The organism is Ruoffia sp. FAM 26255 (assembly GCF_045528525.1).
Taxonomy (GTDB): domain Bacteria; phylum Bacillota; class Bacilli; order Lactobacillales; family Aerococcaceae; genus Ruoffia; species Ruoffia tabacinasalis.
On record NZ_JBGQQX010000003.1, the window covers coordinates 1 to 57,671 of the forward strand.

The following is a 57,671-nucleotide window of genomic DNA, read 5'->3' on the forward strand; positions in this document are numbered from 1 at the left end:
ATTTCTTCTGTTACAACCCGAAGGAATAAAATTCCTAGAAAATCTTTAAACTATAAGACTCCGTTGGAAGTCTTTCTTGAGAATGTATCAGGGTTAGATTATTTCTAGCTTAATTTGACAAATGAAATATATAAAAATACTAAAGATTATATACAATATTTGTGATGTAATCCATTTACTCGTAGAAGTTCTGTGAATCAGATAGGACTGCATCTCATTATTCATAGGAATATTCGATAGTATAAGCAAAAAAGATAGTGTTATGACAATTATAAAAATTGGATCTGTGTGTAAAAAAGGATAAAGAGATATGTGTAAATCTAAATTAAATTCATCAGCAAAAGCAAGAATTGGATTTAAAATTGAATACATATATAACCATTGCAGTATTAAAGCAAATAGAACTCTTTTTTGAGTATAATTTGTAACGAGATGAATCCAGATCATTTGAAAGATTTGCCTCATCGATATCCTCCTTCAAACTTCTTTTTATATAAAAAGATAATGAGTAGAAAAATAATAACTACTACTGTTATTAGATATAAAATAGGATAGATTGTTGATATCCCAATATTATTTTCAATATCCCCTTCTCCAAAGTACAAACCTAGAGAATTATACATTGAAAAAACTTTGCGAGGATCTAATAGAAATGGCAATATTTTTACTTTATCTAAAAAGATAATCACAACATTTGATGTTAAGGGGACAGTAAATAGAACAAGTTTGTTCTGGCTAAAAAAACTAACAACTAAACTGATTAAAGACATGCAGGTCATCTCAGCTGATTGTTTAAATATTAACCATCCATAAAACCATATAGCCGAGTGTTCTCTTATTAAGAAACCATTGGATAGTCCATATAGAATGTTAGAATTACTTTCAATAGGATTTGTAATCAAAGGAAAGTTCAAAGATAAAAGATATATTACTATCGCATTGCTTAGTCCAACAATTAAGAATGAACAAGAAATACATATAAATATTTTACTCAAAAAGTACTTACTTTTCCCCATCCTGGGTAAGGTATATTGTAAAACGCCTTGTCTTATGTCTCGTGCAATAAAGTCAGCGACAAATAGATTTACAATCGTCGATAATGCCAATGATATCGACGTATGATTAGTACTAACGGTCCATATATAGGCTATATTTACTTCATGTGTACGCTCAAAAAGTAACTCTTGATAGAACGGTATAATCAAAAATAAAATATAACCTAATATTATCAACAAAAAATATGAAGTTAGAATATTGTTCCTTAGTTCAGAAGTAATATACTTAATCAATGTAATGTTAACTCCTTTTTAGTTTCAGCATCAATAAATATATATGTAGGATAAGTCACTCCATCTACTTCCTGTTCAATAACTCCTAACCACACAGGGATATATATGTCTGATTCTTCACTCGTTTTAGAGCCTAACAAATGCAGATACACTAGTTCCAAGGATGATAATTTAGTATCGTTAAGAATAATTATATTCTCATATTTATTTTCAATTAATGAAATTATTTCTTCAGCATTCAAATTAATTTGATTTAATCTTTCACCAACTTTGTTATAACCCCTAAGATCTGAATTTTCTAGACCATTTTCAGAAAAAGTTAATTGAAACACAGTATCTTCAGCAACAATACCTGCTTCATAATCTCCCATTGCAAAATCATTAATAGGGATATCTTCTATAAAAAATTTAACTGAAGCCATGTATAAATCAGTCGCAGTCTGACTAATCTCCTCATCGCCACCTTCAACGTTAAAGTATTCTTTTAATAATATACTCATCTCATTCGCTGTAATACTTTGTAACTCAATTGAATAGTCTAATTCAATACCTAAACTATGTATTAAAGTATCAATTTCTTGCGTAATTTCCTCTCTAGTCGCAAAAGATAAATCATCCTCCGTCGACACTTCAAGTCCATTCTCTTTAACTACATTCTGAACATCATAATACACAAAACCTTCACTTCTGGTATATCCATAAGCAATGCTGTTCTCCACTTGAGCAACGCTCAATATATAAGACTCATTCTCGAAAGAATACCGTTCCATTGTTAGTTCTGGTATTGAACTATGTTCAAAATCTGCAACTTCCAGATTATGATATTCCGCCACTCCTTCTAAAAAGTCATTCACATCTTGTTGTATTATTTCATATTTAAAACTTTCTTCAGGATATTCATCATGTATAAGTTCATCACTAACTGAATACTCACCTTGTGCAGTGACAGTGCTTAAGTGAATATTCACCATAATCATCAATCCTAACAAACTAGTAAATAACTTCATCAATTTATTCATAATTTTTCTCCTTATCTTATGATATGAAAAAACTACATAGCAGTCTAATCTCTCAGAAAAAATCGCTATGTAGCAAATAAGATTTCATAATTCTTTATTAAGGTGCCCAATATCCTTTAACTGTCGCACTATTTCTAGATTGACCTGCGTCCATTGATGCTGCTAAGTAATAATCTTCACCGGCTATTGCTAAGCCACTATAGTACGGAAGATATTGTCGGTAATGACCAGAAAAATCTTTATAATCAGTTGCTATACCGCCACCTCTTGCGAATCTCACTCTAAAAGTTACGTATATTCCACCATAAATTCCTGAATCTGGAGTAACTGCAGCAGAAGCATAATCATATTTTTTTCTGTAGCCCCCACTAGTCCTGTAACCTCCCTCAGTAACATTAACTGTAAATGGCGTTCTATCTTGAGCTAATACTTCTTCTCCAGGCATAAATATGCCTGTTAAAGATAATATAAATAGAAAAATTAATTTTGATTTGTTTTTCATAATAAAATCTTCCTTCTCGTCTTATATTTTTTATATTATGTGGCTATAATATTAGTTAATAAAAAACAACATACTTACACATCGTTTTAGTGTAGTGCTATTAATCATAATATGATTTATCTTGTAAATTAAAATATGTAATTTTATTTATCGATTTTGATTTGTATATTGTTGCTTTTACTTCCCAATCATTATACTTTAAATCATTGTCTGGCTTTTTTTCTATGAGAGTAAATATCCAATTCTGTTTAATAGTATCTTTATTTTCTTCTTCTTTTACTAACTCTAGATTTTCAACCAAATAATCTTTTTCGCTTTCTAAAGATAAGTAATACATCTCAGTTAGGTCTCCATTTATTAACATTTTTTCTAAATAGTTACTTTCGACTAATTCAATGTACTTTTCATTCATTAATTTAATTAGTTGTTCACTATCATAAGAATATGAAGTTGGTGAGTTCTCACCTTCAGAATCTTGTTGGCTTTCATTCATAGCAATCGCTTCTAATTCTAGAATTTGAGCAAATTCTTTAGCTTCTTTATATGTAATGTTATACGTTGCTTCAATAAAATCTTTTTCAATTGTTTTTACTGTACTATTGTATACCTTAGCAGCTCCTCTTTTTATTGCATCACAAATTCCATTACCATACGGACAAGCTCTAATCGCAAATGGTGTAATATCAGAACCATCGTCATATAATATCGTAAAGTTATCTCCAAAGTAATCTTGTGTTGTACTTCTCGCTTCTATAAATTCACTTGTAGACTCTAAATGCTCAAAATCATGAGCAATATCATGTGCATGTACTTTCTGCGATGTAATCAATGTACCTAATAAAAAGATCAAGAGCGAAAGAAAAAAAGTTCCTTTTATAAAATTTTGCTTATTATACATATATTTTGTCCTCTCGTTTTTTTACTTTATTTTAGCTAAAATTAGTTATAGAAATCTAAACAGTTATTTATTTAGGGGATATTTAATTATATTTTCTCAACAATTCAAAAAATAAACTATTATCATAGCACAAAATCCAACGTAATATAAACGTTACTTCTAAACAGTCAATTCGCTCTTACGCTTTTGAAAGAAGTTTCAATAAACTTAAATTCCATCAAAGAGGTTATTAAATTTTTATTTGATATAACTGTTTGACTCCCATGATTCCTAATTAAATACGTTTGAGATAATTCACTTATGGAAGAATAATTCTGATCACTAAATTTAATTTTATATATTAACTTAACTTTAAAATCTAGCAGTCCGCTTTTCCTTAAATAAATTCAGAATTTGATTTCTAATTCCCATAACTAGTAATATTACATTGGCATTCAGTGCTAATGTTATATATTGCATGATATGTTTCTTACCTATAAAAAAAGCAATTACATAAATAATTAACATAACTAATAGAATGATTTTAATTTGATTAGTATTCTCGATAAAAACGAGATTCTTAACAAATATTTTTATCCATTGATGTACAATTCCAAACACTACTAAGAAAGATATAATAAAAATCCAATGAAGGGTTGAGTAATCCAATTCGAAAAACTTTAGACAAATCGACATTAATGTAAACATCACTCCTGAATAAAACAAACAATAACTTGGTCTGCTTGCATGATATCCACCACCATAAATTCTTAGAGGAATGAAAAAGGTAATAACAAACATTAATTCTATTAATACGCCAAACACAATAGCAATTAACCCAGCTATTATGAAGCATATAATTTGATGTATTACTACATTCATTCCAAAATCAATACATTCTTTTTCAATATCTGATAACCTATAAGCATTCTCAATCATTAATATTGTCTTGTTGATAATTTTTCTTTTTAACATAGTCTCTTATATCCTGACTCGCTTTGAATTGATAAATAAACATCAAACTTCTTTGACTCACTACATTCCAACTCACTAATCCTATTAGTGAGTTATACAATAACTTACCGAATTTTTTTTGAAATTAACCAACTATCATTCCTTCCTCTATTTCACTATATAATACTTTTATCAATAATCAGTAAAGTTGTAATGAAAACCCTATAAATTGTAATAGAAAAGTTTTATTGTGTCTTATCATATTTAATATCATTTTTTGAATTTTAAATGTTATACTTAATTTTATTCTAATGAGAGTTGAATTCATAAACTAATTAGGTGGTGCTACTTGGATTTTTTTAATATTTTTTATGCAATTGTTAATCCCTTTTATCTTTACATATTATGGTTATACTTTACTGTATGGTTCGGTAAAAGTAGTGCGACAATAAGCAATAAGTTATTAATTTGGTTGATTTCATATTTAGCTATTACTTTTTCTTTCTTATTTATTCAAATACCGTATATCACTCTTATAACTAATCTAGCTAGTTTTAGCTTAATTTTGAGTTTGTTTAAGGGTGTTTTATCAAAAAAAATATTATCTGTTTTTATTTTGGTGTCTTGTTTATTAAGCATCGAAATATTAGTTGTTTCACTTTTTAATAATCCAACACCTACTTTAATAAAACAGTATAATTTTCAAAATATCACATCTCTAGTCTTAAGCTACTTAATAGAATACGTATTAGTAAAATACTTAATTCGAAGAAAATATAATTTTATTTCAATTTATAATAATCGTTTACTTTCTTTTAGCCAATTAGTCATTCCATTATTAACAACTATTGTTTTCCTTATCTTTATTAAAGATTCCTCTATTTCCGAATTTCAATTCATTACCTTAGCTCTATTTTTTATATTAATTAATGTCATTTTATTTGAATTATATGATGCTCTTTCAAGAAGTTTTAATTTATTAAGCGAACAACAAAATTTCAAACAAGAACAATTAGATTACGCTAATCAATTAAAGATGATAAAGTCTCATGATGAAGAATGGCGTGAATTTCGTCATGATTTGGCTAACCGATTAACGCCTCTGTATGGGTTTGTTGATCAATACCCTAACAGAGAATTACAAGATATTATTTTCGATATCGTTCCAGAACCACTTAAAGAACCAATAAGCAAGACAGGGCATATTGCCATAGACAGTATTATTAACACTAAACTTCAACCTGCATCTACTGAAAGTATCAATTTAACAACTGAAATATGGATACCGAAGAAAATTAAAATTGATAGCATTGATTTAGCTGTGCTATTAGGTAATTTACTTGATAATGCAATAGAAGGCTGCTTGACTATCCAAGAAAATCGATTCATTGATATCAAACTACTATTTGAATCAAATCAGCTTAAATTAAGGATCTCCAATTCTTTTGATGGTGAGGTCGATAAGCAGGGCGAGCGAATTTTGTCACGGAAAAGAAATAATAATATACATGGATTTGGCTTATCGAGTGTTCAAAAAATTGTTAATAAATATGATGGAATGCATGATATTCACTACACACATGATTCGTTTTCAATTAAAATACTTTTATTCGAACCTGTTGTTGAATAGATTTGAAAATTAGGAGGGTGTTTATGGTCGAAATATTAATTTGTGATGATCAGGAATTTATTACAGAGTGCTTAAGTAAATATATACTGGATCAAATTATTATTAAAAACTTAAATGTTACAGTTAAAAGTTTTTTGACAGGCGAAAGCCTAATCGAATACTTGCAATATGCTCAACCAAAAAAACGGATTATCTTATTAGATATTGAAATGATTCCTATGGACGGCTTATCAGTAGCAAAGTATATTCGTAATGCTTTAAATGATTATACAACTGAAATTATTTTTGTAACAGGTACAAATGGTTATGAACGTGATTTGTTTGAAGTTCGTCCTTCTGGGTTTATTTCTAAGCCGATTAATTTTGATGCTCTTTACAACACGCTCACAAGAGTTTATAACCTTCTGAACTCTGAACATGTATATTTCCAGTACTCTCAACATGGAATAAAGAAATCAATTCGCTTAGATGACATCCTCTATTTTGAGAGCATGAATCGGAAAATTAAGTTAGTAAGTACAAACCACACTGATTCATTTTACGAAAAAATGACTACACTAAACAACAGACTTGTTGATTATCCTCACTTTGTCTCTTGCCATCGATCTTTTACTATCAATGTTAATAAGATTATAAGAAGAGAAGGATCCCGTCTTATAATGACCGATAATAAGTCTATTCCCATTAGCAATAATAAAAAAGACTTGGTTGAAAAAGCTTTGTTGCAATTTATATAGCACCAAGACAAAAAGAAGGAAAACTGATGACTCGTTTTCCTTCTTTTCTTTATTTAAAGCCAATTACTAACTCTTTACCACTCTTTTTTGCTAATTCATCGAGAGTTTGAATCGTGACATTTAAGTTTCCATTTTCAATTCATGCAATAACCGATTGGATCTTCCCCGTCTTTTCAGCAAATTCTTTTTGTGTCATATGCTGTGACTCTCTTAGTTGCATAACTTTAACGGCGATATCTAATCTGATACTTTCTTTTCTATACTCTTCTTTTAAAATGCGGATTCTGAGCAATATCCTTATTTATCAAGTCTCTTATTTTACTCATTATAATCCCCTCAAACCAGCTTAGTCATTCGTCTACTAAAAACAACTCATCCTAATCCGACTCTAATTTTTTCCCAATGAATACATTCCAAAGTAGTTTTAAATTTTCGCTAGTTTTAGTATGGCAGATGATGCAGTATTATTTTTCCTGTTTATCCATTCTTCATACTTTAGACCAATGTCGTACACGTTTGAATTGACTAAAATGGTATTATAAGGAGTGATTCAGATGGAAAAGATTAATAAATTTATTGCAAAAACGCCTCGAAAATTCTGGCTTTACAATAGTATTGTCGCTCTTATCTTTTTTCTTATTGCGCCACACAATTTTTTTCAAGCAATTTTATTCCCGTTTGTTGTCATCACAGTTCGCTACATCACTTTGAATTATTTAACAAATGTCACCGTTAAATACTTGGGCTTTTATCCCTTCAAGAAAGATATAAAATGGTTCTTAATTACTTTGGCAATTAGTTTTGTGCTTTATCAAACGTCATTTACCATTATGATTTTAGGTGGATTACTCATTCTATGGCAGGAAGGTTATTTTGATCACTTCAAGATTAAGAAATAACTTAAAAAGGGGCCAGTACTGATGAACTAGCCCCTTTTTTAACTCTTATTGTATAATGATGAAAACTAGGCCGATACTAATTTTCATCATTATCAAACTTAATTAAAACAACTCATCCAACAAGATATAATACTTAATCTTATCCCAATCAGGCTCTATCCCTATTTTTTGGAAGAACAACTTCCCGTAATTTTCAACTTCGTATTCAGTATAAGTCCGTAGTACACCGAATTTACCACGAAGATTATCCAATAAGCTTCGGTAACATAAAGCTATATCTTGGTAGATATCTGATATACCACTTTGCCCAAGGTCAATAAAGCCTGTTAAGTAGGAACCACTAGCAATTAGATTAGGTAAACTAAAATCTCCATGAGACAATACTAATTTCTCTTCTTCAGGACGATTATTATCCAACCAATCCCATAATGCCTCTGGGCTATTGAATCCATCTTCACCAAACGTTCCTTCATCAGCATCATTCACATCAACCAAGTTCTTTTCTACACGCTCTTTTGCTGCTGCTAACTTGTCTTCTAACAATTGTGAACTGGGGCAATGTGTTATATCCACATTCCAAAGTAACTTAAGACTATCAGCTAACAACTCAATTAAATCCTCAGTCGATCGTCTGACAATGACTTCATAAGACGGATCTCCTTTTAATTTCTCCATTAATAAGTAGTTTATTCCTTCGACTTGAATATTTTCAAAAATTTCAGGTACTGGTAGATGATAATTATTCCACCAATTAAGCATTAGCACTTCGTTTTTAACTTCATCAGAAGATGATTCTATCTTAAGAACGCAATCATCTAAAATCATTTTCTTTGCCTTCGATTTACCTATCAAATCAATTTGAAAATTCTGGTTATCAATATATTTTCGGATTTCTTTGGGTATTACTAGATTCATCTCATCACTCCTCAATTCTATTCAATACTCTATTATATACATGTAATAGGAAAGCGATATCATTTTGTATTACTCTTGATTTTACACCATGGAAGTCATTTTGCAAATGGATTCGAATCTTTCATTACTTTTTTATAAACAAATTGTACAATATTCTTTTCTTCGCAAGTGTTTTTAATTGTATTTTTTGCACTATAAACGTAATCTTAAGTAACAATATAATAAAAGGAGACAATACTATGGCAAAGATACTCATAACTGGAGCAACAGGTACCATTGGTGTCGAATTAGCAAAGCATCTTATTACTAAACACGCGCTTACTTTAGTCGGACGTGATTTTTCTGACCTCCCTGACGATATTCAAGCTAAAGCAACCATTGTTAAACGCGATTTACTTGATCCTGACAATTGGAACGGCTTACTAGATGGCATCGAATATGTCATTCAATTAGCGGGAGAAGCTGACCAAGATGCTGATTTTTATGACAGTTTATTAGATTTAAACTATAAAATCCCACATAACTTATATAATGAAGCGACTAAAGCGAAAGACTTGAAGCGCATCATTGTCGCTAGTTCTATCCATATCGTTGATGGTTATCCAAAAGGTGTCGAAGTCAAGACCACGGATCCTATCCGTCCTGCTAACTTATATGGCGTATCTAAAGCGTATTTAGAAGGTTTAGCTGCTTACCATGCTTATTCAAATGGCATTGAATCCATTGCGGTCCGAATTGCTGATTATAAAGCGAGCGACGAAGAATTAGATGAAGAAGTTGATGAGTACGGCATGGCGATGTACTTATCTAAAGAAGATATGAATCGTCTCATAGATGGCTGTATCGAAGCAGAATTAAAAGAACCCTTCTTAATTGTTAATGGAGTCTCTAATAACACATTTACTCGCCTATCTAATGAAGAAGCAAGAGTCAATTTAGGTTACAACCCTCAAGATAATGCGTTCGAGAAGAAGAATATTTTTTAATCAACAAAAGACGTAGATGAAAATCTACGTCTTTTGTTGTCTACATATTTATATGTTTTGATGCTTCTCGAATTGATAAAGGAGCTAGTTCAGTCTGATACTGCCTAAGAAAATTCTTGACCCATTCTTCATTTATTCGCGCATAATCACGTAATGCCCAACCAATGGCTTTATTAATAAAGAATTCGTTGCTTCCTAAATTATTCATAATCGTTCGAGTCAGTAATTGAGTATCGGTTGCTTCCTTCATACTTAATTGATGAATAATCGCTACGCGTCGCAACCATAAATCATCTGATACACTCCATTCAATGATTGTTTCTTTTAACTCTGGATACTGTGTTTGAAGATAGCCCACTCTTTTCACTAAAGCATCCACAGAATCCCACCAGGACTTTGTTGTAATAAGTTTTTTCAAATGATTGATATCGTCTTTTTTCAAATACGTTTGCATATCATTTAAATAGTCAGTGGCAACATATTGGAATTCACGTTCCTCCTGTTGCCAACATTCTTGGACGAAGTTCCAATCGATAATAGGTGTATCTGGATTCACTTTAGACTGCGCTCGTGCTTCTTGTTTAGCTTCTTTAAAATACGGCTTTGCTATATTCCGACGTGCCACGCTTTTAAGACCTAAAAAAGGAAACTGATTTCTTAAGTACGCTGACATTGCTTGGGCATCGTCTGTTCGGTGGCCTTTCATCTCTGTGATTAATTGTTCAGTATCCATTGTGATTCCTACTCCTTTCAACAAATTTTTGATATATTCTCAATCTTGGAGGATGGATTTGAACTTTCTTTTAAATCCACATCTCATCACTTTCTTGCTCTTCCTCAAGTTAAATGATGTATCCTGATAGTAAGTATAATGCATTAATCAATAAGAGCCCTCCAGTTGCATAACAAGCTAACGCTGCACTTTTAGCGGATATTATTAATTGATTGTCTTTACTTTTACCATAAATAACGCCCAATAATACTGATAGAACAATCGGCATAATAATATAAGCAACTTCTTGATACAGCCAAGCATACATTAGAAAATGAACCGCACCTACGATGCTAAATATAAAAGGAATGATAGTATAGTGCTCTCTTTGGAACATAGCAATCAACAATGGTATTGCTAACAATTGACTCATCGCAATGATAATACTTAATGAATTTAAAATGCCCGTATCCGGCCGTAAGGTAAACGCACCAACAATATATAAAATGAGTAAAGCGATTGGTAAAGCAACCATTCCCTGAAACAGAGTGGCAATGGCTGCATAGTTTAATTTGATTTTTTGCCATAATACTCCGCATATTAACCATGTTATACCGTAAGCAACCAGAAAAGGGGCACCTGAGTAATTTACTCTAGCAAGCTCTTCCAACAATTCAATCATAACTTTAGCTCCTTTTTAACTTTAAACAACGTCTCTATGACTTAATCCTACCTGATTGCGTTTAATTCACCTAATAAAAAACATCCCTACTTCATAAGTAAGGATGCCATATGTTAATAGTTAGCTACATAGTGTCCGGAAGTAACTTCTTTTAATGCTACAACTTCTTTATTTGGTTGCCACGCTTTTAGCGGATTAGAGTCTACCACCTTCGACTTCATCTGTGCATCTAACCTTGGAACAGCTTGAAGTAATTGTTGTGTATAGGGGTGTAGTGGATTCGCGTATAATTCGTTCGTTTCTGCTACTTCTACAATTTGTCCTTGTTGCATGACTGCTACTCGGTCACTAATTTGTTTCACGACTGCCAAATCATGAGCAATGAATAGATACGTTAATCCTAGTCTGTCTTGCAGTTTCTTTAAGAGTTCAATAATTTGCTTTTGAATCGAAACATCCAAGGCAGATAAAGGCTCATCCGCAACAATAAAGTCAGGTTCCACAGCTAACGCACGTGCAATTCCTATACGTTGACGTTGTCCCCCAGAGAACTCATGGGGGAAACGTGAAGCAAAACTTGGGTCTAATTCAACTAAACCTAGCAATTCTTCAACTCGCGCCCGACGTTCTTTCGCATTCTTCACTAATTGATGCGTGTCGAGTGCCTCTCCGATAATATCTTCAATTTTCATACGAGGATTTAATGAAGCATAAGGATCTTGGAAGATAATCTGCATATCTTTTCGGACTTTTAACATCTCTGATTTAGTCAGTTGATGCAAATCAAAGCCTTGGAATATAATACGTCCGCTCGTTGGTTTATACAATTGAAGGATAGCGCGACCTAAAGTAGATTTCCCCGAACCAGATTCACCTACAAGTCCTAAGGTTTCCCCTTTATAAATATCTATATTAACCTGATTAACTGCTTTAAGCTGCTTCCCTTTGCCAATATCGAAGACTTGCTCTAGTTGCTCTACTGAGATTAGCGGTTGAACTTGCGCTTTTTCTTGAGTGATTTTCTCTTCTTCAATTCTAGGTACAGCTTCAAGTAGTAATCTTGTATAAGGATGTTGAGGGTTAGCAAATATCTCATCAATCGGTCCTTGTTCAACAATTTTACCTTCTTGCATGACGATGACTCGTGTACAAATTTGAGCAACCACACCAAAGTCGTGAGTAATTAGTAAGACAGATAAGTTTAAATCTGTTTGTAATTGCTTTATAAGGGATAGAATTTGAGCTTGAATCGTAACATCTAATGCTGTCGTTGGCTCATCTGCAATAAGTAAACTTGGATTAGCAGCTAAGGCAATGGCAATCATAATTCTTTGACGCATTCCCCCAGAGAACTCATGCGGATAATGACTAAACCTCACATCAGCGTCTTTAATTCCAATTGACGTCATCAATTCAACTGTTCTTGCCTTAGCTTGTTTCTTACTCATACGTTGATGTAATCGAATCACTTCAACAACTTGATCACCAACAGTCATTGTTGGATTCAATGAACTTAATGGATCTTGGAAAATCATTCCAATATCTTCACCCAATATTTTACGTAAGGCTTTTGGTTTAGTATCAAGGAGGTTGTGCCCTTTGAATTCAATCTCACTATCAGAATGAATGATGGCATTATCAGGTAATAGTTGGGTAATTGAACGGGCCGTCATACTTTTCCCACTACCTGACTCGCCTATAATTCCAACAATTTCACCTTCTTCTACTGAAAAGGAGATATTATTTAATACTTCTTGCTGTTGGTCTTCGCTCTCAAAGCTTAAGCCTAATTGGTTGACCTTTAAAATATCAGACATTTACTCACTCCTATACTTCTTTATATACGTTGATATCTGTTAATACACAGCGATTATTATAACATAGCAACTATCTGAAAGAGGCGAGTAGATCAGACAACCGTCATTCAAAAATCCGAATGCTAGCCTTCGAAAATCCGCATGCCTCGTTTTGAGGTGGAAACGTTATAATAACTGAGTATGAATTCATGGGTAAAATTTATTCATGTATTCGATAAGTTAATTTTTACTTAGGAGGTGAGATTTTTGGAACACATTCAACAAAACAGTTCCTTAACTAAAGGATGGTCTTTAATCTATCAACAAATGCAACGTCAATGGACTTATAAAATAGCTCTTTGGGTACTTGGTTTACCCTTACATATTATATTCTTCGTGATTCAACTCATACACTTCACAAAATATAAATCTCAACCAGTTGCTGAACGAATCTCTGATGATGAAAAAACAGTGTTAAAACAAAAACTAATAAAAGAAGAACAGAATAAACAAGCCTACTTCAAGCAAAGTATTAGCGCTGAACAGACTGAAAAACGAGTTAATCAACGGTTAAATCATTATGTTCAATCATTAGTTATTGAAAACAATGATATGTCAGAGAGGATTCATCTTTCTGATATTTTCGCGGACTGGATTGTAACACCTGTTGGGTTTATAACGAGTATTATTCTAGCTTGGCCCATGTATATTTTAATGATTGTCTATCGTATGCCAATCTTAAGGTACATTGTTGAAAGGTTATTCTTGATGGTCTTCGTTATCTTTGGTGTAACTTGGATTGTATTTACGTTATTGCATTTTTCACCATCGGACCCTGCTCAAAACATCTTAGGTGTACAAGCTACCCCTGAACAAATTCAGAACTTCAATGTGCTTCATGGTTTAGATGATTCCTATTGGGTACAGCTCTTTAGAACGCTAAAAGGTATAGTTACATTTGATCTTGGATATACTTATGTAGGGAATGAATTGGTTATAGACGCATTGCTACGCCGTTTCCCTATTACACTGCAAGTCACTTTCTTCTCTCTAGCTATTTCTTTAGTTATAGCAATCCCTGCAGGTATTTATTCGGCGGTGAAAGTGAATTCTTTATTTGACCAGTTCTTTATGTTCATTGCTTTAATTGGTCTATCGATTCCAACATTCTGGTTAGGTTTAATCTTTATCTTAAACTTTTCAATTCGTAACCGTTGGTTGCCTGCAACCTTTAATCCGGACAATCTGTGGTCACTGCTGATGCCTGCGATTGTCTTAGGAACAAGCTTAGCTGCTTCTGTTGCACGAATGACCCGGGCTTCGACTTTAGAAGTGATTCATGAAGATTACCTTCTAACAGCCAGATCAAAAGGAATGTCGAATTGGCGCATCATTTGGCGTCACATTATTCCTAATGCGCTGATTCCAGTTATTACAGTGATTGGTCTGCAATTTGGTGGGATGTTAGGTGGATCAGCAGTCACCGAACAAGTTTTTAATATTAATGGGGTTGGTAGTTATATTGTAGAGAAACAATTTGTGCCGGATATTCCAGCTGTTTTAGGCGGGGTTATCTATATCGCGATTATTGTCTCTTTAGTCAATTTAGTCGTTGACCTACTGTATGCACTTATTGATCCACGAATTCGAACAACGTTAAAAAATTAAACTTAGATAGAAAGGAGTTTGGCTTTGGTTCAATCTTATTCACTGGTAGCAAAACGCTATTTACGTTTTGCTTCGACATTTTCGATTGTCTTCTCATTAGCGGTCATTTTATTTACATATTTAAGACAAGGAACAGATTGGAGTTTAGTGACTATCGGCTTCGCCCTTATTCACCTGATACTCAGCTTCATAAACTTCTTTATTGCCAGACACATTCAAAACAATGGAAAAGTTCACCCTGTGCACCGCGTATGGGGTTTTGTCCTTATGTTATCCGTCTTATTAGGGAATCCATTTAACTTTATAACGGGGATGTTCTTAATATTACGTAAACTCATGTCGTATCAAATATATTTAATCTTCACAGTACTCGTTGATTTAACGATTATTGCGACAACGAGTTTAAACTTTTTCAAACCTACTATGAGCCCGGCGTTTACTATCGGTTTATTCCTATTGGGCGTCAGTTTACTCTTTCATTGGGGACTTGCTCTATTTAGTGCTCATTTGAAAAATGTATCCAAAACTCAGTTATATATTGTTATCGGTTTACTTGTAGTCACTTCATTCAGTGGAAATTTATTAGGACTGATTGCTGCTTGGTTAATTTGGCGTGAACATCATAATCAAGCAAATGTGCGCCGACGTAGTGTCTTTTCAAACATTTCTCGTCATGAAGTCGCAATCTTTGGGCTTTATATTATTACCTTTATATTTGCGATGGCGATTACAAGTTACTTAACCTTTGAGTATAGTTACGCCGTAGAAAATAATTATACGGCGATTTTACAAGCACCAAGTATGACGTACCCTTTAGGAACTGATAATTTCGGGCGCGATGTCTTTTCACGCATGGTCTTTGGCGGTCGGATTTCTTTACTAGTTGGGGTCCTAGCTACTTTAGCGCCTCTACTTATTGGTGGTTTCCTGGGTGCAGTCTCAGGTTATTACTCACACCGTGTTGACCAAACAATTATGCGTTCCTTGGATGTATTGTACGCTATTCCCGGTATTTTATTGGCAATTACGATTGTGACGGCTTTTGGTACATCAACACAAAACTTAATTCTCGCTTTGAGTATTGGTGGCATTCCTGGTTACGCCAGAACAATGCGGGCCAACGTACTTCAAGTGAAGCAATTAGAATACGTTGAAGCTGCCCACGCTGTTGGGGTTAGTGATGTAAAAATCATTTTAAAACATATTATTCCTAATGCGAGTGCCCCGATGATTATTCGCTCATCGCTTACTGTCGCGACGGCAGTTATTTCAACAAGTAGTTTAAGTTATTTAGGTTTAGGGGTTGAAAGTCATATTCCTGAGTGGGGTAACATCTTACGTATCGGAAGTGATTATCTAGAAACACAACCTTACTTAGCTATCTATCCAGGTTTGGCTATTATTGCCTTAGTTTTATCATTTAACTTCTTAGGAGACGGCTTACGTGATGCTTTAGATCCTAAGATGACTCAATGACACGTAAGCATTTTATGAAGAAAGTTGGTGAGCTGTATCGATGAACACAGATGAAGATTGTTGTAAGTGCCGTAAACATTCAAAGCAAAATAAAAGGAGATTTTTTATGAATAAAATTTTAAACAAATTATTTTTAACAGCCTTAGTATTAGTGGGAGTAGTCGCTCCCGTCGCAACTACTGTACAAACTGCCAATGCTCAAGAAGCTATTCCCATTACTATCTTAGCTCAATCAGCATCCGAACAAGATGTTAATATTGTCCGTGACCAATTAACTCGCGCTGGCTTCCAAGTTGAGACAAGTTTGCAGCCGGATTATGCAAGTTTTAATGCTCAAAAAGAAGCAGGAAATTATGACTTAGCTATCTCAAGCTGGACAACTGTAACAGGGAATCCTGATTATGCCGTTCGTTCACTATTTATTACAGATGGTGACAACAGTATTATGAGTAACCCGGAAGTGGATGAGCTAATTGAACAAGCAGCAACGGAAACACCGGATGAATATGTGAATACGTATACTGAATTCGAGAATCAATTAGTTACTGAAAATGCGTATATCGTGCCATTATATACATCATTAAAAGCGCAAGCCTTTAATCAAGAAGTATTAAACCCAGATTCTATTCGTTTGTCTAAATCAAGAGCCTTTGCTTGGGAACCCGTTTCTTATGTTGATGACAGTCAACATGCTGAACGTCCATTACTTTTAACACAAACCTCATCACAATTGACTTCATTAGACCCAATTAAAGGGAACGACGGAAGTATAAACCAATTGAATACGAATATGTATGTACGTTTAATCAACCTAACGGATGATGACCAAATTACTTCAGAGAATTCATTAAGTTATAATCATGCGATTGCAGACGGAAACTCAGAGTATTACTTCATCTTACGTGATGATATTAACTTTGCTAAAATCGAAGACGGTGCAGCAGTTGATACTGGTGATTTAGTATCGGCTGAAGATGTTATTTACTCACTCAACCGTGCAAAAGACCCTAATTCAGTTCCTGATCATCGTACGTATAGTTTACATGAGCATATTGACGAAGTTTCAATTGTGGAAGATGTAACTGAATTAGAAGAAGCGACACTTTCTGGGAGTGACTCATCTATAAAAGAAGCTTTAGAAGATGGTTTAGAAACACCTATCTCAGCTGTTGTTGCTTCTGAAGATGAGGTCGATAATGCAAATGGTAATTATCAAGTCGTTAAATTAACAACAACACAACCATTTCCACAAGGATTAAATTACTTAGGTCACCAATCAGCAGGTATCGTGTCAGAACAACAAGTTGAAGCAATAAATACTTATGATATCGAGTCTTATGATGTAAACTCAGACATCGCTTATGGAGACCAACGTGCTGTCACTGAAGGTGGCTCTTATGATAACCATCTATGGACAAGTGGTCCTTACATCATGGTTGATAAAAATGATTACCAAGCAAACTTTGTTAAAAACCCAGCATACCGTCCTGATACAGATGCAGATGCAAACATTGAGCAAGTCACAGTCCGCTTTATCGCTGATTCAAGTAGTGCTTTATCTGCCTTACGCTCGAACGAAGTTGATCTGTACTATGGTTTAGGTGAAGTTGATTACCCAATTGTTGAGAACGAGTCAAGTTTAGCACTCCAATCAATTCCAAGTAATGCGGTAACTTATATGTTATTCAACGTCAATACACCCGGCCGCCCGGTATCAGACAGTGCTGACTTAAGAAAATCAGTTCTTTATGCTATCAACCAAGAAGAAATTAATGCTGCTTACCAAGGATTAAAATTACCAGCTTACTCAACATTATCGCCACTTGTTGAAACTGGGAATACTTTAGTCGCCGACCAAGCAAAAGTAGAAGAGTTTAGAAACAATTACTTAAATTCAGCTACTGAATAAAATGTTTAAGCCCTCAACTACCTTGTAAATAGGATGGTTGAGGGCTTTTTCTGTAGAATAATTTCGTAGTTATCTCGGAATCGTTTTAGAACCGAATGCGGGTTTACAGTTTTTCTCAAGTTTTTCATTAAAATTTTATATAGTCAATTAACATTTACAACAAATTGCGGTATGATAATTAACATTGAAAGATTTATTACGGTATATTTAAATATCGTATCCAAATCCAACTTAGAGAGCATCTCTATAGTTTCAGAAAGGAACGGATGTATTTGAATATACAGCAATTAAAGTATTTAGACCATATTGAAAAAACCGGATCGATTAACCGCGCATCTGAGTTGTTATTTGTATCCCCTTCAACCATATCAGTCTCACTTAAAGAACTCGAGGCTGAAGTCGGTCAACAATTATTTACCCGTTCAAGTAGCGGAATGACCACAACACATGAAGGGCATGAATTTATAACTCAAGCTCGACAAGTCTTAAGCCAACTTGATGTCATGCGCGATTTGTTTGTTAATAATGAGTCGGAACGTCAATTCTTTTCTGTCTCAAGTCAGCATTATGACTTCGCATCAGAAGCTTTCAGCAAATTTATTAATAAACATCCAGGTGAACGCTTTGTCTATCGCTTCTTTGAAGTAGATACCTATTCAGTCATTAAAAATGTTTCGCAAAATGTTAGTGAAATTGGCTTCGTATACTTAAGTGAATTTAACCGCCGAATGTTAACTCGCTTATTCGAACAAGAAAATCTACAATTCCATGTGATGTGGGAATTCCAGCCTCATGTCTTTATTCGAAAAGACCATCCTTTAACTGAATTTGAAAGTATAAAATATAAGGACTTAATGGATTATCCTGCGATCACATTCGAACAAACAGAGCATCAAAACGACTTCTTAACTGAACATCCCTTAGAAGTTCAAGCAAATGATCAGAAGGTTGTTGTAAGTGACCGGATGAGTGCAATTAATATCATTACGGGGTCAAATGCTTATTTAACAGGTTCGGGCATTATGACAAACCGCATTACTGATGATTATGTTACGTCAATTCCTTTAGAAAGCTCGGAAAGTCACCATATTTGCTGGATTGCTCCGAAAAATCAGGAATTGTCAACGAATGCGCAAAATTATTTGAAGATAGCTGATCAAATACTATGTAAACGTGTTAAAAACTTGGAAAGTGTTCATTCACCAGATAATTATAAAATTTAATCGGTTAAACTAACCATTCACACAAATTAACCACCTCCATTAAACGGTTTAAACACGTCTAGTGAAGGTGGTTATTTCTACTTAATCAGTTTCATCGACGGTTCCAAAAGTATCTAATGGCCAAAATCTGAATAATATTTCAGCATTAATTGATTCTTCAGGAATCGGTCCAAACTCTGTACTATCGAATGAATGATTTCGGTTATCTCCCATAACAAAGTATTCCCCTTCAGGAATTGTTAATGGAGCAAAATCAATGGTGTTCGTATTATTCTGAAGAGTTTCTTCCGATAAGTAAGTTTCTGATAATGGTTCGTCGTTAATATAAATCACATCATCTTGAGATGAAATTGTATCTCCAGGTAAGCCAATCACACGTTTAATGTATTGCTTTCCTTCCTCAGTCGGCGAATCAAGTATCACGATATCAAATCGATCCACATTGAAGATATTCGCACCGAATAATCGATCGCCGTGTGCTAAAGTATAATTCATCGAAGGTCCATCGACTTCAAAGGGTGTAAACACAAATAATCTTAGTAAAACCATTCCAACGATGAGTAATAAAAATAAGCCATTCTCTTTAAAAAAACGTTTAATACTGTTCATGATAATCTCCTAGCAAATAACATAATAAGAATATTATACATCCCATATAAATACTTAACAACCTTTGGGCCTAAAGCTAAAGATTTCTTAAAAAATATGGAGGCGGCACGCTGAATCATCAGTGTGTCGCCTCCATTTATAATGTTATGATGCTGTTGGTTCGCCAACACGTTTAATTTTACCTTGTTGGATATAAACAGAAAGGATCGCAATATCTGCTGGGTTTACCCCACTCACACGACTTGCTTGTCCTAAAGTGCTTGGATTGATTAGTTTTAATCGTTCTCTTGCTTCATTTGCTAGGTTCCCAATTGCATCCCAATCAATGTCTTCTGGAATTTGTTTTTCTTCCATAGCACTCATTTTTTCTACTTTTCGAACAGCTTTATTAATATAACCTTCGTATTTAATTTGAATTTCAACTTGTTCACCGACTTGACGGTTCAATGGTCCTTCTTCGCGAGGAATTAATGTCACTAAGTCAAAGTAACGAATTTCTGGTCGTTTTAATAAGTCGCTTGCTAAGATACCATCTTTTAATAAGGCTGATCCAACGCGTTCGAATAAATCAACTAAACCTTCTGTATGTGGTGTTAGGCGGATTTTGCTTAGGCGTTCTAACTCTTGATCAACGAGTGCTTGTTTTGTTTTGAAAGCTTCATAATGGTCTTCAGATACTAAACCAATCTCGTGTCCAATCTCAGTTAAACGCATATCAGCATTATCATGACGTAATAATAATCGATATTCCGCACGTGACGTAAGTAAACGGTATGGCTCTGTTGTCCCTTTTGTTACTAAGTCATCAATCATCACGCCGATATAAGCTTCGTTACGTTTTAAGATGAGTGGGTCTTTTCCTTGGACTTTACGTGCTGCGTTAATACCAGCCATAATTCCTTGACCTGCTGCTTCTTCATAACCACTTGTTCCGTTCATTTGACCTGCAGTAAATAAACCAGGTAATGATTTTACTTCAAGTGATAAGTCTAATTGATGCGGTATAACGACATCATATTCAATCGCATAGCCTGGACGCATCAATTTCGCATTTTCCATACCTTTTACCGTACGTAACATCTCAACTTGAACTTCCTCTGGCAAGGATGTTGAAAGGCCTTGAACGTACATTTCTTTCGTGTTTGCGCCTTCTGGTTCAATGAATATTTGGTGACGTGGTTTGTCACTGAATCGAACGATTTTATCTTCGATAGATGGACAATATCGAGCACCAACACCTTCTACCGTTCCACTAAACATTGGTGCACGGTGTAGGTTTGCTTGAATAATTTCGTGTGTTTGAGCATTCGTATGCGTTAACCAACACGAAACACTTTCTTCTTTAAAGTCTTCGTCGGGAGTTAAAAATGAGAAATGATTCGGCATTGTATCACCTGGTTGTTCAACTGTATCATCAAACGTTACTGAATCAGCGTGAATTCTTGGTGGTGTTCCTGTTTTGAATCTAGCTAATTCAACACCTAATTCCAGTAAGTTCTCAGATAATTTGATCGAAGGTAATGTATTATTTGGCCCAGATGAATAATCTAAATCACCAATAATAATTTTACCACGTGAAGATGTTCCAGCTGTTAATACAACAGCGTCAGCTAAGTACTTAGCACCTGAGTTTGTAATAACACCTTTTACTTGGCCATCTTCGACATATAATTCTTCAACCATTCCTTGTTTAAGTGTTAGGTTTTCTTCTTCTTCAAGAACTTGACGCATGTTTTTTGCATAGGTTTCTTTATCTGCTTGGGCACGTAAAGCTTGTACTGCTGGGCCTTTACTTGTATTTAATAAACGCATTTGAATGTAGTTTCTATCGATATTACGTCCCATTTCGCCACCAAGTGCGTCGATTTCTCGAACAACTACCCCTTTAGCTGGCCCACCAATGGATGGATTACACGGCATAAATGCAATCATTTCTAAGCTTAATGTTAATAAAAGTGTTTTTGATCCCATACGGGCTGCTGCTAAAGCAGCTTCTGATCCAGCATGTCCTGCTCCAACAACAATAACATCATATTGTCCTGCTTCATATATTTGCATAAATAACTCCTTTCTAGTCTTTCTTCTCTTCTTTAAATTCAACGGTATGTTCGGTTAATTCGCCATTTGTATCATAAGTAAATTTTGCTGAGAAATAGGGTGTCTGTTTCACTAACCAATCTAAGTAAATGTAATCCCCTTCCCAAGTCGGTTTTGCCATGACTTGGTCATAAGGAACCCATTCCAGTGTTCCTTCATCGCATTCTTCAAACAGTTCACCTTCGAACTCAGTCACGACATAGACAAAACTATACCAATCTTCACCATCATGTTTGAAATCTGGAAACGTAATAAATCCTCTTAAATCCAGTTTAGTAGCTGTTAAGCCTGTCTCTTCTTTAATTTCACGGATGGCGCATTCTTCAGGTGTTTCACCTGCTTCAAATTTACCACCGACACTAATCCATTTTCCTTCATGAATGTCATTCGGCTTTTTATTACGATGTAGCAGTAAAATCTCTGATCCATTATCAAGATAACAAATAGTTGATAGTTTTGTCATGATTTTGTCGTCCTCTCTACCTTTACTTACCTAAACAGAATTGGCTGAATAATTTATTTAATAGTTCGTCTTGGACAGAATCTCCGGTAATCTCACCAAGTAAATCCCAAGCACGTGTAAAGTCCATCTGAATTAAATCAACAGGCAACATCATCTCAGTTGACTCAAGGACTTCATCCAGTGAGCTAATTGCTTGGCGTAGTAATTGTGTATGTCGTGTGTTCAGTAAGTAGTTCACGTCACCAGACTTGATTTCACCACTAAAGAATCTTTGTTCAATTTGAGTTTCTAACTCATCAATCCCAGATTCTTCAAGCATCGATGTTGCGATTAAATCAGCATCTTGAATGTAAGGTTCTAAGTCAGCGTGAGTTAATTTAGGCTCTAAATCTTGTTTATTTAATAAAATAATACGATTTTGATCCTTAGTTAATTCTAGGAGTTCAATGTCTACTTCTTGTAAGGCTTGCGCTTGGTTTAAGATTAGAATCACTAAATCTGCTTCTTCCATAACTTTACGACTACGCTCTACACCAATTCGTTCAACGACTTCATCAGTTTGGCGAATTCCAGCTGTATCGATAAGTCGAAGTGGTACACCACGAACGTTAACGTATTCTTCAATCGTATCACGCGTTGTTCCTTCAATATCAGTTACAATTGCCTTTTCTAAACCGGTTAATCGGTTTAATAAACTTGATTTACCAACGTTTGGACGTCCGATAATCGCAGTATTAATTCCATCACGGAATAAACGGCCGTGTTGCGCTTGATGTAAGATTTTTTGTATTTGTTCCTTCACATGTACGGCTGTTTCATTCAGTTGCTTCAATGACATCTCTTCGACATCATCGTATTCTGGATAGTCAATTGTTACTTCCACTTGTGCGAGTGTGTCTAACATTTCCTGACGTAATGAACGTATTTTAGTTGAAAGACTTCCTTGTAATTGGTTCATTGACGCATCCATCGCTTTATCCGTCTTCGCTTGGATTAAATCCATCACTGCTTCTGCCTGTGATAAGTCAATACGACCATTTAAAAATGCACGCTTCGAAAATTCTCCTGGCTCAGCCAATCTCGCACCATTCGCTAAGACTACTTCAAGTACTCTTTGAATGGCCATAATCCCACCATGTGAGTTGATTTCAACACTATCTTCCGTTGTATAAGATCTTGGTGCCTTCAATACACTCACCATCACCTCATCAATGACTTTTCCTGTTTCAGGGTCAATGATATGGCCATAGTTAATTGTATGCGAATCGACGTTATTTAAGTTCTTACCTTTGAAGATTTTACTCGCAATCTCAATTGCTTCATCTCCACTCAATCTCACAATGCCAATCGCACTTTCTCCCAGTGCTGTAGCAATAGCTGCAATGGTATCTGTTGTATACATTGAATGACTCCTTTCTAATTTTGCTCACAAAAAAAATGCCTAAACTCCCCCTATATGCATGATTTCTCCATGTTGATATACGGTTCGTAAGCACTTTGACTGCTACTACATTCAATTTCTTTAGCATTATACAAGATTCATTTGAATATTGCAAATAGTTTTGATAGGTTGGGGTGAGAAATTTTATCTTATTTACACTGCCTCCCCAACTCTCACCTGAATATCATTTACCTTCCTATCAGTAGCGTGATAGAATAGGGTTGATTAAAGAAGAGGTGAGTTTTATGAATAAGTTTGAATATATATACCTAGATATTGAAAACAAAATAAAAGAAAACATTTATCCAGTGGGGTCTTTACTTCCAGGTGAAACTTCACTCGCAACAGAGTATAATGTTTCTCGTGAGACGATTCGTAAAGCGCAACGGATGTTATCAGATAATGGATTTATCTTTAAAAAACAAGGACACGGGTCCATTGTTTTAGATTATCGACGTTTCGCTTTGCCAATTAGTGGTTTAGTGAGTTATAAAGAAGTAAGTGAGGAAAATAATCTCGCCAGTACGACACAAGTTATTCAAAATGATATTATCCCCGTCCCAGACTTTATTCTTAAAGAAGTAAAAATGAGTCCTAAAGAGAAGTTTATTCACTTAATTCGAACACGCTCAATTGCTGGCGAAGTCGTGATTATCGATGAAGATTATATTCGTCAAAGTATCGTGTCTGAAATACCAAACCAAGTAGCAGAAGATTCCATCTATCAATACTTTGAAGGCGATCTTGGTCTAGAAATCGGCTTCGCATCGAAAGAATTTATCGGTGAACCCGCCGATGATTTAGATATTAAATACTTAAAAATTAAACCAGAAGACTACACAATCACAGTGAGGAGCCAAGTATTTCTAAAGGACGCGACGTTTTTTCAATATACGATTTCACGTCACCGAATTGACCGCTTTCGTTTTCAAGAGTTCGCTCCGCGTCATAATCGGTTTATAAATCCGTGATATAATGAATGAATATCGCTTAAAGGAGTTAATGAATGCAAAATAATCAAAATTTGCGGTGGGGTCTAATTATCCTCATTGTATTAGGCTTTACTTTCGTTTTATACCTTAATTACGACAGTAAAGGAGAGGCGCCTAGTAAAACATCTTCACAAGATGTATCGTCTCAAGCAAATCAATCCAGTGAAGAAACTGTCGAAAGTGTTAGCGAAGCGAGTTCTCAAACGGATGAATCAGAACTAGAGAGTGAAAGTGACGTGGAAACGACACTGGACGTAGATACAACTAACCAAAGTAATCGCGTGGCAGTTGTACCTAGCCAAAGTAGCGAAGAAGAAAGTGATTCTTCTGAAAGTAGTTCTGAAGATGAAAGCCGAGAAGAAGATGAGACAAATGAAGCTGAATCCGAAGCAAGCAGCGCATCATCTGAAGGCAGTTCTGAAGATGAAAGCACCGAGGAAGACGAGACAAATGAAGCTGAATCTGAATCAAGCAGTGCATCATCTGAAAGTAGTTCTGAAGATGAAAGCCAAGAAGAAGACGAGACAAGTGAATCAGAATCCGAAGCAAGCAGCGCATCATCTGATAGCAGTTCTGAAGATGAAAGCCAAGAAGAAGACGAATCGACAGAAAGTTCTTCAGAATCAGAGCTTACTTTTGACGACATCTATCAAACTGATTTGATGGAAGAAAATGGAATTGAACCTTTAGACTTAGACGCCTATGAAAATATGGCTGATGTCATAGACCAAACACTTACTGAGTTTAACGTCAACTCATCTGAAATCAGTTTAGCTTATTATAACTTCCACAATGAGGAACATTACTATCTGAACGAGAATGAATTATTTACTGCAGCAAGTATAACGAAAGTTCCACTGTCTGCCTTATACATTGATTTAATCAACTCAGGTGAGTATCAATTAGATAGTGAACTTGATTACAGTGAAGCATTATTTGAAGCTGGGGCTGGAAACATTACAAACGGTCCTTTGGAAAGCAGTTATACGATTGAGGAACTGATTACAGAAGCAATCACTCATTCAGATAATACTGCAATGAATATACTTAAAGCTGAGTACGATAAAGAATTCGGTAATTTCCGCGAAGATATTTTAACGTTTGCTGGAATTGATGAGAAACCAGAAGACTTCTTAAACAGTAATCTAAGTTCAGCTTATATTACTGAACAAGTATTAATTAAAATTGTTCAAGATGAATCCTACAGTGACTTGATTAACTTAATGTTTGAAACAAGTCCGTCCCAATTGTTCACGTCATATGTTAATAATGAGATGATGGCGAATAAATTTGGTCGCTATGAGCAAGCAGTTAATGATAGTGGAATCTATTATGAAAATAATCAGCCACAGTACGCCTTAGTCGTTCTTTTCGATAATATTAATCAAGCTGATCAATTTCTAGAAGTAATGAACTTACGAGTGAATCAATGGTTTAGAGCACATAATTAATGCAAATAAAAAGTGGGTTTGGACAATTTCCAAACCCACTTTTTTAATAGAATAATTCAAGCAAAATAATTGTCGAAGCTAACAAACCCATAATAGCTCGAATCGTATTCCAGCGAGTCCACTCGCTAACATATTCTTGCCAACTGGTCTCATCGGCTTCATTCATCAGTCGATTGTTCCAGGGAACATTTTTCACAATGGTTACTAAAAAGCTTCCGATAATATGTAACAAACTCCCCACCCAAAACAAGATAGAACCCATATTCATCAAAACCATGGCTACCGCTAGTAAAGGGGAGCCAAAGAACAATAGGAAAAATAGACTGTTCTGTATTACATCATTGATTCGATTCATTATTCGAATACCAATACGAGCATCCTCTTCTTGCTTTAGCACAGGCATAATAGTATTAGAAAAAGTAAAATACAATCCACTGATAGTTGTGTTAAATAGAATAAACATAATTACGATTATGTTAGACATCATTTGCTCCTATCCACTGTTAAAGTGATTCTGAACCGGTCGTTGTTTGACTTTCATCTGTAGTTGCAGACTCATCCATTGATGAAGCGTTCGATGTTGACTCACTTGATTCAACTGAAGCATCGACTGTCTCTAAAGGAGTCGTTATTGTACTCACTTGATAAATCCCATTCGTAGGGTATTCAAGCGTATCTGGTAACATACCACTATTATTCACTGTTAAACGTACTTGATCCGCATTAAAGAAATTCCCTAGTGTCGTTACAATTGAAGCAATCACTGCTTGTTCTGAAGCTTCATGGCTATTCAATACAGCTACCACCCCAGGTGAGAAGTCAATGATGACAACTCCTTCATCTAAAGTGACCGATTGGACTGTAATCGTATCATCTAAAATACCCATCTCTTTAAACATACTGTCAAAAGCACTTGCAAAATTCCCGTTCGTTTGCCATGAGAATGCTGCTTGCCCAGGCTCAACCATCGCATCATCCGTTGTCGGCAGCATCACTTCAACATTATTGATAATACGGTTCTCATGATAGATTGCTTGTGCTTGCCATACTTGCGTCACCGTCCCCGCATCGTCGGCTTCAACGGTCGCTACGACACCTTCATTTTGGGCGTAATATTCAATTAAAGTACCTGATTCAAGTGTTGAAGTAACTTCGATCACATTCTCTAACTCTAAATCTCTTATCATCGCTTGGCTATAGATCGCAGTAATCTCACTTGTTGTCGTTGCATCACGTTGCCAACTTGTACCAACTTGTAGGGGTGCTTGTAGCAAGAGTTCAGATTCCTGAGTCGTTTGACCATTCATCCCTGTTAGATGATTCACATATGGATTCAATTCTGAACTTTCTTCTAAGCGAGTAATTTGTGAATTTCCCCAACTAAAGATATTCACGATGGGCGTTTGATCTGTTATACGTGCTTCCACTTGCATCATGTTCAATGTTTGGTCCACAAAGTTAGGGTAGTCAACACGTGACGTCTCCCCATTACTATATTGCTTAATTTGATACATAACGTTTGGTAAGTAATCTTCAATATTTAACTGAACGGCCTCTTCTAAAGCTACCCATTCACTTGTATCGAAGCTAGTTAGAATCTGACTGTTACTTGCTTCTTCAGGTTCTTGGCTTTGAGTGTCCTCACCTTCTGCTGAATTGGTTTCACTTTCAGTACCTTCTGTACTTTCATCTTCTGTTTGGTTACCCTCTAGACTTTGACGTTTCTCTTCTATAATACTTTGGTTCTCTTCGCTTAAGTTAATCATAGGTTCACTTGCACATCCGACGAGCAAGAAAGCGATTGAGCTTAAAATAAGTTGTTTTAATTTCATATGTATTCACATTCGTCTCCTCAAAATATTAATTTCATTATAGCATAGTCTTCTTCATTGAGTAGAGTGTTGTGAGGAATTTACCAGATAATTTTATAGTAATAAATTTTTATATTCATTTATTCACATATTCGTTTGTAAAAATAACATACTTAAGCTAGAATTATTACGGTATCAAAATTATTAGGAGGCTAACATATGGTTAAAATTGGAATTATTACAGGTAGTACACGTAACTCACGTGTAAATTTACAAGTGGCAGAATGGATTTTAGAATTTGCGAAAGCGCATAATAATAACGCAGAATTCGAATTAGTGGATATTAAAGAGTTTGATCTTCCACGCTTTGACGAGGTTATTCCTCCTATTGCAACAGATGATCGTCCAAATCCTAACGTTAAGAGATGGTCTGATAAAGTGAAAGAATTAGATGGCTTTATCTTTGTTACACCAGAATACAATAAAGCTGTAACGGGTGGCTTAAAAGATGCGATTGATTACTTAGCAAGTGAATTCTTCCACAAAGCAGCTGGAATTGTGTCATACGGTGGACAATTAGGAATTAGCGCAAGTGTGATGATGCGTCCAATGTTAGGTAACTTAAAAGTTGCTGTTGTTGGTCCTCAAGTAACATTCAGTATGAACACCGACTTCGAACAAATGAGCACGTTTAAACCTGCTGATTACCATACAGATTCAATAAATAATATGTTAAACGATGTTGTTAGCTGGTCAGAAGCTTTACAAACAGTACGTAATAAATAATTATATAGAAAAAGCTGTCTAACTCTAAGTTAACAGCTTTTTTTGTGCAATAAAAAAACAGAACTCTTAGAAGTTCTGTGGTAGATGGATAACGATATTTGTATAAAATATGAGAGGTTTGGGGGGCTTCTAATATTTGAACAGACTCGTTATCGATATATCTGTTATAAGGGAATGGTTCCTTAAGGAAAAGTATATGCTGTTTATTCTGAGACACATTGGCTATGTCTCATTACGAATATGATAACACCCTTCATAACTATTTGCAACAGTTTTTATTTATAAAATACCAATAAAGATATGCTTTCATTAAGTTTCCACAGAATAAACTATAACAGTTATAAGAAAAAGTGAAACAGTTTATTATCTGTAGTAATAGAAATAGAGTAAGAGCGAAACACTCTATGACAGTGCTCCGCTCTTATCTCATAACTTTATTTATCTTTTATTTGATCTGTTTGATCAATTTCTCTAACAATACGTGCAGGTGATCCCATAACTAATGAATTAGCTGGAATATCACGTGTAACAACACTTCCGGCTCCGATCACACACCCGTCACCAATCTCTACTCCTGGCATAATAGCAACATGGGCTCCAATCCAAACATTATTTCCGACAACAATCGGTGAGGCTTTCTCAAGTCCAATATTACGACTTGGGAAATCTAATGGATGAGCAGCTGTGTAGAAACCAGTATTAGGACCGATAAAGACATTATTTCCAATTGTAATTCCGCCACCATCCATGAAGTAAACATTACTATTAACAAATACGTCATGCCCAAATTGGGTAAGTGATCCATAATCACAAGTTAATGGACTAGAGATTCCAACGTTGTCTAACTTTTGTTGAAATAATTTTTCTTGAATGTCTTGTCGCTTTTCTTCTTCTAAAGGTGACGTTTGATTAAATTGAAAACACAAGTCTTGTGCAATTCTACGTTCTTTCACAAGTCCTTCGTCATAATTAGCGTCATACCACTCACCATTTAGCATCTTTTCACGTTCTGTCATAGTTTTCTCCTCACATTTGTCTATTATTTTATTAAAAATGCCACTGTTTCGTAGGCGTTCAACGTGATTGAATCAGACATTTCTTCTAAGGTGCCATTACCAATTAGTTTCTTAGACGATAGGCCCTTGAATTCATCTGGTAAAGTTACTGTAACTTCGCTTGGATAGAAATGACTGAGGACTAATAACTTCTCATCTTCTAATTCACGCACATAAGCCATTACTTCTGGATGATCTAATAATAACCCACGGTAAGTCCCATCACTTATCACATCATATTCACGACGTAATTTAATTAACTCTTGATAATATGAAAAGATTTGACCATTCGCTAATTCATTAGTGGCATTTACTTCTTTATAATTCGGTGCGACATTTAACCAAGGATTGCCCGTTGTAAAGCCTGCGTGATCACTGTCATCCCATTGAACTGGTGTACGACCATTATCACGTGATTTCGCTTGAATAATTTCAAGAGCTTCCGCTTCTGAGACACCTTTGTCTAAGAGAATTTGGTAATTGTTATGCGTTTCGATATCATTGTATTCTTCAATCGACGTATAATTAGGATTGGTCATTCCAATTTCTTCACCTTGATAAATATATGGTGTTCCTCGTAAGAATTGAATGGTTTGAGCTAACATTGTCGCTGTTTCAAACGGATAGTTCTCAACATCTCCGAAGCGGCTATTCGCACGCGGTTGGTCATGATTACTTAAGAATAACGCATTCCATCCGTCACCATCTGACATTCCAGTTTGCCATTCATCTAAAATTCGTTTTAATTCCAAGAAATCAAAGTCTGGATTACTCCATTTCTCTCCATTTTCATAATCCACTTTTAGATGATGGAAATTAAATATCATACTTAACTCTTCTTCAGCTGGATTTGTGTAACGAACACCATTGGGTATGTTTGTCGATGACATTTCCCCGACAGTGACAATGTCTTCACGTGTCCCAAAAGAGGCTTGATTTAATTCTTTTACCCACTGATGAACGATCGGTGTGTCGGTATACAATGACTTTTCTTGAGCTGAGCCTGGTTCTTCACTATCAACAAAAGGTAATTCTTTCCCAATGACATTTAATACATCAAATCGGAAGCCTTTGACCCCTTTGTCTAACCAAAAGTTCAAGACTTTCTGCAATTCTTTACGTACATTTGGATTGTACCAATTTAGATCTGCTTGGTGCACGTCATATAAGTGTAAATAATATAAATCTGTATCGCCAAATTTTTCCCAAGCCGGTCCACCAAATTTAGAATCCCAATTGGTTGGCAATGATCCGTCTTCTTTAGCTGGCTCTAAGTAGAAAAAACCTTGATAATATTGATCCCCGGCTAAAGCCTTTTGGAACCACTCATGTTCCGTTGATACATGGTTAAATACCATATCCATCATTAAATCAATCCCACGCTTTTGAAGCTCTTCCATTAGCTCATCGAAGTCTTCCATTGTCCCGTAATCTGGATTGATTCCCGTATAATCACTCACATCATAACCATTGTCATATTGCGGTGAAGGATAGAATGGACTTGACCAAATCATATCAATACCAAGCTCTTTTAAGTAATCTAATCTTTTTATTATTCCTTGTAAATCTCCATAACCATCACCTGTTGTATCTTGAAATGATTTCGGATAGATTTGATACATTACACGTTTTGATAATTTCATTCTTAAATTCCTCCTGTAATAAAAGAGCAGCAAGTTAGGATCAACTTGCTGCTTCTATTGTATATATAAACTTGCTTATGCTTCCTTCTCAGATTTGCTGTTAAAGAATGGGATATCGAAGTTTAATCCCGCATCTGTTAAGAAACCAACTTTGTGGAAGACTAGCGTTAAGATAAACGGCACAACTAAAGCCACTGCCATAGCAATCCAGAACCACATTTGTGAATCAATATGGATAACTAGGAATCCCGGTAAGCCCCCTACGCCAATTGCATTCGATTGAACATTAAATGTCGTCGAGATAAACCCAGCGATACCTGATCCAACCATCGCAGCAATAAATGGGTAAACATATTTTAAAGTTACCCCAAACATTGCCGGCTCTGTAACACCAAGATAAGCTGATACAGCTGAAGGAATGGTAATTTGAGACTCGTCTGCGTCTTTACGCGTTAACCACCATACACCCATTACAGCTGAGCCTTGAGCAATATTAGATAAAGCAATCATTGGCCACAGACCTGTTGTACCAGTATCTGCGATTAATTGTGAATCGATCGCATTTGACATGTGATGTAATCCAGTAATAACTAATGGAGAGTAGAGTGCTCCGAATAAGAAACCGAATAATGATTTTAATGGTCCTGATAATCCAGCCAGAACAATTGTTGAAATTCCGTCACCAATCCACCAACCAATTGGTCCAAGCACCGTATGTGCAAGAATGACTGCTGGTAATAGTGATAGAAATGGAACAAAAATCATTGATACCATTTCTGGAACAACACGACGCCAGAATTTCTCTAAATAACCTAACGCCAATCCAGCTAACATTGCTGGAACTACTTGAGCTTGATATCCAATCATATCTAACTGAATAAAACCAAAGTCCCACTGAGGTACTTCTCCCGATGCTAATGCTTCCGCAGCACCATAAGCATTCAATAATTGGGGTGAAACTAAAGTCAGACCAAGGACAATCCCTAAAATCTGAGTTGTTCCCATCTTACGTGTTACGGCCCATGTAATACCTACTGGTAAGAAATGGAAGATTGCTTCCCCTGGTAACCATAGAAAATGATTAATTCCATTCCAGAATACAGAAGACTCAGCAATCGTTTGACCGCCTAACCCTTCCCAAGCTACACCTTCCAAGATATTACGAAAACCTAAGATAAGTCCCCCTACAATAATCGCTGGAATAATTGGTGCGAAGATCTCAGCTAAGAACGTCATTGCCTTTTGCCACCACGATTGATTCGCTTCAGAGGCTTGCTTTACATCCGCTTTTGAAGCTTCTGAAACACCAGAAATCGCCGCAAATTCTTTATAAAATTCAGATACGTTATTACCAATAATGACTTGAAATTGACCTGCTTGCGTAAAACTCCCCTTGACAGATGGTATTGCCTCAATTGCTTGAATATCCGCTTCACTTGGATCCTTTAATGCAAAACGCATCCGTGTAGCACAATGCGTTGCAGCATTAATATTATCTGCTCCACCAATGTGTTCCAATAAGGCTTTAGCATCTTTTTCAAAATTTGCCATGTTCATCCTCCTTTTACTTGTCTATACAACTATGTTACACTTTATATTATATAATGAAAGCGTTTAATAAGCAATCCATTTGTTCCGCTATGTGAATTTATTTTAATATTCTTTTCAATGATTATAATTATTTAATGTTATATCATGCTTTACAAACAAATCTACCAACAATTTAATGTTGAAAGATCCTTGTTTATTGAATTGCCAATTCAACTTCATTTGTAATTACACCTTCGATGTTAAGAGCAATTAACGCTTGAATATGTTCACTGTCATTAGCTGTATAAGCATTGACTCCAATCCCTAACTTCTTACAATCAGTCACAATTTTTGGTGAAAGTAAAGCTGATACAAACATTGGATGATAATACTCAACCTCATATTTTTTACAATACTCTTCAGGGTTTAGTAAATTTGCCACCGTTAAGAAGCCACATCTTAAAGAGCTATCTAATTCTTTTACTTCTTTAATCGTATTATGATTAAATGACGAGAAAATCACGCGATCTTCAAGTTCTCTTTCTTTAACTAATTCAATGGCTTTTACAACAATGCCCTTATATTCTACGATGGAAGTTTTAAATTCAATATTCACCATGAGTTCTGTCGTTTTTAACCAATTTAAAAATTCATCTAAAGTAGGAATTTTGATATTGTCTTCGGTCTCATCCTCTAAATCATACATATTATTACGGAATTCAAATTCGCGTAATTCAGCCAATGTATAATCTCGAATGAAGCCTTTTCCATTGGATGTTCGATCAATTTCCTCATCATGACAGATAACAATTTTGCTGTCTTTCGTTAATTGAATATCTAATTCAATTCCATCTGCACCATACTCATATGCCTTTTCAAAGGCGAGCATCGTATTCTCTGGATATTTCCCGCTATAGCCTCTATGTGCAATAATCATACTCATATATTAAAAAACTCCTTCCAAAGATCGTGGGGTTAAAATAGCTCGCTTATTACTCTTATCAAATAACATGACTTTTGTTAAATCCATCGTAAGTGGAATATCTGCTCCTAATGGTATCATCCGTGGTGGATTAAAACGTGCCGCACTTTCACGAGCCGTTGCTTGTAAGTCAAAGTAGACAAAGGTATCTGAACCAACTTGTTCGACGTTTTTGGCCTTGGCTATTATGACATTGCTCTCTTCTAGATTGTCAGCATAATTGATATTTTCAGGGCGAATCCCTAATAATACATCTTGTCCCGTCGCTTCAACCGTTAGTCGATCAACAATTTCATGTGGTAAACGAATTTTATTTTCTACTGTTCGGAAATAAATAATATCATTTTCTTTGATTATTTTACCATGAATCATATTCATTTGTGGACTACCGATAAACTCAGCAACGAAAACATTAACTGGATTATAGTAAAGATTTGCTGGCGTATCAAATTGTTCTACATTTCCAACACTCATGACTGCAATACGCGTCCCCATTGTCATGGCTTCAGTTTGATCATGCGTTACATAGACGAAAGTTGTTTCTAATTTACGGTGTAAACTCACAATCTCAGAACGCATTGTCACACGTAATTTAGCGTCTAAGTTAGATAAAGGCTCATCTAATAAGAATACTTTAGGATTTCTTACCATCGCACGTCCTAAAGCCACACGTTGACGTTGTCCGCCTGATAAGGCGCTGGTTTTTTGTCTAGTAGGTCTGTTAATTGCAAGATACTCGCAACTTCATCTACTCGTTTATAACGGTCTGTTTTATTAACCCCTGCCATTCGCATAGCGAATGCAACATTATCGCGAACAGTCATATGTGGGTAAAGTGCATAGGATTGGAATACCATTGCGATATCACGTTCTTTTGGTGGGATATTATTGACTAATGTATCACCAATATACATTTCACCTTCTGATATTCCTTCAAGTCCTGCAATCATACGTAACGTCGTAGATTTTCCACATCCTGAAGGTCCTACTAATACAATAAACTCTTTATCTTCAATATCTAAATCAATGTTTTTAACAGCTTTATAGCTATCCTCATAAACTTTTGCTACTTTTTTTAATTGTAATTTTGCCATATTATTTCCTTCTCCTTAACATTGGAATTAACCTTTAACTGCCCCTGAAGTCAAGCCTTTAACCATATTACGTTGACCTACAATGAATATCACTAAACTTGGAATCATACAGATCACAACACCTGCAACCATTAGAACTAATGATTGTGAATCCACACTATTTAGCATACTAATACCAATTTGAACTGTTCGGTTCGAATCATCATTCGTCACTAATAACGGCCACATATACATGTTCCATCCCGCTAGGAATGATTGAACTGCCATAGCACCAATTGTTGGTTTAATTAATGGTAAGACCATTGAAAAAGCAAATCGGAAGTCACTACAGCCATCTATTTTAGCTGACTCATAAATCTCATATGGGAAGTTTTCTAGTGCTTGCACACATAAGAATATATTGAAGGCTGAAACAATAAAAGGAATTATCAATACAGTGATTGAATCAGTTAATCCCCAGCCTGAAACCATTAAAAATTGTGAAATAATAACGGCTTCTCCAGGAATCATCATTGTCGATAAGATGAGGCCATAGATAATGCCTTTCCCCTTAAAATTCAAAAATCTAAAAGCAAAGGCTGCTAAGATTGAAGTTGTTATCTGCAATAAAGTAATTGAAACAGCTACAATTAGCGAGTTCATAATATAGCGACCGATGGGTGCAATATCAAATACATCAACAAAGTTTGTTAATGTTGGGTTTTGAGGGAATAACACACTATTCGGATCATATAATTCACCTGATGGTTTTATCGCCATTAAAAATGCATAAATTAATGGGAACATAATAATTAACCAGGCAATAACATTTAATACGATTAAGGCAAATCTCCCTAATTTTCGGCGTCGAATATATCTTTTATCAGTAGCATTTATTGGTGCTTGCATTAGCTATTTGCCCCCTTTCTAAATTTGAACATAATCACTGTAAGTATCATTACAATAATGAATAATACAACAGACTCCGCTGAAGCAAATCCATAACGGTAATTCATAAAAGCATTTCGGTAGATATCGTAAACAATTACGTTCGTAGATTGTCCTGGACCACCTTTTGTTAAGATATTAATCTGCCCGAAACCTTGGAAAGCATTAATGACATTCGTCACAATAACGAAGAATAACGTTGGCTTTAAAGAAGGGAGTGTGATGAATATAAATTTCTGAAAACCATTCGCTCCATCAATTGACCCACTTTCATATAATGATTCATCAATACTTGCTAAACCTGAACTGAAATAAAGAAAATTCATTCCACTGTTTAACCAACCAGTTAGAATACCTACTGCGAGAAGAGCATAGTCTGGATTCGCTAAATAGTTAGTAAATGTACCAAATAAACGGTTAACAATACCTACGGTTGGATTTAGCATCACTTGAAAAATCATCGCCATTCCTGCAGATGCTATTGCCATAGGCATTGCATAACTTGCACTGAAAAATTTAATGCCTGGGAATGTTTTCTGACACAATAGAGCAGTTAAGAACCCAATAACTACTCCAACACCTACAACAATTAATACAAAGTTTAACGTTACCAGCACACTATTCCAGAAACTACTACTAGTTAATAACTCTTGATAGTTACCTAAACCAAGAAACTTTGCATTCTCCCCTAAATTATTCGTTAGGAATAAACTTCTATAAAGCGTCTGAATGAATGGCCAAAACATGAACACACCTAAAACTATGATAGCAGGTAATAAATAGCCATAACCTTTTATTCGATCAAATAAAGAGCGCTCTTCTTTAATGATTTTTGCTTGTTCCATACTTGTCTCCTTGTCTTTCTTTTCTAAAAAATAAAAGCTGGGTATACGACGTCAACAGTATATTCCCAACCTTTAAATTTATGTTAATGATTAAATGTACTTCTATAAAATTACAATAGGATACAACCACTTCTTAGTTTTTAAACTAAGATTAAGTAATTGTCTCCTATTGAATCGTTCTTATATTAAAGAATATTATTGGTTAGCTGCGTTGTAGTTTTCAATTGCTGCGTTTACTTGATCAGCCATCGATTGAGTTGCTCCAGCTGCGTCTGTTGAACCATTTAATAAGTTTTCTAATTCATTCTCATAAATTTGACGTGCTTCTTGGTTCACACCAGATAATGCTCCTTGAGATTCAGTAGTTGACTCATGTAATTGGTCAATCGCTGTTTGGAATTGCGGGAACTCAGCTAAGTTATCTAAGAATACTTGCTCTTCGTGAGTTGCTGTTGTGATTGGGAAGTATCCTGTATCACGGTTCCATTTCGCTTGTGATTCTGGTGAAATTAAGAATTCAATGAATTCCCAAGTTGCTTGTTTCTTAGCGTCGTCAACAGATTCGATCATCCATAATGAAGCTCCACCGATTGAAACGCCACCTTGGTCATCTTCGTCAACACCTGGGAAGTAAGCAGTACCTACTTCAAAACGTCCGTCAACTTCTGTTAAGATTTGACGTAAACTTGCAGTAGAACCAATTGTAATTGCTGATTGTCCAGCTACGAATTCAGGTTGTCCACCTGTACGTCCTACGTTAGGGATTGCTCCGGCTTCCATACCTTCTAACCATTTAGAGATAGTTTTTTCCATTGCTCCGTTTTCAACGAATACAGTTTCAGTTGGCGCGCCTTCACGTCCATTACCGTTGTCATAGATATCTTCTTCTTGTTTAGAGAACCATTGTTCTAAATACCAACCGTAGATTTGTAGAGAGATTGGCATTGCTGCTCCAGCTTCTTGTAATTGTGGTGAAATTTCAATGATTTCTGCTAAAGAACTAGGTGCTTCTTCAATACCTGCTGCTTCAAAAATGTCAGCGTTATAATACATTATTGGAGTTGAAGAGTTGAATGGCATAGAGTTTAATTGACCATCAATTGTATAGTATGCAGCTAAGTTAGGTTCGATTTGAGAGATATCATAACCACTTGAATCAATGAATTCTTGAACTGGAACAGTTAAACCTGAATCAATCATGAATGTTGTTCCTAATTCGAATACTTGTACAATATCTGCCCCTACTTCAGAACCTGAAGCAGATGAGCGTAATTTTGTTAACGTCTCATCATAAGTTCCTTGATATTGTGCATTAACAATAATACCATCTTGAGATTCATTGAATTCATCAACTAATCTTTGTAATGCTTCACCAGCATTACCACCCATTCCATGCCAGAAAACTAATTCAACAGGCTCCTGAGCATAAACACCTGTTGCAGTTAATCCTAAGTTACCCACAAATAATATGGCTAAAATAATAAATGTAAAAACTTTTTTAATTGTATTCAAGATACAATTCCTCCTTATAATTAATTTTAGAAACGCAACAACCCTGCATTCATTTCCGACTTTTATCATATAAAGTGGATATTAATTTAACGTAAATATTATGTAAAGATTGGTCTTTCTATGTAAAGTTTATGTAAATTTAATGTTAAGGCATCTTATTGTATCGAACTTTATAATAACTATTCCTTCATATCCAACTAGCTCTAATTTTGGTATAATCGATTCAACAGTAAAAATGGAGGCTTTTAAGATGAATCTATTATTTTCAATTTCTGATAATTTTACGGAACCACTCCTTACTACCTTATTTTCCATTAGAAATAATACAAAAGAAGAATCGTATGTTGTCTATGTACTTCAAAAAGAAGAATTAAAAGATAACAAGTTAATTCATAAATTTTGTCAGCAACTCCAAATGGAATATAAGCCTATTATTATCGGAAAGAATATATTCCAAAACGCTCCCGCTAGTGAAAGATGGCCCGAATCAATCTATTATAGATTGCTAGCCCATGAATTTCTTCCTTCAGATCTTGATAAGATTCTATATTTAGATGCTGATGTTTTGTGTATTAATGATTTATCCTTGTTATATAATCAAAATATTAATGATTATCTCTATGCAGCGTCTAGCCATACTCGTTTAGAAGTAACGGATACTATAAACCGTCTACGCTTAGGTAATCGTGAATTGAAAAGCTATTTTAATTCCGGTGTTCTACTGATGAATTTAGCTTTGATTCGACAAAAAGTGAAAAGTGAAACCATCTATAATTTCATAATGGAAAATCATGACTTCTTGCTTATGCCCGATCAAGATGTACTAAATGGTCTATATGGAGACCAAGTCTTACCTCTACCTGATGAATTATATAATTTTGATTCAAGATTACCTTTTCTTTATGAAATAATGAGTCAAAAAGAGATTTCCTATGATTGGATTATGGATAATACCGTTATCTTACACTTTTGTGGTAAAAATAAACCTTGGAATGAAAGTGAACGAAGTAAATTCTCTGTACTTTACAAGCATTACTACTCTCAAATGAAGCGTGTAACTAATAAAATCACCTCCAAATAAAAAAGCTAGGACCGAAGTCCTAGCTTTTTTGTGTGAATTCACTTATTTATATTCTACTACTAAATAACGATTTGGTTCTTTACCTTCTGAGTGTGTTTTAATTCGATCAATTCTTGCTAAATGTGCGTGAATTTGCTTACGTTCATATGCTGGTAAAGGATCTAAGATTACGGTTTGTTTCGTCTCTAATACTTCATCTGCCGTTCGTTGAGCAATTTGTCTCAGGACATTTGCGCGACGATTACGGTAATCACCCACATTCAATAGAATAGATGTGCGGCGACGGTATAAGCTTTGGAAGTAAGTTTGCGATAAAATCTGAAGGGAATTAATGATTTTACCATGCTTACCAATAACTAAGCCTGATTTATCCGTTTCAATATTAAACATCACTTGTGAACGTGATATTTCAAACTCCACATCAGCTTGCGCACCGTAGGATTGAATCACTTCTTGAATGTAGACTGCCACTTTCTGACTTGCTTCTTCAATTGTGAATGTCTCTTGTTGGTCGTCTTCATCTGATTTTGATTCAGTTACTGCTTCAGCTTTTACTTCTTTTTCAGCTTCTACAGAAGGTTTTGGTTGAGGTTTTTTCACTTCTTTTTTAACTGGTTCTTCAGTCACAGTTTCTTCAACCGCTTTTGCTTCAACCACTTCTGATTTTGGAGCAACTTTTTCTTTAGGTTGTTCTTTCACTTCAGTGATTTTAATATCTTCGTCAACTTCAACAACCATCGGTTCGGCTTCAACGGGAGTCTCTGTTGTATCTGATTTTACTTTTTGCTCTTCTTCCAATTGTTCAGTAATTTCTGATAATGATAACTCATTTTTCGCTGTTACTTCAACAATGGCATCTTGCTTACCAAAACCAAATAATCCTTTTTTACCTTCACTAATAACATGAATTTCTGCTTCAGAACGTGAGATGTTCAGTTCGGCTAATCCTTTTTCGATTGCTTTATCAACCGTCTCAGCTCTAACAGTTGTACTGTGTTCTAACATCGTATCTTCCTTTCGAGACTTCTATTTCTTTTTACTAGTGGCACGTCGTAATTGACGTTTTAATTCTCGTTGTTTTTCTTTTTCAGCTTCTGCTTTTGCTTCACGCTCAGCAATAATCTTGTATGGATTATTAAAGATAAATGTTTGAGCTAGTGTAAAGGCATTTGAAATTACCCAGTATAAAGCAATGGCACTTGGTAGTGTGAAACCAATTAATAAGATCATTAATGGTGAAACAAATGTCATACTTTTCGTCATAGTATTTTGCACAGGATTACTCTTCATTGAGAAGTAAGTTGTTGCAAATGTTAATAGAGCAGCAATGACAGGTAAGACAAAGTATGGGTCAGGTTGTCCTAAGTTCATCCATAAGAAGTTACTTTGACGTAATTCTTCTGTTCTTAAGATTGCTTGATAAAGTGCCATCATTACTGGTAGTTGAATTAACATTGGTAAACATCCAGCAAATTGATTTACACCGCGGTCTTGCATTAAAGCTTGTTGCTCTTCTTGCATTGCTTCCATTGAAGCACGGTCTTTGTTAGGATATTTAGCTTTAATTGCATCTAATTCCGGTTGCAGCTCTTGTGTTTTGCGCTGTGTTTTAATTTGCATTTGGAATAATGGTAGTAATAATGCACGAATAATTATCGTAAAGACTGCAATACCTAAAGGATAGCTACCACCAAATAAATTAGATAACCATAGAATCAGTTGAGATAAATTATAAATAATATAACGATCCCATAAACCAGTACTTTCAGCATTGACTGCCTCTTGTGTGGAACCACATGCTGTCAGAAAAACTACAAAACCTAGTAATACTAAGACTTTGAGCCATTTATTATATTTTTTCATTGATGCCTCCTACTTTTTATTTATTATTGGATTCTTTTTATCAAGAATCCCCGCTATATTCATAACGTGAATAATCGAACTTTTTACTTCGTGGAAAGTCTTTGTTTGAATATCTTTTCGTGCGATCAAAAGAAAATCGATATCTGATTGTATCGCAGGCTCTAATTCTAACAAAGCTTGTCGAATGTAGCGCTTAACTTGATTTCTTTCAACCGCATTCCCAATCTTCTTACCAACCGATAATCCGACACGAAAATGTGCTTGTTCAGGTTTCGGATAAACATAAAGCACTAACTGCCGATTGGCTACGGATTCCCCTTCACGAAATGCCCGTTGAAACTCATATTCTTTTTTTACACGATATTCTTTTCTCACAAACTTCCCTCATTCATCTAAATTCTTGACATTCACTGTCTTTCATTATAGCGAATTTTCTACTAAAAGAAAAACGGTTTCTGTCGTTTCAACTATATTAATACAAAAAAAACAAGCATTCATCTAATCCAACGATCTTTTCGCGAAATTAGATGAATGCTTGCAATAAATATCATTATTATTATGCTGATATTTTCTTACGTCCTTTTAGACGACGTCTTTTTAAAACATTACGGCCGTTTTTAGTACTCATTCTCTTACGGAATCCATGTACTCTACTACGTTTACGTTTCTTTGGTTGATAAGTTCTTTTTGTCATGGTATACACCTCCTAAATGCAATATGTGTACAATACTCAAATATTTTATAGAAGTAAGGGAAGATTGTCAAGTTATTAATTAATTATTTTTTCAAATAAATTCTATCTGCTTTTATTTTACGTTATACATTTTAACATACACAATGAAACTTATAAACAAACTTATCCACAACTCATTTCACCTTGTGCATAAGTTAAAATGTATATTTTTTTATCCACAAGTTTTCCTTTGAGTTATGAACATATCAACAAGGTGTTTATTGTGTGTATAATTTCACTCAGATTTAGTGCATAACTTTTTAGAATGTGATAAGATAGGCAAGTATTGAGACTAACTTATCCACAACTGGGTGTTGATAACTCTATTTTAATTCACTTATGCACAGTTCTTTTTCACCTGTTGATAACTCAAATGTGCATGAGTGCATAACTTATTTTTGTTTTTATAGCTTGTGGAAAACTCATAGTATGCTAAAATTATTTTACTTATAATTATATGGTGAAATTTGTTTTCGGTAATTGAGAGGAATTGAATCTAATGGAAGAAAAAGAAAAATTTTGGAGGGATTGCCAGCACTATATAAGTGAACGCCTGTCCGATCAATCATTCGATAATTGGGTTGCACCAGTCTATCCAACTCGGATTGGAGATCAGACAATCACTTTAGCTGTACCAAATGCTCTAACCAAAAACTATTGGGAAAGACATCTATCTGGTTACGTCATTCAGTTTAGTCTTGAAGTGTATGGTTTAGAATATACGCCGACTTTTGTAATCGTACCCGAAGATCAACGTGAATCGAATCAAGCTAAGAAAGTCGTACCTGAGGTCGAAGATACAGGTGACTTCTCAGAATCACAGTTAAACCCAAATTACGTGTTTGAGACATTTGTTATCGGTGAAGGTAATAAGATGGCTAATGGAGCGGCTTTAGCAGTCGTTGATTCGCCAGGTAAAACCTACAATCCTCTATTAATATATGGAGGCGTTGGTTTAGGTAAAACTCACTTAATGCAAGCAATTGGTAATGAGATCAAACGTAAGCAACCCTCAGCAAGAATTAAATACTCTACCAGTGAATCATTCATGAATGACTTTATTACAGCGATTCGTGACGGGTCTCAAGCAGAGTTTAGAAGTATGTACCGTGAAATTGATGTTCTATTGATAGATGACATACAATTTTTATCTAAGAAAGATAAGACTCAAGAAGAGTTTTTCCATACATTTAATGAGCTTTATAATAATAATAAGCAAATTGTTCTAACGAGTGATCGTCTACCGAACAACATTACAAATTTGGAAGAACGTTTAATAAGTCGCTTTAAATGGGGCTTATCCACGGACATTACTCCGCCTGATTTAGAGACACGAATTGCGATTCTTCGTAAAAAAGCGTCGAGCGAGCAATTGGATGTGAGCCCAGATACACTAACGTATATTGCAAATAACGTCGACACTAACATTCGTGAATTAGAAGGTGCCTTAGTGCGAGTGATTGCTTATGCAGCCATTCAAGGAAAAGAAATTGATACCGAACTTGCTGCCTCAGCCTTACATAATATCATTAATAAAGGCGAAGCGAAGCCTCTGACACCAGATGAAGTCATAGAATATGTCAGTCGCTATTATCAGATTACGCCTGAAGACATTCGTGGTAAAAAAAGAACTAAAAATATTGTCTTCCCGCGCCAAGTAGCGATGTATCTAACACGTGAGTTAACGGAAATGTCTTTCCCTAAAATCGGAGAAGACTTTGGGAATAAAAACCATACAACCGTCATTCATGCCTATGATAAAATCACAGATGAGATTGAAACAGACATTCAATTGAAGAATGAAATCAATCAATTGAAGCAAAGACTTCAAAGATAAATTATTAACATGTGTATAAGTTGTGCCTGAACTCTGGACTTATGCACATGTCGACGAACAAGCATTTTGGCTTACATTCATGCATCAAAGATGATTATGCACAGAATTAACAGCCCCTACTACTACTATTACTTATTTATTAATATATAATATATATATATAAGGAGTGACGATATGAAATTTACTATTGGAAGAGCAGCATTTACTGCACAATTGATTGATGTATCTCGAGCAATTCCCTCGAAAGCAACAATCCCTATTTTAACTGGTATAAAAATTACAGCGACAAAAGAAGGTATTACTTTAATTGGTTCTGATGCTGAGATATCTATTGAGAGTTTCTTATCAGTACAAGATGATTCTTTAGGTTTAGAAATTGAAGAAACTGGTAGTATCGTTGTAACAGCTAGAATTTTTAATGATATTGTACGTAAACTACCTACAACTAAAGTGACGATCGAAACAAATGAGCAATTCATACTAACAGCTACTTCAGGAGAAGCGATTTTCTCATTGAACGGTACAGATGGACAATCATACCCTCGCTTACCTGAGATTGAATCAGATCGTAAGATCAACTTACCAACGGTATTATTTAAAGAATTAATTAGTCAAACAATCTTCTCAGCATCAAATCAAGAAAGCCGTCCTGTTTTAACAGGGGTTCACTTAATGATGAACGAAGGTCACATTACAGGTGTTGCTACAGATAGTCACCGACTTAGTCGTCGCCAAATCCCTGTTGAATTTACAACGGATCAAGCTAACTTTGAAGCAATCACGATACCTAAGAAAACATTGAATGAATTAGAACGTATTGTTCAAGATGATCAAACGATTGAAATGATTGTGACAGAACAACAAGTTATCTTCTTAATTGAGAACTTAACAATTTATTCTCGTTTACTTGAAGGAAATTATCCTGATACAGATCGTTTATTACCATCGTCACATACAACTGAAATTGTCTTAAACGCAGATCAATTCTTACACGCCATTGACCGTGCAAGTTTAATGTCACACCAAGGTAAAAATAATGTCGTTCAATTAGACATTACCGATGACAACATTGATTTATCTGTTCAAGGAAGCAGTTTAGGTTCCGCGAATGAATCAATCAGTGCCAAATCAATCACAGGTGAACCAATTAAAATTTCATTTAACCCTGATTATATGAAAGATGCTTTACGCTCATTTAGTGGTGTGGACATTAATGTTGGCTTTACTTCAAGTGTCCGTCCTTTATTAATTTCAGCACTTGAGAAAAGTGAGACACCTAACAATGAATTACTGCAATTATTAACACCAATTCGTACGCACTAATTTTGAAATGAAACTCCTGTCTTATCTAGCCCAAGCGGTTAGTAAGATTAGGAGTTTTTTTATATTAAGTTGTCTGAAACGAGCAACTAAGTTATAATGAACTGTTGCGAAAATAAGTAGTTTCGCTTAGAAAAGTTATCCCCATGTGCATAACTTTTCTAAGCGAGAAGAATTATTTTAAAATTAGTTGCCAAACCAGTCATTTTCCATAAATACAAAAAATAGCCGGTTTTGGGTAAATGTTAAAAAATAAGCTTTTCTACCTAATAATGTATTTAAAAGCTAAAATGACGTAAAAATAGCTATTAAATTTGATGTTTAGGCGATTTAAAGGTATAATATAAGAGAATAAATATGCTGATTGGGTGATAAAAAATGGATGAACGTGTAATAGAAATTACGACGGAGTATGTAACTTTAGGTCAAGTTTTAAAAATTACTGATATTATCCAAAGTGGTGGAATGGCAAAATGGTATTTAAGTGAATATTTTGTCTATGTAAATGATGAAGAGGAACAACGCCGTGGACGTAAATTACGCGAAGGCGATGTCATCGAATTCCCTCACGAGGAAGTAAAAGTATTCATTAAAAATAGAGATTAATGAAAGTAAAGCAACTACAACTAAAAAATTATCGTAATTATGAATTGCTTGACTTAACATTTAATGACGGCTTAACGATTTTAACTGGTGAAAATGCCCAAGGAAAAACCAATCTCCTTGAGGCGATTTTTTTGTTATCCATGGCAAAAAGTCATCGGACCAACCATGATAATGAGTTAATTCGTTGGGGTGAATCTTACGCTCAAGTTGAAGCGACAATTGAAACCAAAAATTATGACTTTCCTTTGTCACTGTCTTTAGGCCCTAAAGGTAAAATTGCTAAGGTAAACCATATTGAACAAGCAAAGCTAAGTCATTTTATCGGAAAATTAAATGTCGTTTTATTTGCACCGGAGGATCTTCAGTTAATTAAAGGCTCTCCTAGTTTGAGACGTAAATTTTTAGATTCTGAGTTGGGACAATCTCATCCAGTTTATTTACAAGCACTTCTGGATTACAATCGCATTTTAAAGCAGCGCAATCGCTATTTAAAAGAAAATGGCTACAAAAAACAATTCGATCCAGTTTATTTTGATGTGATTACGGACCAACTTATCGAAAAAGCGGTTGAAATCATTACTTATCGAATTGAATTTGTAGAAGCTCTTGATGAACTTGCTCGCCCTATTCATAAGTCACTTTCAAATCAACGTGATATTTTGAGTTTGGAATATAAGAGCAGTACATCGAAGTTAGATTATGAGCAATTAGATACACTTGACCAACAATTCCATCGTTTATATGAAAATTCTCTAGAAAGAGAAAAAGAACGGGGCGTTACCGCTTATGGGCCCCATCGTGATGATTTGTATTTTGCATTGAATGAAAAAGATGCACAAAACTTCGCATCGCAAGGACAGCAAAGAACAATTGTCCTATCTTTGAAGTTAGCTGAGATTGAATGGCTAAATAATCGGATTGGAGAATATCCAATTTTACTATTGGATGATGTCTTATCTGAATTAGATGATAATCGACAACATATATTAATGAGCCAGATTGAAGGGAAAGTTCAAACATTCCTGACGACAGCTACAATTAAAGGGTTAAACCTGACACAATTAGAACATGCACAAATCTTGTATGTTGAAGATGGGCAGATTACCGAAGAAGGAGAGTAGAACATGCCAGATAATATTAATGAACAAAACTATGACGCGAATCAGATTCAAGTCCTTGAAGGTCTTGAAGCGGTTCGTAAGCGTCCGGGTATGTATATAGGTACGACAAGTATTGATGGTTTACATCACTTAGTGTGGGAAATCGTTGATAATTCAATTGACGAGGCACTTGCAGGTTATAGTGATCATATCGAAGTCGTTATCGAAGCGGATAATACAATTACAGTTACCGATAATGGTCGTGGAATTCCAGTAGATACTCAAGAAAAAACGGGTCGTCCCGCTGTTGAGACCGTCTTTACGATGCTTCACTCAGGAGGTAAATTCGGTGGTGGCGGTTATAAAGTTTCCGGAGGACTTCACGGGGTAGGTGCAGCAGTCGTAAACGCGCTGTCTACTCACTTATACGTTGAAGTTTCACGTAATGGTAAAGTATACCGTGAAGAATTTGAACGCGGGAATATCGCGAAAGAATTGGAAATCGTCGGGACATCTGAACATACAGGAACAAAAGTAAACTTTAAAGCCGATCCTACGATTTTTACTGATACAACGGACTTTAAATACAATATCTTAAAAGAACGTATTCGTGAATTAGCTTTCTTAAATAAAGGTTTACGTATTAGTCTAGAAGATAAACGTGAAGAGCGTGAAGAATCAGATAGTTTCTTCTACGAAGGTGGTATTCAAAGTTTTGTTGAATATATCAATGAAGACAAGCAAGTTTTACATGAGAAACCAATTTACTTAGAAGGTGAATCTGACGGGATTCAAGTTGAGATTGCTTTACAATATACAACCGATTACGCAACTAAAATTCTATCTTTTGCTAATAATATTCATACCCACGAAGGTGGAACACATGAATCTGGATTAAAAGCTGGATTAACGCGTGTCATCAATGATTATGCACGTTCAAATAACTTACTAAAAGACTCAGATGATAATTTATCTGGAGATGATACTCGAGAAGGTTTAACTATTGTCTTATCTGTTAAACATCCAGACCCACAATTTGAGGGACAAACAAAGACGAAACTTGGTAACTCTGAAGTTCGTACAATTACAGACCGTCTTTTCTCGTCTAATTACGAATCTTTCTTATTAGAAAATCCAAAAGTAGCTAAAATCATTATCGAAAAAGGGATTTTAGCTTCACGCGCAAGAAACGCTGCAAAACGTGCCCGTGAAATGACACGTAAGAAATCTGGCTTAGAAATTGCTAACTTACCAGGTAAGTTAGCTGACTGTTCAAGTCGTGATCCAGAAAAAAGTGAATTATTTATCGTGGAGGGTGACTCTGCCGGTGGATCAGCGAAACAAGGGCGTTCAAGAATGTATCAAGCAATTTTACCCATTCGTGGTAAAATTCTTAACGTTGAAAAAGCGTCAATGGATCGTATCTTAAACAACGAAGAAATCCGCTCATTATTTACGGCAATGGGAACAGGTTTCGGTGCTGAATTTGATGTAACAAAAGCACGTTATCATAAATTAATTTTGATGACCGATGCGGATGTCGATGGTGCACATATTCGTACGCTATTATTAACTTTAATTTTCCGTTATATGCGTCCTTTATTAGAAGCGGGCTATATTTATATCGCTCAACCGCCTCTGTATCAAATTAAACAAGGTAAAAAAGAATTGTATCTTGATACAGACGAACAATTACGCACATGGCAAGCAGAAAATCCAGATGCGCGTTACTCTCTACAACGTTATAAAGGTCTTGGAGAGATGGACTACGAGCAACTGTGGGATACAACAATGAATCCAGAAAATCGTCGCTTACTACGTGTAACGATTGACGATGCTGAGATTGCAAATGATGTTATGGAAATGCTTATGGGGGACGAAGTTCCACCACGTCGTGAATTTATTGAAGAAAATGCCGTTTATGTACAAAACTTAGATACTTAATAGCGATTACATATCTATGTCTCATAAACAGAAAGGAATAAAAATATGAGTGAAATTTTCGGAGATAATCACCGCGAAATTGAATCAATTAATCTCCCAGATGAAATGCGAACGTCATTCCTTGACTATGCTATGAGTGTTATTGTCTCACGTGCTCTTCCAGATGTACGTGATGGATTAAAACCCGTTCAGCGCCGTATTTTATATGGGATGAATGAATTAGGAGTTACCCCTGATAAACCACATAAGAAATCTGCACGTATTGTTGGGGATGTTATGGGGAAATATCACCCCCATGGGGACTCAGCAATCTATGAAGCGATGGTACGTATGGCACAGCCATTTAGTTACCGTCAATTACTCGTGGATGGACATGGGAACTTTGGTTCAGTCGATGGTGATGGAGCAGCGGCAATGCGTTATACGGAAGCACGTATGTCGAAAATTGCCTTAGAAATGCTTCGTGATATTAATAAAGATACTATTGATTTTCAAGAAAACTATTCTCAAGAAGAAAAAGAGCCAGTCGTATTACCTGCTCGTTTCCCTAACCTATTGGTAAACGGTGCGGCTGGTATTGCTGTTGGGATGGCAACAAATATTCCGCCACATAATTTAGGTGAAGTCATTGATGGTGTGATTGCGCTAATGCACAATCCAGAAATTACTGTCGAAGAAATAATGGAACATATTCCTGGTCCAGATTTCCCAACTGGTGGTATCGTTATGGGTAAATCAGGTATTCGTAAAGCCTATAAAACAGGTAAAGGAAAAATCATTATCCGTTCTAAAGTAGATATTGAACCCATCGGTAACGATCGTGAACGAATTATCGTTTCAGAATTACCCTATGGAGTAAACAAAGCAAATTTAGTTAAACGTATTGCTGAATTAGCGCGTGAGAAACGGATTGAAGGAATTACTTATGCCAACGATGAGTCTGCTCGTGAAGGGACGCGAGTTGTCATCGAGGTAAGACGTGATGTTTCTGCCAGTGTTGTATTGAATAACTTATATAAATACACACCAATGCAAGTATCATTTGGTTTTAATATGCTTGCGATTGATAGTGGCGTACCTAAAGTCCTAGGTATTAAAGATATTCTTGATAAGTATTTAGATCACCAAATTGAAGTGATTCGTCGTAGAACTGAATTCGAGAAACGAAAAGCAGAAAATCGTGACCATATCTTACAAGGATTATTGATTGCTTTAGATCATATTGATGAAATTATTACGATTATCCGTTCATCTCGTGATGGTGAGACAGCTAAAACACAATTAATCGAAAATTACGGACTTACAGATGTCCAAGCACAAGCGATACTCGATATGCGTTTAGTTCGTTTAACTGGCTTAGAACGTGAAAAAATTGAGAAAGAACACAATGATTTACTCGCATTGATTGAACGCTTAACTGAGATTTTAAGTAACCAAGAGCGTATGTTTGAAATTATTGAAGATGAATTAACAGATTTAAAAACACGTTTTGGCGATGAACGTCGAACAGAATTACAAATTGGGGAATTAATGAACATCGATGACGAAGATTTAATCGATGAAGAAGATGTATTAATCGCTTTAACTGCTAACGGATATGTGAAGCGAATGACTCAAGATGAATTCCAAGTTCAAAACCGTGGTGGACGTGGTGTTAAAGGTATGGGCTTAGGAGATAACGATGAAATTCAAACACTTGTCTCAGCTTCAACCCATGATACCCTACTATTCTTTACGAACCTCGGACGCGTATTCAGCCTTAAAGGGTACGATATTCCAGAATACGGACGTCAGGCTAAAGGTTTACCAATCGTAAACTTAATTAGTCTTGGTACTGGAGAAGTAGTGAAACAAATTATTTCAGTGAATAAATCAACCGAAGAATCTGGTCAATCTGATAGTTACTTATTCTTTGTAACGCGAAGTGGTACAGCAAAACGTACTGATTCATCAGATTATTATAATATTCGTCAAAATGGATTAATCGCTATTAACTTAAAAGAAGGCGATGAATTAGTCAATGTTATGGAAACAACGGGTGAACACAACATTATTATCGGAACACATAACGGAAACGCTATGACTTTCAATGAAAATGATGTTCGTGTGATGGGGCGTACTGCCACAGGTGTCCGTGGTATTAAATTACGTGCTGACGATTATGTTGTAGGATCTGACGTATTGACTGATGAGCACGAAGTCTTAGTTGTAACTGAAAATGGTTATGGTAAACGAACGCCTGCTTCAGAATATACTCCTAAAAACCGTGGGGGTCTTGGAGTGAAAACGTCCAATATTTCTGAGAAGAGTGGTAAATTATCAGGTATCGTGACTGTTAAAGGTGATGAAGACTTGATGATTATGACTGATCAAGGTGTTGTAATCAGATCACACGTTAGTGGGATTTCACAAACATCTCGAGCTACCCTTGGTGTTCGTATGATTCGATTAGATGACGACGCTATTGTTAGTTCGATCGCTACGATTCCAGCAGCTGAGGAAGAAGCTACAGAAGAAGAGGTCATTGAACACATTGATGACGTCAAAGTTGACCGTGAGTCAGTAACTTCCGAAGATGTTGAACTCAATGAAGAATTATCAGAAAGAATTTCAGAAGCAGTAGAAGATACTGAAGAAGAGTTTGATGAAGATAACGAATAATAAATGAACAAAGAAGCGACAAGCTTTCATCATTTGATGAGCTTATCGCTTCTTTTATGTGCATATTTTTCTTAGTTTGTTGACGGTTTAAGATGTCGAACACGAACGACGCCTTCGATATTTTCAAGTGCAATTTTATCATTTTCTTCGATATCATCATCTAAATCAATCATGGTACAAGCCCAGCCATTGCGAGGTTTGTTCGTTAATCGGTTAATATTCAGATTGTGTTGAGAAAGCACATGGGTAATTTGACCAATCATATTCGGAATATTACGATGTAACACGGTTATACGACTTATAGTTTGGATTGGACCAAAATTAATTGTTGGAAAATTCACTGAATGATGAATATTTCCATTTTTTAAGTAGTCCATCACTTGATCAACGACCATATTTGCTGCATTCGCTTCACTCTCAGGCGTTGATGCACCGAGATGTGGGATATTAATCGTATTTTTCATAGTTAATGTTTTTTCATCTGGGAAATCAACGACATATTTACCTATACTTCCGTTATTAATTGCATCTTCTAAAGCATTTAAGTCCACTAAACCACCACGGGCACAGTTAATAATGATTTGTCCTTTTTTGGCTTCAGCTAATAATTCGGCATTTAAGTAATTTTTTGTACTGTCATTGTATGGAATATGCAATGTGATGTAATCACAGTTTTGCATAATATAATTAATATCATATTGAGTTTTTGTTGAAGGATTCAAGCCAAGGGCATGTTGAACTGATAAGTATGGGTCATAACCATAAACATCCATTCCTAAGCCTAAACACATATTAGCAACAAGCACACCAATGGCACCTAAACCAATAACGCCAATTTTTTTACCCGCTAATTCGGGTCCAACGAATTGCTTTTTACCCGCCTCAACTTTTGAACCAATATCAGACTCGCCTATGAGTGTTTGTGTCCAATCTAAGGCCGATTCAATATTTCTTGAAGATATGATCAATGCAGACAGAACTAACTCTTTCACACCGTTTGCGTTGGCTCCTGGTGCATTTGCAACAACAATTCCCTTCTCGGTCAATTCATCAATTGGGATATTGTTAACACCTGAACCTGCTCGGCCGACAAATTTTAAATTCTCTGGCAAGTCCATCTGATGCATATCAGCACTTCTTACAATGATCGCATCTGCTTCGGAATCACTATGATTTAAAGTAAATTCGTGTGTTAGCTTACTTAATGCATTGGCATCAATATTATTTAATGTTTTAATTTTAAATCTTTTTTCTGTATAGCTCATTTCGTACCTCGCTTATTATTATTTTCAAAGTCCTTCATAAAGTTAATGAGTGCATCGATACCTTCCATCGGCATGGCGTTATAGATACTCGCACGCATGCCACCGACTGATCGGTGCCCCTTCAAGTTATGTAGACCCTTTTCTTGGGCTTCTTTAGCGAAAGCTTTATCTAAATCCTCTGAATCGGTTCTAAAAGTCACATTCATAATTGAACGGTTCTCATTACGAGCTGTACCTTGATATAAATCACTTTGGTCAATGTAATCATAAAGTTTAGCCGCTTTTTCTTTATTGATAGCTTCGATAGCCTTCACGCCGCCTTGCTCTTCTAACCATGCAAAGACTTGACCGGCTACATAAATAGCGAAAGTAGGAGGTGTGTTATACATTGAATCTTTATCTATTTGTGTCGCATAATCAAGCATTGTAGGCGTGATATCTTGCGCATTTCCTACTAGGTCTTTACGCACAATAACAACGGTTAGACCCGCAGGTCCCATATTCTTTTGAGCACCAGCATAGATTAGACCAAACTTAGTGACATCATACTCTTCTGAAAGAATATTCGATGACATATCAGCGACTAAAGGAATATTGTCAAATTGAGGGAGCTCCTCTGGTTTAAAACGCGTTCCATAGATTGTATTGTTCAAACACAAATGTACATAATCAGCATCTGGACGGACATTAATAGCGTCATTATTTGGAATATATGTAAAATCATCCTCTTCAGTACTTGCTGCGACTTGAATATCACCGTAGCGAATGGCTTCTTTATAAGCTTTTTTAGAGAAACTTCCTGTTAAGATATAATCAGCTTTACCTGATTGATTTAATAAATTTAATGGTACACTTGAAAACTGAGTCGATGCCCCACCTTGTAAAAATAAAATTTCGTAAGTATCTGGAATATTCATTAAGTTGCGTAATGATTGTTTAGCATTCTCATGAATTTCCATGTAGGATGGAGATCGGTGGCTCATTTCCATAACGGATAGGCCTTGCCCTTGGTAATTTGTTAGGTTTTTACTAACATTTTCTAATACTGAAACTGGCAGTGTAGATGGTCCTGCAGAGAAATTATAAATGCGATTCATCTTAAACGCTCCTTTTTAATTAATGATATGATCATTATATCACAAAATATATAAAAACTAAGGGGTTTTATTAAAATAAGATGAAAATAATGTAAAATATCTCATAAAAAACTTTCAAATAAAGCTTGTAATCAAATGATGATAATTGTATAATTCATAGATGTGAGTATTTAACTATACTCTCCTTGCTCTAATAAATTTTTAGGGCCATCAGACCAAAAGGAGGTGCAAGCCAAATGAGCCAAACAACAAAATACGAAATTTTATATATTATCCGACCTGACTTAAACGAAGACGAGAAAAATGAATTAGTAGAACGTTTCGATGGTATCTTAACAGCAAATGGAACTACAATTGTTGAGTCGAAAGACTGGGCAAAACGTCGCTTAGCATATGAGATTAATGATTATAAAGAAGGAATTTATCATTTAATCACAGCTGAAGCTTCAGATGCTACAGGAATCAACGAATTCGACCGTTTAGCTGCGATCAATCGCGGAATCTTACGTTTTATGATTACTAAAGTAGAAGCTTAATTTGTTTCACGTGAAACACTTTGAAGGAGGATGTAATTGTGAACACAGTTCAATTAGTGGGACGTTTGACACGAGAAGTTGATTTGAAGTTTACTTCGTCAGGTATTGCAGTAGGTACTTTTACCATAGCCGTTAATCGCAATTTTACTAATCAACAAGGTGAGCGTGAAGCCGATTTTATTAGTTGCGTAATCTGGCGTAAATCAGCAGAAAACTTTGCTAACTTTACCCGTAAAGGATCTCAAGTTGGAGTCGAAGGACGTATTCAAACACGTAATTACGAAAACCAACAAGGTCAACGTGTCTATGTTACTGAAGTAGTTGTAGAACAGTTCCATTTATTGGAGCCACGTTCAGTTACAGAACAAAGACCTGCGGATACTAGCAACAATAATAGCAGTAGTAGTTATGGTGGCGGACAAAGTTATAACAATAACAACTCTCAAAACCAACAAAACAACTACAACAATAACCAATCATCATATCAAAACAATAATTCAAATAACAATAGTGGAGGATTCGGTAACTCACCATTTAACATGGAAGATGGCACGCCAGTTGACATCTCTGAAGATGACTTACCATTCTAATCTTTCAACATTCGTTTAAAATATAAAGGAGGATAACACTTATGGGACAACGTCGTGGTGGAAGACGCAGAAAAAAAATATGTTTTTTCTGTGCAAATCATATTGATCACCCTGATTATAAAGACGTGGATTTAGTTAGCCGTTTCGTATCTGAAAAAGGTAAAATTTTACCTCGTCGAGTTACAGGTACTTGTGCTAAACATCAACGTACTTTAACTTCAACAGTTAAACGTACTCGTATTATGGCACTAATTCCATTTACAATTAAAGACTAATTTAATTAGCTGAGAGTAGGACCTTGTGTTCTACTCTCTTTTTTTATTGACGCATAACATAAATGTTTCACATGAAACTTTTAACTTATTTTCTAGCAAGTTAGTAAACTTCGGAACAATAGCATTAGAACATTGATTATGTTAAAATACTTAGTATATTATTAATTAGATGAGGTGAAATATGTTTAACAAAGAAAGACTTAAAGCATTCTTTGAACAATTTCATTCATTAGATATTAGTTGGCAAATTTATAGTTTAGTCATTTTATATACAATCATTATGCTTGCTGCATTAATGTTACGCTGGGAAATCGGTGTAATGCTTTTTATACTATTAATTGCAGTTGTCGTATTTTTTGTGTTTAATTATGAAAACTTTATTCGTAACTTAAGTACAATGGCGAGTCGCCTCTCTCAATCAGTACGAGGTGCACAGGAAGATGCAATGTACCGCTCTCCTATTGGAATCCTATTATATGGTCAAGATTCCAATCATCGCATTAAGTGGGTCAATCCAGCGATGCAACATTTGTTTGGATCACAAGAGTTACTTGGAGAACCACTAGTATCTATAAATAAAGAGTTTGACAAAATGGTAGCAATTGAATCTGATAAACATTGGCATACCGTTCCTTTTATGGACCGATATTACCGAGTATTACACCAAACAGATGTGAAAGCATTATATATGATTGATGTAACAGATGAAGTGTTGATTCGAGAACAAAAGAAATTCGATCAAGTTGTATTCGGTTATCTTTTCTTGGATGACTATAACGAGATTGTAGAAACACTCGATGATCAACAGGCAACCAATTTTGACTCTATTATATTGAATGATATCAATGAATGGGCTGAATCCTATGGCGTTTTTACTAAACGAATCAATGAGGAAAAATTTATTCTACTTCTAAACCAATATGTGCTTGATAAACTTGAAAAAGATAAATTTAAGTTTTTCGATGAGATGCGTGAACGCAATTCCTTAAGAAATATGCCATTATCAACTAGTATTGGCATATCTTATCCAGATTCACCAAGTTATCGTATCGATGACTTATCAGACCAAGCGCAACTTAACTTAGATTTAGCACTAGGACGCGGTGGCGATCAAATTGTCGTAAGATCGAAATCTGGTAAAGCGAGATTCTATGGTGGTAAAACAAATCCTACAGAGAAACGTACAAATATAAAGTCACGTTTAGTTTTTCAGGCCTTACGCACGTCAATTCAACAAGCAGAGCAAATACTCATATCTGGTCATAAAACCCCTGATATGGACTCTATGGGCTCTGCAATAGGTATTTATAAGATTGTCAGATCTTTCGGTGTTCCGGCTCGTATTCTTATTAATGAAGATGAGTTTAACCAAGACATTCGACAGTTATTGGCTTTAGATCAAGCACGATACTTATGGGATGAAGATATCTTCGTGAATAAAGAAGATGCTGAGAAATTTACAACAGACGAAACATTAATAATCTTAGTTGATCATCATCGTCCGTCATTAAGTGAAGCTGAAGAATTGATAAATGGACATGATGTGGTTATTATTGACCATCACCGTCGTGGTGAGGAGTTCCCAGAGCAAACGGTCCTGACATATATCGAACCTTATGCGTCGTCAACATCAGAGTTGATTACTGAATTCTTCATTAATATGCGTAATACGAATGAAGCATTAAATAAGTTTGAGGCAACAGCATTACTTGCTGGGGTGATTGTAGATACGAATAATTTCTCATCAAGAACAGGTTCAAGAACTTTTGATGTAGCAAGTTATTTAAAATCTCGTGGAGCAGACCGTGTTCAAATCCAACGCTTACTTAAAGAAGATTTATCAAACTTAATTGAGCGTAACAAACTATTAGAGCATACAAAATTTGTCAAAGATGGCTATGCAGTTATTATTGGACCTAATGAAGAAGTTTTTGATAATATAACAGCGTCACAAACTGCTGATGTTTTACTAGACGTTAAAGGTGTTGAAGCTTCCTTTGTTATCTACCGTAGAAGTGATTCTGTTGTAGGGATTAGCGCACGAAGTTTAGGAAGTATTAACGTCCAAACGATTATGGAAAGATTAGGTGGCGGAGGTCATTTATCGAATGCGGCGACGCAAATTGAAGATAAATCGACTGAAGAGGTCTATATTCAATTATCAGAAGAAATAAATAAAGAATAAGGAGGACTTTGAATGAAAGTAATTCTATTGAAAGATGTCAAGAAACAAGGTAAAAAAGGTGATGTG

51 protein-coding genes and 2 pseudogenes (1 of these 53 running past the window's edge) are annotated in these 57,671 nt (G+C 35.3%); 24 read left to right on the plus strand and 29 right to left on the minus strand.

Annotated elements, in window-relative coordinates; all coding sequences use genetic code 11:
* A pseudogene (locus ACEN31_RS00905) lies at positions 1-108 on the plus strand (IS30 family transposase); the annotation flags it as partial.
* A gap of 353 nt (positions 109-461) precedes the next feature.
* On the opposite strand, the gene ACEN31_RS00910 reads toward ACEN31_RS00905, so the two are convergent.
* From ACEN31_RS00910 to ACEN31_RS00930, 5 genes are all read right to left on the minus strand, one after another.
* The gene (locus ACEN31_RS00910) at positions 462-1,289 is read right to left on the minus strand and encodes a hypothetical protein (RefSeq protein WP_407101587.1); all 828 of its coding nucleotides are present in this window, start codon (positions 1,287-1,289) and stop codon (positions 462-464) included.
* Positions 1,286-2,308, minus strand: a complete 1,023-nt coding sequence (locus tag ACEN31_RS00915) for a hypothetical protein (protein ID WP_407108316.1) — start codon at positions 2,306-2,308, stop codon at positions 1,286-1,288. The genes ACEN31_RS00910 and ACEN31_RS00915 overlap by 4 nt, the downstream gene beginning before the upstream one ends.
* A 97-nt stretch (positions 2,309-2,405) precedes the next feature.
* Positions 2,406-2,753, minus strand: a complete 348-nt coding sequence (locus tag ACEN31_RS00920) for a hypothetical protein (RefSeq protein WP_407108317.1) — start codon at positions 2,751-2,753, stop codon at positions 2,406-2,408.
* A 157-nt stretch (positions 2,754-2,910) separates the two neighbouring features.
* Positions 2,911-3,708 carry a hypothetical protein gene (locus tag ACEN31_RS00925; protein ID WP_407108318.1) on the minus strand — a complete coding sequence of 266 codons (798 nt, stop codon included), beginning with the start codon at positions 3,706-3,708 and terminating at the stop codon, positions 2,911-2,913.
* A gap of 351 nt (positions 3,709-4,059) precedes the next feature.
* Positions 4,060-4,662: an accessory gene regulator B family protein gene (locus tag ACEN31_RS00930; protein WP_138403803.1), complete on the minus strand. Its 603-nt coding sequence runs from the start codon at positions 4,660-4,662 to the stop codon at positions 4,060-4,062.
* A gap of 328 nt (positions 4,663-4,990) precedes the next feature.
* Between ACEN31_RS00930 and ACEN31_RS00935 the strand changes: the two genes are divergently transcribed.
* The 3 genes from ACEN31_RS00935 to ACEN31_RS00945 all read left to right on the plus strand — a co-directional run bounded on the left by ACEN31_RS00935 (position 4,991) and on the right by ACEN31_RS00945 (position 7,907).
* On the plus strand, positions 4,991-6,271 hold the full coding sequence (locus ACEN31_RS00935) for a sensor histidine kinase (protein ID WP_138403802.1): 1,281 nt from the start codon (positions 4,991-4,993) through the stop codon (positions 6,269-6,271).
* A 23-nt stretch (positions 6,272-6,294) separates the two neighbouring features.
* Positions 6,295-7,008: a LytR/AlgR family response regulator transcription factor gene (locus ACEN31_RS00940; protein ID WP_407108319.1), complete on the plus strand. Its 714-nt coding sequence runs from the start codon at positions 6,295-6,297 to the stop codon at positions 7,006-7,008.
* Between the two features lie 554 nt (positions 7,009-7,562).
* The gene (locus tag ACEN31_RS00945) at positions 7,563-7,907 is read left to right on the plus strand and encodes a hypothetical protein (RefSeq protein WP_138403800.1); all 345 of its coding nucleotides are present in this window, start codon (positions 7,563-7,565) and stop codon (positions 7,905-7,907) included.
* Positions 7,908-8,009: 102 nt separating this feature from the next.
* Here the strand turns inward: ACEN31_RS00945 and ACEN31_RS00950 are convergent, their stop codons facing one another.
* The gene (locus ACEN31_RS00950) at positions 8,010-8,822 is read right to left on the minus strand and encodes an APH(3') family aminoglycoside O-phosphotransferase (protein WP_407108320.1); all 813 of its coding nucleotides are present in this window, start codon (positions 8,820-8,822) and stop codon (positions 8,010-8,012) included.
* 239 nt (positions 8,823-9,061) lie between these two features.
* On the opposite strand from ACEN31_RS00950, the gene ACEN31_RS00955 reads away from it, so the two are divergent.
* Complete coding sequence (locus tag ACEN31_RS00955) at positions 9,062-9,808, plus strand: NAD-dependent epimerase/dehydratase family protein (RefSeq protein ID WP_407108321.1); 747 nt, start codon at positions 9,062-9,064, stop codon at positions 9,806-9,808.
* Between the two features lie 40 nt (positions 9,809-9,848).
* Here the strand turns inward: ACEN31_RS00955 and ACEN31_RS00960 are convergent, their stop codons facing one another.
* From ACEN31_RS00960 to ACEN31_RS00970, 3 genes are all read right to left on the minus strand, one after another.
* Positions 9,849-10,541 (minus strand): DNA alkylation repair protein, encoded by a 693-nt coding sequence (locus tag ACEN31_RS00960; RefSeq protein WP_407108322.1) that lies wholly within the window; start codon positions 10,539-10,541, stop codon positions 9,849-9,851.
* A gap of 109 nt (positions 10,542-10,650) precedes the next feature.
* Entirely contained in the window at positions 10,651-11,202 is a 552-nt protein-coding gene (locus tag ACEN31_RS00965) for a DUF7010 family protein (RefSeq protein WP_407108323.1), read from the minus strand.
* A 113-nt stretch (positions 11,203-11,315) separates the two neighbouring features.
* A complete protein-coding gene (locus tag ACEN31_RS00970) occupies positions 11,316-13,019 on the minus strand; it encodes a dipeptide ABC transporter ATP-binding protein (RefSeq protein WP_407089842.1) in 1,704 nt (567 codons plus the stop codon).
* A gap of 246 nt (positions 13,020-13,265) precedes the next feature.
* Here ACEN31_RS00970 and ACEN31_RS00975 point away from each other — a divergent pair, with 246 nt between their 5' ends.
* The 4 genes from ACEN31_RS00975 (at position 13,266) to ACEN31_RS00990 (ending at position 19,274) form a co-directional block, all read left to right on the plus strand.
* Positions 13,266-14,666: an ABC transporter permease gene (locus ACEN31_RS00975; RefSeq protein ID WP_407093968.1), complete on the plus strand. Its 1,401-nt coding sequence runs from the start codon at positions 13,266-13,268 to the stop codon at positions 14,664-14,666.
* Positions 14,667-14,690: 24 nt separating this feature from the next.
* Positions 14,691-16,142, plus strand: coding sequence for an ABC transporter permease (locus tag ACEN31_RS00980; protein WP_407108324.1), 1,452 nt, complete (start codon positions 14,691-14,693; stop codon positions 16,140-16,142).
* A gap of 106 nt (positions 16,143-16,248) precedes the next feature.
* Positions 16,249-18,051: an ABC transporter substrate-binding protein gene (locus ACEN31_RS00985; protein ID WP_407093966.1), complete on the plus strand. Its 1,803-nt coding sequence runs from the start codon at positions 16,249-16,251 to the stop codon at positions 18,049-18,051.
* 272 nt (positions 18,052-18,323) lie between these two features.
* Positions 18,324-19,274: a LysR family transcriptional regulator gene (locus ACEN31_RS00990; protein ID WP_407108325.1), complete on the plus strand. Its 951-nt coding sequence runs from the start codon at positions 18,324-18,326 to the stop codon at positions 19,272-19,274.
* Positions 19,275-19,355: 81 nt separating this feature from the next.
* Here ACEN31_RS00990 and lepB read toward each other — a convergent pair whose 3' ends face one another.
* From lepB to mnmE, 4 genes are all read right to left on the minus strand, one after another.
* Complete coding sequence (lepB, locus tag ACEN31_RS00995; protein WP_407108326.1) at positions 19,356-19,883, minus strand: signal peptidase I; 528 nt, start codon at positions 19,881-19,883, stop codon at positions 19,356-19,358.
* A gap of 144 nt (positions 19,884-20,027) precedes the next feature.
* Entirely contained in the window at positions 20,028-21,941 is a 1,914-nt protein-coding gene (gene mnmG / locus ACEN31_RS01000; RefSeq protein WP_407089850.1) for a tRNA uridine-5-carboxymethylaminomethyl(34) synthesis enzyme MnmG, read from the minus strand.
* Between the two features lie 13 nt (positions 21,942-21,954).
* The gene (locus ACEN31_RS01005; protein WP_338486886.1) at positions 21,955-22,443 is read right to left on the minus strand and encodes an 8-oxo-dGTP diphosphatase; all 489 of its coding nucleotides are present in this window, start codon (positions 22,441-22,443) and stop codon (positions 21,955-21,957) included.
* A gap of 22 nt (positions 22,444-22,465) precedes the next feature.
* Entirely contained in the window at positions 22,466-23,845 is a 1,380-nt protein-coding gene (gene mnmE, locus ACEN31_RS01010; RefSeq protein ID WP_407093964.1) for a tRNA uridine-5-carboxymethylaminomethyl(34) synthesis GTPase MnmE, read from the minus strand.
* 284 nt (positions 23,846-24,129) lie between these two features.
* Between mnmE and treR the strand changes: the two genes are divergently transcribed.
* Positions 24,130-24,855, plus strand: a complete 726-nt coding sequence (gene treR / locus ACEN31_RS01015) for a trehalose operon repressor (RefSeq protein ID WP_407108327.1) — start codon at positions 24,130-24,132, stop codon at positions 24,853-24,855.
* A gap of 35 nt (positions 24,856-24,890) precedes the next feature.
* Positions 24,891-26,327 (plus strand): serine hydrolase, encoded by a 1,437-nt coding sequence (locus ACEN31_RS01020; RefSeq protein ID WP_407108328.1) that lies wholly within the window; start codon positions 24,891-24,893, stop codon positions 26,325-26,327.
* Positions 26,328-26,370: 43 nt separating this feature from the next.
* Here the strand turns inward: ACEN31_RS01020 and ACEN31_RS01025 are convergent, their stop codons facing one another.
* Both ACEN31_RS01025 and ACEN31_RS01030 read right to left on the minus strand, forming a co-directional pair.
* The gene (locus ACEN31_RS01025) at positions 26,371-26,730 is read right to left on the minus strand and encodes a DUF1772 domain-containing protein (RefSeq protein WP_407108329.1); all 360 of its coding nucleotides are present in this window, start codon (positions 26,728-26,730) and stop codon (positions 26,371-26,373) included.
* 100 nt (positions 26,731-26,830) lie between these two features.
* The gene (locus ACEN31_RS01030; RefSeq protein ID WP_407108330.1) at positions 26,831-28,159 is read right to left on the minus strand and encodes a GerMN domain-containing protein; all 1,329 of its coding nucleotides are present in this window, start codon (positions 28,157-28,159) and stop codon (positions 26,831-26,833) included.
* 198 nt (positions 28,160-28,357) lie between these two features.
* Here ACEN31_RS01030 and ACEN31_RS01035 point away from each other — a divergent pair, with 198 nt between their 5' ends.
* Positions 28,358-28,924 (plus strand): NADPH-dependent FMN reductase, encoded by a 567-nt coding sequence (locus tag ACEN31_RS01035; RefSeq protein WP_138403784.1) that lies wholly within the window; start codon positions 28,358-28,360, stop codon positions 28,922-28,924.
* Between the two features lie 434 nt (positions 28,925-29,358).
* On the opposite strand, the gene ACEN31_RS01040 is transcribed toward ACEN31_RS01035, so the two are convergent.
* The 8 genes and pseudogenes from ACEN31_RS01040 to ACEN31_RS01075 form a co-directional block, all read right to left on the minus strand.
* Positions 29,359-29,940: a sugar O-acetyltransferase gene (locus ACEN31_RS01040; protein ID WP_407108331.1), complete on the minus strand. Its 582-nt coding sequence runs from the start codon at positions 29,938-29,940 to the stop codon at positions 29,359-29,361.
* Positions 29,941-29,963: 23 nt separating this feature from the next.
* Positions 29,964-31,622, minus strand: a complete 1,659-nt coding sequence (gene treC / locus ACEN31_RS01045) for an alpha,alpha-phosphotrehalase (RefSeq protein WP_407108332.1) — start codon at positions 31,620-31,622, stop codon at positions 29,964-29,966.
* A gap of 75 nt (positions 31,623-31,697) precedes the next feature.
* Positions 31,698-33,173, minus strand: a complete 1,476-nt coding sequence (gene treP, locus ACEN31_RS01050; RefSeq protein WP_407108333.1) for a PTS system trehalose-specific EIIBC component — start codon at positions 33,171-33,173, stop codon at positions 31,698-31,700.
* Positions 33,174-33,366: 193 nt separating this feature from the next.
* Positions 33,367-34,095: a glycerophosphodiester phosphodiesterase gene (locus ACEN31_RS01055; RefSeq protein ID WP_407108335.1), complete on the minus strand. Its 729-nt coding sequence runs from the start codon at positions 34,093-34,095 to the stop codon at positions 33,367-33,369.
* Positions 34,096-34,098: 3 nt separating this feature from the next.
* Positions 34,099-35,228 (minus strand): annotated as a pseudogene (locus tag ACEN31_RS01060) (ABC transporter ATP-binding protein).
* A gap of 27 nt (positions 35,229-35,255) precedes the next feature.
* Complete coding sequence (locus ACEN31_RS01065) at positions 35,256-36,116, minus strand: carbohydrate ABC transporter permease (protein ID WP_407089859.1); 861 nt, start codon at positions 36,114-36,116, stop codon at positions 35,256-35,258.
* The gene (locus ACEN31_RS01070) at positions 36,116-37,000 is read right to left on the minus strand and encodes a carbohydrate ABC transporter permease (protein ID WP_138403773.1); all 885 of its coding nucleotides are present in this window, start codon (positions 36,998-37,000) and stop codon (positions 36,116-36,118) included. Before ACEN31_RS01070 ends, ACEN31_RS01065 begins: the two co-directional genes overlap by 1 nt.
* Before the next feature lie 195 nt (positions 37,001-37,195).
* Entirely contained in the window at positions 37,196-38,512 is a 1,317-nt protein-coding gene (locus ACEN31_RS01075) for an ABC transporter substrate-binding protein (RefSeq protein ID WP_407089860.1), read from the minus strand.
* Positions 38,513-38,747: 235 nt separating this feature from the next.
* Between ACEN31_RS01075 and ACEN31_RS01080 the strand changes: the two genes are divergently transcribed.
* Entirely contained in the window at positions 38,748-39,593 is an 846-nt protein-coding gene (locus ACEN31_RS01080; protein WP_407089861.1) for a glycosyltransferase family 8 protein, read from the plus strand.
* 42 nt (positions 39,594-39,635) lie between these two features.
* Here ACEN31_RS01080 and jag read toward each other — a convergent pair whose 3' ends face one another.
* The 4 genes from jag to rpmH all read right to left on the minus strand — a co-directional run bounded on the left by jag (position 39,636) and on the right by rpmH (position 42,150).
* The gene (gene jag, locus ACEN31_RS01085; RefSeq protein ID WP_407093784.1) at positions 39,636-40,598 is read right to left on the minus strand and encodes an RNA-binding cell elongation regulator Jag/EloR; all 963 of its coding nucleotides are present in this window, start codon (positions 40,596-40,598) and stop codon (positions 39,636-39,638) included.
* Positions 40,599-40,619: 21 nt separating this feature from the next.
* Positions 40,620-41,456 carry a membrane protein insertase YidC gene (gene yidC, locus ACEN31_RS01090; RefSeq protein WP_407089864.1) on the minus strand — a complete coding sequence of 279 codons (837 nt, stop codon included), beginning with the start codon at positions 41,454-41,456 and terminating at the stop codon, positions 40,620-40,622.
* Between the two features lie 9 nt (positions 41,457-41,465).
* Positions 41,466-41,831, minus strand: coding sequence for a ribonuclease P protein component (gene rnpA / locus ACEN31_RS01095; protein ID WP_218930368.1), 366 nt, complete (start codon positions 41,829-41,831; stop codon positions 41,466-41,468).
* Positions 41,832-42,012: 181 nt separating this feature from the next.
* Entirely contained in the window at positions 42,013-42,150 is a 138-nt protein-coding gene (gene rpmH / locus ACEN31_RS01100; protein WP_138403767.1) for a 50S ribosomal protein L34, read from the minus strand.
* A 538-nt stretch (positions 42,151-42,688) separates the two neighbouring features.
* On the opposite strand from rpmH, the gene dnaA reads away from it, so the two are divergent.
* The 6 genes from dnaA to gyrA all read left to right on the plus strand — a co-directional run bounded on the left by dnaA (position 42,689) and on the right by gyrA (position 51,657).
* Complete coding sequence (gene dnaA / locus ACEN31_RS01105; RefSeq protein ID WP_197104081.1) at positions 42,689-44,026, plus strand: chromosomal replication initiator protein DnaA; 1,338 nt, start codon at positions 42,689-42,691, stop codon at positions 44,024-44,026.
* Between the two features lie 174 nt (positions 44,027-44,200).
* The gene (gene dnaN / locus ACEN31_RS01110; RefSeq protein WP_407108336.1) at positions 44,201-45,349 is read left to right on the plus strand and encodes a DNA polymerase III subunit beta; all 1,149 of its coding nucleotides are present in this window, start codon (positions 44,201-44,203) and stop codon (positions 45,347-45,349) included.
* Positions 45,350-45,724: 375 nt separating this feature from the next.
* Positions 45,725-45,952, plus strand: a complete 228-nt coding sequence (yaaA, locus tag ACEN31_RS01115) for a S4 domain-containing protein YaaA (protein ID WP_138403764.1) — start codon at positions 45,725-45,727, stop codon at positions 45,950-45,952.
* A complete protein-coding gene (gene recF, locus ACEN31_RS01120) occupies positions 45,952-47,073 on the plus strand; it encodes a DNA replication/repair protein RecF (protein WP_407108338.1) in 1,122 nt (373 codons plus the stop codon). The genes yaaA and recF overlap by 1 nt, the downstream gene beginning before the upstream one ends.
* Before the next feature lie 3 nt (positions 47,074-47,076).
* Positions 47,077-48,996: a DNA topoisomerase (ATP-hydrolyzing) subunit B gene (gene gyrB / locus ACEN31_RS01125; RefSeq protein ID WP_407108339.1), complete on the plus strand. Its 1,920-nt coding sequence runs from the start codon at positions 47,077-47,079 to the stop codon at positions 48,994-48,996.
* A 45-nt stretch (positions 48,997-49,041) separates the two neighbouring features.
* On the plus strand, positions 49,042-51,657 hold the full coding sequence (gyrA, locus tag ACEN31_RS01130) for a DNA gyrase subunit A (RefSeq protein ID WP_407108340.1): 2,616 nt from the start codon (positions 49,042-49,044) through the stop codon (positions 51,655-51,657).
* Positions 51,658-51,728: 71 nt separating this feature from the next.
* Here gyrA and ACEN31_RS01135 read toward each other — a convergent pair whose 3' ends face one another.
* A complete protein-coding gene (locus ACEN31_RS01135) occupies positions 51,729-52,922 on the minus strand; it encodes a 3-phosphoglycerate dehydrogenase family protein (RefSeq protein ID WP_407108342.1) in 1,194 nt (397 codons plus the stop codon).
* Positions 52,919-54,019: a 3-phosphoserine/phosphohydroxythreonine transaminase gene (gene serC / locus ACEN31_RS01140; protein ID WP_407108344.1), complete on the minus strand. Its 1,101-nt coding sequence runs from the start codon at positions 54,017-54,019 to the stop codon at positions 52,919-52,921. Before serC ends, ACEN31_RS01135 begins: the two co-directional genes overlap by 4 nt.
* A 236-nt stretch (positions 54,020-54,255) precedes the next feature.
* Between serC and rpsF the strand changes: the two genes are divergently transcribed.
* The 5 genes from rpsF to rplI all read left to right on the plus strand — a co-directional run.
* The gene (gene rpsF, locus ACEN31_RS01145; protein WP_138403758.1) at positions 54,256-54,555 is read left to right on the plus strand and encodes a 30S ribosomal protein S6; all 300 of its coding nucleotides are present in this window, start codon (positions 54,256-54,258) and stop codon (positions 54,553-54,555) included.
* 35 nt (positions 54,556-54,590) lie between these two features.
* Positions 54,591-55,145 (plus strand): single-stranded DNA-binding protein, encoded by a 555-nt coding sequence (ssb, locus tag ACEN31_RS01150; protein WP_197104116.1) that lies wholly within the window; start codon positions 54,591-54,593, stop codon positions 55,143-55,145.
* Between the two features lie 41 nt (positions 55,146-55,186).
* Complete coding sequence (gene rpsR / locus ACEN31_RS01155; RefSeq protein WP_407108345.1) at positions 55,187-55,420, plus strand: 30S ribosomal protein S18; 234 nt, start codon at positions 55,187-55,189, stop codon at positions 55,418-55,420.
* A gap of 181 nt (positions 55,421-55,601) precedes the next feature.
* A complete protein-coding gene (locus ACEN31_RS01160) occupies positions 55,602-57,605 on the plus strand; it encodes a DHH family phosphoesterase (protein ID WP_407108346.1) in 2,004 nt (667 codons plus the stop codon).
* Between the two features lie 12 nt (positions 57,606-57,617).
* Positions 57,618-57,671, plus strand: partial view of a 50S ribosomal protein L9 gene (rplI, locus tag ACEN31_RS01165; protein WP_138403754.1) — the beginning only. The gene runs 399 nt beyond the window's last position; only the first 54 of its 453 coding nucleotides appear in the window; it begins with the start codon at positions 57,618-57,620; the stop codon falls past the right edge of the window.

Coding starts and splice junctions, on each gene's coding strand:
- ACEN31_RS00915 (WP_407108316.1), bottom strand. CDS start 2,308: ATGAATAAATTGATGAAGTTATTTACTAGTTTGTTAGGATTGATGATT.
- ACEN31_RS00920 (WP_407108317.1), bottom strand. CDS start 2,753: ATGCCTGGAGAAGAAGTATTAGCTCAAGATAGAACGCCATTTACAGTT.
- ACEN31_RS00925 (WP_407108318.1), bottom strand. CDS start 3,708: ATGTATAATAAGCAAAATTTTATAAAAGGAACTTTTTTTCTTTCGCTC.
- ACEN31_RS00930 (WP_138403803.1), bottom strand. CDS start 4,662: ATGTTAAAAAGAAAAATTATCAACAAGACAATATTAATGATTGAGAAT.
- ACEN31_RS00940 (WP_407108319.1), top strand. CDS start 6,295: ATGGTCGAAATATTAATTTGTGATGATCAGGAATTTATTACAGAGTGC.
- ACEN31_RS00945 (WP_138403800.1), top strand. CDS start 7,563: ATGGAAAAGATTAATAAATTTATTGCAAAAACGCCTCGAAAATTCTGG.
- ACEN31_RS00950 (WP_407108320.1), bottom strand. CDS start 8,822: ATGAATCTAGTAATACCCAAAGAAATCCGAAAATATATTGATAACCAG.
- ACEN31_RS00955 (WP_407108321.1), top strand. CDS start 9,062: ATGGCAAAGATACTCATAACTGGAGCAACAGGTACCATTGGTGTCGAA.
- ACEN31_RS00960 (WP_407108322.1), bottom strand. CDS start 10,541: ATGGATACTGAACAATTAATCACAGAGATGAAAGGCCACCGAACAGAC.
- ACEN31_RS00965 (WP_407108323.1), bottom strand. CDS start 11,202: ATGATTGAATTGTTGGAAGAGCTTGCTAGAGTAAATTACTCAGGTGCC.
- ACEN31_RS00970 (WP_407089842.1), bottom strand. CDS start 13,019: ATGTCTGATATTTTAAAGGTCAACCAATTAGGCTTAAGCTTTGAGAGC.
- ACEN31_RS00985 (WP_407093966.1), top strand. CDS start 16,249: ATGAATAAAATTTTAAACAAATTATTTTTAACAGCCTTAGTATTAGTG.
- lepB (WP_407108326.1), bottom strand. CDS start 19,883: ATGAACAGTATTAAACGTTTTTTTAAAGAGAATGGCTTATTTTTATTA.
- mnmG (WP_407089850.1), bottom strand. CDS start 21,941: ATGCAAATATATGAAGCAGGACAATATGATGTTATTGTTGTTGGAGCA.
- ACEN31_RS01005 (WP_338486886.1), bottom strand. CDS start 22,443: ATGACAAAACTATCAACTATTTGTTATCTTGATAATGGATCAGAGATT.
- mnmE (WP_407093964.1), bottom strand. CDS start 23,845: ATGTATACAACAGATACCATTGCAGCTATTGCTACAGCACTGGGAGAA.
- treR (WP_407108327.1), top strand. CDS start 24,130: ATGAATAAGTTTGAATATATATACCTAGATATTGAAAACAAAATAAAA.
- ACEN31_RS01020 (WP_407108328.1), top strand. CDS start 24,891: ATGCAAAATAATCAAAATTTGCGGTGGGGTCTAATTATCCTCATTGTA.
- ACEN31_RS01025 (WP_407108329.1), bottom strand. CDS start 26,730: ATGCCTGTGCTAAAGCAAGAAGAGGATGCTCGTATTGGTATTCGAATA.
- ACEN31_RS01030 (WP_407108330.1), bottom strand. CDS start 28,159: ATGAAATTAAAACAACTTATTTTAAGCTCAATCGCTTTCTTGCTCGTC.
- ACEN31_RS01035 (WP_138403784.1), top strand. CDS start 28,358: ATGGTTAAAATTGGAATTATTACAGGTAGTACACGTAACTCACGTGTA.
- ACEN31_RS01040 (WP_407108331.1), bottom strand. CDS start 29,940: ATGACAGAACGTGAAAAGATGCTAAATGGTGAGTGGTATGACGCTAAT.
- treC (WP_407108332.1), bottom strand. CDS start 31,622: ATGAAATTATCAAAACGTGTAATGTATCAAATCTATCCGAAATCATTT.
- treP (WP_407108333.1), bottom strand. CDS start 33,173: ATGGCAAATTTTGAAAAAGATGCTAAAGCCTTATTGGAACACATTGGT.
- ACEN31_RS01055 (WP_407108335.1), bottom strand. CDS start 34,095: ATGAGTATGATTATTGCACATAGAGGCTATAGCGGGAAATATCCAGAG.
- ACEN31_RS01065 (WP_407089859.1), bottom strand. CDS start 36,116: ATGCAAGCACCAATAAATGCTACTGATAAAAGATATATTCGACGCCGA.
- ACEN31_RS01070 (WP_138403773.1), bottom strand. CDS start 37,000: ATGGAACAAGCAAAAATCATTAAAGAAGAGCGCTCTTTATTTGATCGA.
- ACEN31_RS01080 (WP_407089861.1), top strand. CDS start 38,748: ATGGAGGCTTTTAAGATGAATCTATTATTTTCAATTTCTGATAATTTT.
- jag (WP_407093784.1), bottom strand. CDS start 40,598: ATGTTAGAACACAGTACAACTGTTAGAGCTGAGACGGTTGATAAAGCA.
- yidC (WP_407089864.1), bottom strand. CDS start 41,456: ATGAAAAAATATAATAAATGGCTCAAAGTCTTAGTATTACTAGGTTTT.
- rpmH (WP_138403767.1), bottom strand. CDS start 42,150: ATGACAAAAAGAACTTATCAACCAAAGAAACGTAAACGTAGTAGAGTA.
- dnaA (WP_197104081.1), top strand. CDS start 42,689: ATGGAAGAAAAAGAAAAATTTTGGAGGGATTGCCAGCACTATATAAGT.
- dnaN (WP_407108336.1), top strand. CDS start 44,201: ATGAAATTTACTATTGGAAGAGCAGCATTTACTGCACAATTGATTGAT.
- yaaA (WP_138403764.1), top strand. CDS start 45,725: ATGGATGAACGTGTAATAGAAATTACGACGGAGTATGTAACTTTAGGT.
- recF (WP_407108338.1), top strand. CDS start 45,952: ATGAAAGTAAAGCAACTACAACTAAAAAATTATCGTAATTATGAATTG.
- gyrB (WP_407108339.1), top strand. CDS start 47,077: ATGCCAGATAATATTAATGAACAAAACTATGACGCGAATCAGATTCAA.
- gyrA (WP_407108340.1), top strand. CDS start 49,042: ATGAGTGAAATTTTCGGAGATAATCACCGCGAAATTGAATCAATTAAT.
- ACEN31_RS01135 (WP_407108342.1), bottom strand. CDS start 52,922: ATGAGCTATACAGAAAAAAGATTTAAAATTAAAACATTAAATAATATT.
- serC (WP_407108344.1), bottom strand. CDS start 54,019: ATGAATCGCATTTATAATTTCTCTGCAGGACCATCTACACTGCCAGTT.
- rpsF (WP_138403758.1), top strand. CDS start 54,256: ATGAGCCAAACAACAAAATACGAAATTTTATATATTATCCGACCTGAC.
- rpsR (WP_407108345.1), top strand. CDS start 55,187: ATGGGACAACGTCGTGGTGGAAGACGCAGAAAAAAAATATGTTTTTTC.
- ACEN31_RS01160 (WP_407108346.1), top strand. CDS start 55,602: ATGTTTAACAAAGAAAGACTTAAAGCATTCTTTGAACAATTTCATTCA.